The sequence below is a fragment of the Sphingomonas molluscorum genome, assembly GCF_039522995.1.
Classification (GTDB): Bacteria; Pseudomonadota; Alphaproteobacteria; order Sphingomonadales; family Sphingomonadaceae; genus Sphingomonas; species Sphingomonas molluscorum.
This window is the reverse complement of record NZ_BAAAEL010000011.1, coordinates 1-56089: the sequence shown is the minus strand read 5'-3', so window position 1 is coordinate 56089 and position 56089 is coordinate 1. Positions and strand designations below refer to the sequence as shown.

Below are 56089 nucleotides of genomic sequence, written 5' to 3'. Positions count from 1 at the left end.
CCAGGCAAGGCCGCACAAGGCCACTCCGACGGCGCGAAGCCCGATGCTCGCCTTCCACGACCGATGCCACGTGCGCATGCCACATTCCCCGTTGTGGCGGCCCAGCTATCCCCCGGCGCATAGCAATTCGAGATCGATTCAAGGCTTTCGCATAGCGGGCCCATAGTGCGGCGTTCCCGATGCCCAGCGTTAGCTATCGGGCCGCAGCCGGTAGCCGACGCCGAGTTCGTTGGCGATCACGCTCCCGACGGGGCCGGGCGCCTCCAGCTTCTGGCGGAGATTGCGGATCACGATCCTCAGATATTCCACCCGCGGATCCTCTTCCCCGCTCCAGGCGGCGGCGATGATGCGCTCGTGCGTGACGACCCGCCCGATGTGGCGCGCGAGCACCGCCAGCACGTCGTGCTCCTTGCGGGTCAGATGCAGTTCCTCGCCGGCCCGGCAGACGAGGCGTTGGTCGAGGTCGATGGTGATGTCTCCGCGGCGCACCAGCTTGGGCGTCGCACCGGAGCCGCCGTGATGGCGCAGCGCGACACGCAGCCGGGCAAGCAACTCGTCGGTGTCGAAGGGCTTGGTCACATAGTCGTCGGCGCCAAGGTCCAGCGCCGCCACCTTCTCTTCCGTCGCTTCGCGTGCAGACACCACCAGGATCACGCCATTCGCCTGCTTGCGCAGCATCGGGATCAGGGTGAGGCCGTCGCGGTCGGGCAGTCCCAAGTCGAGGAGGATGGCGTCGGGCTCGTGTGCGGTTGCCTGCACCAGAGCCTCGCGTCCGTTCATTGCCTCCGCCACGGCATAGCCCGCGCGCTCCAGCGTATTGCGCAGCAGGCGGCGGATGGCGACTTCGTCGTCCACGATCAGGATTCTGGCGGCCATCAGGAGATGCTTTCCTGCGCGACGTCGCGCACGATGAGGGAAGGTGGGAAGAGGATCGCAAACGCGGCGCCGCTGCCGTCTTCCCGGTTGCCCGCCTCGACGCCTAGCCCCATGGCTTCGGCAAATGCCTTGACGATGGCGAGGCCGAGGCCGGTGCCCCCGGTCGCACGATCCGAGCCCTCGAGCCGGCGGAAGGTCTCGAACACCTCGGTCTCACGGCCCGGCGGCAGCCCGGGCCCGTGGTCGAGCACGGCGAGCCGGAGCTGGCCGTAGCGATGCCGGCCCTCGATGACGATCTCGGTACCGGGGTCGCCATAGCGGCCGGCATTGTCGAGCAGGTTCAGCAGGCAGTGGTGGAGCAGTTGCGGGTCGGCGCGCACCAGCGGCAGATCGGGTGGGACGTCTAGGCGCACCGGATGGCCCTCCAGCGCCCGGCGCGCGTCGTGCGCGGCGCCCGCCACGGCATCGCTCAGGTCCACCGCCTCGACGCTGAGCTTCAGCGCGCCCGCCTCCACCCGCGTCATGTCGAGGAGATTGGCGACGAACCGGTTGAGCCGTGACGCCTCGCTCTTGATGGTGCCGATCAGCTCCGGGGTGGCGCCATGGTCGAGGGCGTCGGCGGCGGCGAGCACGGCCGTAAGCGGCGTGCGCAGGTCGTGGCTGACCGACGACAGCAGCGCCGCGCGCAGCCGGTCGCGGGTGCGGACCGCATCGACGTCGCGGATCTCCGCCTGAAGGCGCAGCCGTTCGATCACGAGCGCAGCCTGGTTCACGAGGCTGGTGAGGAGCGGGAGCTGATCGGCACGGACCGGCTCGCTCCCGTTCTCGCGCGCGAGGCCCAACACCGCGAGCGTGCCTGCGCCCGACTTCAGCGGCTGGAACAGCCACTCGGATGCGGCGAGCGTCCCCGACCCCTTCCCTGCGGCTCCGCCCGTGTCGAACGCCCAGTTGGCGGCAGCCAGGTCCATGGTGTCGAGACGATAGTCCGGGTTGGTCGCGGCAAGCACGCCAAGGCCCGCACCAGGGGAAGGCGCCAGCAACACGGCCTGGACGTCGAACAGGCGTCCGACATCGTTGCAGATCACCCGCGCCGCCTCTGCCTGTTCGCTGACGCCGCTCAACTGGTGTAGGAAGCCCGCAAGCGTGGCGTTGGTGCGTGCACTTGCCGCCGCAATATCCGCCTGCGCACGCACGCGTGCGGTCAACTGGCTGGTGGCGACGGCGACGCCGAGCAGGACGAAGACCGAGACGATGTTCTCCGGATTGTTGACGGTCAGCGTGCCGGTCGGCGGCAGGAAGAAGAAATTGTAGCACAGGCTCGACGCCAGCCCCGCGAACAGGCCGGTGCGAAGACCATAGAGGCTGGCGGCCGCCATGACGGGAAGCAGGTAGAGCAGCGCGACGTTGCCGAGGTTCAGGACGTGGAACAGCGTGCTCGCAAGCGCGGTCACGGCCGCCACACCGAGCAACGTCAGGCCATAGCCGGCAGGCGATCCCCAGCCGCGACCGCGCGTGCGACCCGCCTGCGTGGGCGCGCTTCCCCCCTGCCCCGGCACCTCTTCCACCGGGAGCACGTGCACCGTCACGCCCGGCGTCCCGCGCACCAGCCGGTCGACCACCGAACCGTAGCGAAGTTCGAACCAGCGCGACCGCTTCGACTTGCCGACCACCAGCTGGGTGGCACGCGCGTCCGCCACGAAGGCCTGGATGCCTTCGAGTGCCGAGGGAGCCGGTACGGTGGCGATCGCACCGCCGAGCTGGGTCGCGAGCGACATGGTCGCCGCGATCCGCTCGTGCTGGGCGTCGCTGAATTGGGCCGCGCGCGGGGTCTCGATGAACAGCGCGGTCCAAGGCGCCTTGAGCGCGTCGGCAAGACGCTTGGCGGCGCGGACCAGGCCATCGGCGCCGGGCAGTTCGCTCACTGCGACGACGATCCGCTCGCTGCCCGCCCAGGTGCCGCCGACGCCGATCGCGCGCACATGCTCCAGCATTTGCGCGTCGACGGCTTGCGCCGCGCGCCGCAGCGCAAGTTCCCGAAGGGCCGAGAGGTTGGACTTGGAGAAGAAGTGGTTGAGCGCACGGGTCGCCTCGTGCGGGAGATAGACCTTGCCTGCCTTCAGCCGCTCGATGAGCTCGTCGGGCGGGATGTCGACGACTTCGACCTCCGCCATCTCCAGGATGCGATCGGGCACCGTTTCCCGCACGCGGACGCGGGTGAAGGACGCGACGACGTCGTTCAGGCTTTCCACGTGCTGGATGTTGATGGTGGAGTAGACGTCGATCCCGGCCGCCAGCAGCTCCTCGACATCCTGATAACGTTTGGGGTGCCGGCTGCCCGGCGCATGGTGTGGGCGAGCTCGTCGACCAGTGCGAGCCGGGGCGCGCGGGCGAGCACCGCGTCCAGATCCATCTCGCGCAACGTGCGCCCCTCGTAGGGGACGTCGCGCCGGGGGATCACCTCATGTCCGCGGACCAGCGCTTCGGTCTCTGCGCGGCCGTGGGTCTCGACCACGGCGACCACCACGTCGACGCCATCGCGGCGCCGTGCCGCGCCCTCCGAAAGCATCTCGTACGTCTTGCCGACGCCGGGGGCGGCGCCGAGGAAGATCTTCAAACGGCCACGGCCCTCCTGCGCCGCCTGGCGCAGAAGGGCGTCCGGGTCCGGTCGGTCGTCCCCGGAGAGCGGCATCAGCGCGGAAGGGCGTCCAGCGCGCGGTTGATCGCCAGGACGTTCACGTGCGGCGCGCCGAGCACCGCGCCGCCTTCCGTGCGCTCGCTGACGAGCGCGCGGACGCGCTCGACCGGGAGTCCCCGTACCGCGGCGATCCGCGGCGCCTGGGCCAGTGCCGCCTCGGGCGAGAGATCGGGATCGAGGCCGGAGCCGCTGGCGGTCACCAGGTCCGCCGGAAGCGGGCCGGTGATGCCCTCCGCCTGCCGCTTGGCGACATCGGGCTTCACCCGGTCGGTGAGTGCCTGGGCGGCAGGGCCGAGGTTGGAGCCCGACGATGCGAGGCCGTCATAGCCCTGGCCGGCGGCCGAGGGGCGCGTCTGGAAATAGCGGCCGGAGGTGAAGGCCTGGCCCACCACGGCCGAGCCGATCACGCGGCCGCTTCCGTCGCGCACGAGGCTGCCGTTCGCCTGGAAGGGAAAAAGTGCCTGGCCGATGCCCGTCATGGCCAGAGGATAGAGGATCCCGAGCAGGATCGCGAACAGGATCGTCAGGACGATCGCAGGCCGCAGCGAAGTGGAAAGGTCGTTGCCCATGCGAGATGCTCCTCAGGCGAGGCCCAGGCCGTTGACGGCCAGGTCGATGATCTTGATGCCGACGAAGGGGGCAAGGAGCCCGCCCAGGCCGTAGACGGCGAGATTGCGCGCGAGGAGCGGCCCGGCGGCCATCGGCCGGTACGCCACGCCCTTTAGCGCCAGCGGCACCAACAGCGGGATGATGATCGCGTTGAAGATGATCGCCGACAGGATCGCGCTCTCCGGCGTGGCGAGCCCCATGACGTTGAGGACGCCGAGCCCCGGATAGAGCGCCACGAACATCGCCGGGATGATCGCGAAATACTTCGCCACGTCGTTCGCGACCGAGAAGGTCGTGAGCGCGCCGCGCGTCATCAGCAGCTGCTTGCCGAGACCGACCACCTCGATCAGCTTGGTCGGGTCGCTGTCGAGGTCCACCATGTTGCCGGCTTCCCGAGCCGCCTGGGTCCCGGTGTTCATGGCGACGCCGACATCAGCCTGCGCAAGCGCGGGTGCATCGTTGGTGCCGTCCCCGCACATCGCGACCAGCCGCCCGCCCTGCTGCTCCTTGCGGATCAGCGCGAGCTTGTCCTCCGGCGTCGCCTGGGCAAGGAAGTCGTCCACCCCGGCTTCAGCGGCGATGGCCGCCGCGGTCAGGGGATTGTCGCCGGTGATCATCACCGTGCGGATACCCATTGCGCGAAGTTCGCCGAAACGCTCGCGGATGCCGGCCTTCACCACGTCCTTCAGGAAGATGGCGCCCAGCAGCCGCCCGTTCTTGGCGACTGCCAGTGGCGTGCCGCCGGCGCGGGCGATCTCGTCCGTCACGCGCCGCAACTCGGTGGCAGCGGCCGTTTCGCCGACGCCCGGATTGGCCCGGAGCACCGAATCCACCGCACCCTTTTGGATCAGCAAGCCGCCGGTCCGCACGCCCGAGATGCGCGTCTGCGCGGTGAAGGGGATCACCTCTGCCCCCGCCGGCAGCGCGGCGGTGTGGACCCCGAACTTGTCGCGGGCGAGAACCACGATCGAGCGACCCTCGGGGGTCTCGTCGGCCAGGCTCGCGAGCAGTGCCGCTTCGGCGAGTTCGGCATCGCTGGCGCCGCCGACGGGGCGGAACTCGCTCGCCTGCCGGTCGCCGATGGTGATGGTGCCGGTCTTGTCGAGCAGCAGCACGTCGACGTCGCCGGCGGCCTCCACCGCCCGGCCCGACTTGGCGAGCACGTTGAAGCGGACCAGTCGGTCCATGCCCGCGATGCCGATCGCCGACAGCAGGGCGGCGATCGTGGTCGGGATCAGGGTGATCAGCAGGGCCGACAGGATCGCCACGGGAATGCTCCCGCCCGCATAGCTGGCGAAGCCCGGGATGGTGCCGACCGCGATCAGGAAGATGATCGTGAGGCCGACGAGCAGCAGGGTGAGCGCGATCTCGTTCGGCGTCTTCTGCCGCTCCGCGCCCTCGACCAAGGCGATCATGCGGTCGAGAAAGCCCTGGCCCGGATCCACGGTCACCCGCACGGTGACCTGGTCCGAGATCACGCGGGTGCCCGCCGTCACTGCCGAGCGGTCACCGCCTGCCTCGCGGATGACGGGCGCGCTTTCGCCCGTGATCGCCGCTTCGTTGACCGAGGCGACGCCTTCGACCACCTCGCCATCGGCCGGGATCAGGTCGTTGGTCTCGACCAGAACCAGGTCCCCGGCGCGAAGCTGGCTGGCGGGGACCTGTTCGGTGCGCCCGTTCTTGAGCCGCTTGGCGGTGAGTTCGGCCTTGGTGGCGCGCAGCGAGGCCGCCTGTGCCTTGCCGCGACCCTCGGCCAGCGCCTCGGCGAAGGTGCCGAACAGCACGGTCAGCCACAGCCACACGACGAGCTGGAGCTTGAAGCCGGTGGTGAGATCGTCCTGCCCGATGACGAGCAGGACCGTCATCAGCGCCGCGACCGCGGCGGTGACGAACATGACGGGATTGCGGATCAGCTCTTTCGGATTGAGCTTCACGAACGACGCCTGGATCGCGGGCACGACGAGGTCGGCCGTGAACAGGCTCTTGGTCTGGCTTTTCTGGGCCATGGTGGCGCCCTCGATCAGAACAGTTGGCCGCGGATCATCGCGAGATGATCGGCGATGGGACCGAGCGCGAGGCTCGGCAGGAAGGTGAGGCCGCCGACGATCAGCACGATGCCGACGAGCAGGCCGACCCACAGGCCGCCGGTGGTCGGGAACGAGCCCGCGCTTTCCGGCGTGTGCTTCTTGGCAGCGAGGCTGCCGGCGATCGCCAGCATCGGGACGATGATGAAGAAGCGGCCCACCCACATCGCGACGCCGAGCAGCCCGTTGTACCAGGGCGTATTCGCCGTCAGGCCGGCAAAGGCCGAGCCGTTGTTCGCGACAGCGCTGGTGAAGGCGTAGAGGATCTCGCTGAACCCGTGCGGCCCCTTGTTGAGCGGCCCGGCAAGACCCTGCTCCATCACACTAGACAAGGCGGTCAGACCCAGGATCATCAGCGGCAGGACGGCGATCGCAAGCACCGCGAGCTTCACCTCGCGCGCCTCGATCTTCTTGCCGATATATTCGGGCGTGCGGCCCACCATCAGCCCCGCGACGAACACCGCGAGGATGGCGAACAGCAGGAAGCCGTAGATGCCGGCGCCGACGCCCCCGATCACGACCTCGCCCAGCTGCATGTTGAACAGCGGGATCATGCCGCCCAGCGCGGTGAAGCTGTCATGCATCGCATTGACCGCGCCGCACGAGGCGGCGGTGGTGACGACTGCGAACAGCGCCGAGGCGGCGATGCCGAAGCGGGCCTCCTTGCCCTCCATGTTGCCGCCCGCGACCCCGAGCTGGTGGAGCACCGGATTGCCCGCCGCTTCCTGCCAGTAGGTGACGGTGACGCCCGCCAGGAACAGGATCATCATCGCGGCCAGGATCGCCCAGCCCTGCCGGGTATTGCCGACCGCCTTGCCGAAGCACCAGGTCAGCCCCACGCCGATCGCGAAGATCGACAGCATCTGGATCAGGTTGGTGAGCGCGGTCGGGTTCTCGAACGGGTGCGCGGAATTGGCGTTGAAAAAGCCGCCGCCGTTCGTGCCCAGCATCTTGATCGCTTCCTGGCTGGCGACCGGGCCGAGCAGGATCGACTGGCGCGCGCCTTCCAGCGTGTCGATGCCGACGACGCCGGCGAGCGTCTGCGGAACGCCGCTCGCGATGTAGAACAGCGCGATCACGACGCAGAGCGGCAGCAGCAGGTAGAGCGTCACGCGGGTGCAATCGGCCCAGAAATTGCCGATCGCCTTTGCCTCCCGCCGCGCGAAGCCGCGGAAGAGCGCGAACGCGAGCGCAATGCCGGTCGCCGACGACAGGAAATTGTGGATCGTCAGCCCCAGCATCTGACTGAGGTTCGACATGGTCGACTCTCCGCCATAGCTTTGCCAGTTGGTGTTGGTCGTGAAGCTGATCGCCGTGTTGAAGGCGAGGTGCGGGGAGAGGCCCGCCAGTCCTTGGGGGTTGCCGGGCAGCACGCCCTGCAGGCGCAGCACCGCATAGGTGAAGGCCATCAGCACGAAGTTGAACACCAGCATGTGCAGCGCATAGCGGCGCCAGCCCTGCTCCTGCGTGGGGTCAATGCCGGCAAGCTTGTAGAAGCCGCGTTCGACGGGGCCGAGCACGAGGTGGAGCGGGGTGCGGCGGCCTTCGTATAGCGCGAACAGCCACATGCCGATCGGCTTGGTGAGCGCCAGCAGGATGCCGACGAAGCCGAGGATCAGGATCCATCCCTGGATGGTCATGGTTCCGCCTCCTTCTAGAAGCGTTCGGGGCGGATCAGCACCGCCACCAGATAGACGAGAAGGGCAACCGCGGTCAGCGCCGCGAGCCAGAGGTCGAGCGTCATGGCGTCACCTCACGCATGGTCGCACAGGCGGGCATAGGCGAGCGTCGCCGCCAGCAGCCCGACCATGACGAGGATCCAGAGCAGGTCCTGCATCGGTCCGTCTCCTTCAGAAGGCCGCGGTCAGCGAGACCAGGACCGTGCCGCCGGCGATGTTGCCGGTGCCGTCCTGGCCCTTGCTGAAGCTCGGCCGCAGATAGCCGGCCTCGCGGCTAGAAATGTCCGTATCGACGTACGAGACGTTGAAGGTTAGGTTGCGCCAGGTCGCATCCGCGCCCAGCGACCAGTCCCAATATTCGCCGGTCGGGGCGACGGCAGTGGCATTGGGGCCCAGCCCGTCCTGCCCCCAGCTGTGGCCGATGTGCGCCTTTGCGGTCACCGGAGTGCCGGCAAGGGCGACCGCCGCGTCACCCCAGAGGTAGAGATTGTCGTCCTTGGCGCCCGGATGGTCGTAGAGCCCGGCTGCCGCCGCCGCGCCGTCGTCATACCATTTGCCGATCGCCTGCTGCTTGGGCGCATAGGCGGCGCCCGCCGTCAGGGTCGCAGGGCCGGTGGTGCCGGTCAGCTTGACATAAGGCTCGGCGAAGTCGGTCTCGTCGGCGCCGCCCGGATACAGGTACCAGGTGAGCCCCACGTCCAGCGTTGCGCTGTCGGAAAGCTGCGCTTTGTAGCCGCCGATCAGGTCGAGCTCCATGTTGGCGCCGCCGAAGGTGCCCCAACCGGCGAGGTTCGAACCCCAAAGGCCGACGTAGAGGCCGCTGTCGTGGGCCACGGTGATGCCACCCTGCACCGCCAGTTCCTGGTCCGTTTGCGACACGCCGCGGAAGCGATAGTCGGAGGCGATCGCCGCCGAACCGCTGACGGTGACAGACGGTGTCGTTTCGGGCGCTTCCGTGCCCCCGGCCGACTGGGCCTGAGCAGCGCACGGCAGCGTAAGAAGGGCCACGACGGCGACCCGGCGGAAATAGTTCATGCATGCCCCCAAGGGTGTGGCGACCGCCGACAGCCGGGGCGCCAAGGCCGTGGGGATTAGGTCCGCGCCGCGTAGGAATTCGAGATCGATTCCCCGCTTTCGCATAGTGCGCGCATATAGCTGCGCGCGATGGCCAGGCAGCGCCGGAGGGGTCAGCGCCGGTTGGCGAGCACCTCATCGATCGGAGCGGTCACGTCCCAGCGCTCGGGATCCTTCGAAAGGCGTTCATTGGGAAAGGTCACCAGCACCCGCGCGTCACCATAGCCCATGCTTTCAAGCGGCGCGCCGAGCAGGCGGCCGAGCGCGGCGCGGGCCTTTTCGCGAGCCTGGGCCATCCGCTCGGGGGAGCGGGCCTCAGCTCCGGCCTTGCTCTGCGCAGCTTGGGAGGTGCGGCGGGCGAGGTTCTCGCCGGCGGCGCGGGTGACGAACACGCCCTGGGTCCGCACCAGGGTGCGCTGCGACTCATCGACGTTCGGTTTCGCAACGGTGACGTCGGGTGCGTCCACGATCAGCGTGCGGGTCGCCTCGGACCACTGGATGTCGCCGGAGCCGATCCGCGACACATCCACGAAATAGTCGACCGAGAACGGCACCTTGATGACCTGGTTCGACTTCAGCATGCCATAGCCCCGCACGTCGGTGGCGGTGCTTTGAAGCGTGCCGGAGAGTTCGGCGACCTTCAGGCTGGAGGCGCCGGACAGGCGTGCGGTGATGAGCCGGGTGACGGCGGTGCCGTCCTCCTCCTGCGTCACAACATAGTTCTCTGTGTAGCGCTGGTAGACCAGCACTGCGCCGAGCGTCACCGCCGCGCCGATCAGCAGCGCCACCAGCGTGCGTACGAAGCCCGGCCTCAGCTGCGTCGCCATTCGCCTGCCTCCACCGCCAGCCCGCGACCTTTCAAGTCGAGCAGATGCGCGAGAACCGAGCGTTCCGCCGCCGGCAGCAGCTTCGCGTCGAGCCCGACATACATGCGCGCCACCATCGCCGGCACCGCGCCGATGCCCTCGCCCAGCAGGCGCAGGATCTGGCCCTCGCGCGCCTTGCGGTGGCCGAGAAGGCCGCGGACGAAGCGCTGCGGGTTCTCCACCGCCTCGCCGTGCCCTGGGTAGTAGATGCGGTCCGAGCGTCCCATCAGCTTCTCGAGGCTCGCCATATAGGCGGCCATGTCGCCATCCGGCGGCGAGACAATGGTGGTCGACCAGCCCATGACATGGTCGCCGCTGAACAGGGCGCCGCTTTCCGGAAGTGCGAAGGCGAGATGGTTGGAGGTGTGGCCGGGCGTCTCGACCGCCAGCAACGACCAGCCGGTGCCCGACACTCCCTCCCCTTCCGCCAACACCCTGTCGGGGGCATAGGTCGTATCGAAAGCGGCATCGGCGCGTGGGCCGGCGTCGTCCATCGTCAGCGGCGCGCAACCGACGATCGGTGCGCCGGTACGATCGGCAAGTGCCCGCGCGCCGGGGCTGTGGTCGCGATGGGTATGGGTGCACAGGACCGCGACGAGCCGTCGGGCGCCGACGGCGGCCAGCAACGCGTCGAGGTGCGAAGCGTCGACAGGCCCGGGATCGATCACGGCGGCGTCCGTCGTTCCGCCCACCACATAGCTCTGCGTGCCGGTGTAGGTGTAGGGAGAAGCGTTGGGGGCGAGGACGCGCAGCACCAGGGGTTCCAGCGCGATCGGAATACCCGTTGGGGGATGCATCATCGCTTCGACATGGCCACTCGGACCGGGCAGCACAAGCTTCGTGCGGATCTCGGCCGGGATGGCGTCACCCGCAACCAGACGAATCCGTTTTAGAGCCATCTCCGGTGGGCGGGGAATACGCCTACGCCTAGCCTTGCGCCCTGTTCTTCGCCCAGGAGCTGCGATGGTGTTGCCTAGTCTGCCCCGGCGCTCCGACAGCATCGCCCTCGATGAGGACGCCTTGCGAGCGACGGCCGTGGCGCTCAGGCGCGACGGCTTTGCCGCCGTCCCGGGCTTGTTCTCCCGCGACGAGGTACGCGACGTGGAGCGCCTGCTCGACCGGGCACTCTTGGAGGCGGAGCATACCCCCGCCGCACTGCCGTTCCTGGTGCGGTATCCCCGAAGAGGCGAGCCGGCGGAGGATGCAGGATCCGACCGGGGATTCGGCGGATGGGACCAAATCGAGCTGAACCATGCCGCCGCCCTGGTCCCGGCGCTTTTGGAGACGGCGGTGTTCCGGGGCTGCACGGCATTGGCGTGCAGGCTGGCGGGCCGGGTCTCCCGATCCTTCGATCACGTGATCTACAAGGGAGCGCGCAACCATACGGCGACGCCCTGGCACCAGGACGCCGCCTTTGCGCTGTGGCGCGCATCGCGTCCCCGACAGCTGCACTTCTGGATCCCCCTGCAAGACGTGACGCCGGAAAGCGGTTGCATGACCTTCCTTGCAGGAAGCCATCTGGGGCCGCTGGTCCGCCACCGCAGGGTGCTTCGCTCGTCCGGACAGCCGGGTCAGGAGGCCAGGCCCGACCCCGCGGGCAGCATCTCCTGTCCCCTGCCGGTCGGCGGCCTGACGATCCACACGCCGACGACCCTGCATCGCGCCGGCCGCAACGAAAGCGCGCTTCCGCGCAAGGCGTGGATCATCCAGTACGGGCCGCTTGGCAGCGCCAGGCTCGCCGTGAAACGACTGGCGGGCGCGCTCCCAGTGCCACTGGCAGGGGAGAGCACCCGCCTGGAATAGAACCTTAATCGCTGCCCTGCGTCGGGACCCCATCTGCGGCTAGCGGGGATCAAGCGACGCCTGCCACCGCTGAGGCGACGGGTGCCGGTACGCCGCGCGAATCCATACGTACCGGGTCCCTGGTCGCCTCCCGGTCTGCGCGCCAGCTCCGCAGTCCCGTCGCTGGGCGTTGAAGGTCAGTCGGCGTCCGGGTGGGCGATCTGGTGCTCCAACTCCGCAATGCTCTCGTCGATATCGGCGAGCGCTTCTCTGCGGTCATCCCCCGAAAGGCTGGGGTTGCTGGCAAGGGTGGCGCGGGTGCCGCGCAGCCCCACCAGCGCGCTGGTGAGCGCCGTACGCTGGATCGCGGCGACGTCGATGCTGGCTGCGGTCTGAGCGGAGGCGGCCGCGGCGCTGGCCTGTGCCGCGCTTGCCGTGGCGGCCTGTACCGTCGCGTTGATGCGATCGCTGCACACCACCATCACCGTATGATCGCCCTGGCGACGATTGATGACATAGGCGCCGGGCTGCCCCTCGCTGCCGCAATTCTCCTGCGTCACCGGCTCGTCCATGTGGACGCCCCGGAGGGCGGTTACGACGATGGGCGCTTGCGGGGGAACGGGCGCTGCGGGCGGGGCGGGAGGCATCGGCGCACCTGGGGCGCCAGCCGGTGCAGCGGGGGCTGGCGGCGCGGCCGGGGCCACCGTCTGGAGAAGGTGCGGCGCGGGAAGCTCGATGCGGGTGATGTCGATGCCGGTCGTATGGCTCACGCGGGTGCGCAGCGTCTCTGCGGCGTGGGTTCCCGAGGCGGTGAGCCCCAGTGCGCCCATCGCGATGCCGGCGATGCCAACGGAGCCTGCCACGCGACGAAACGGCGAAACGCTGCGGTGCTTGGACAACATCTTCAGTCTCCCCTTGATCTCGTTGACGGTGTGGAGGTGGCAGGCAGCCGACACGGCGCCGCCGTGCGCGGACTTCACGATCGCGCGGCCATAGGCATAGCGGACGCCCGGGCGGGCGCGGGCGAGGACCATCGCATCGCAGGCCATCTCCTGGTCGGCACGAAAGGCACGAAAGGCGCGCCAGGCGATCGGATTGAACCAGTGGCAAGCGAGCACCGCGAGCGCGATCCAGTTCGCCAGCAGGTCGCCGCGGGCGTGGTGGCCCAGCTCATGCGCAAGCGCGAGCGTGCGCTCCTGGTCGTCGTAGCGTTCGGCGAAGTCGCGGGGGAAGGCTACGTAGCGGCGCCACACCCCGAAGGCGAGCGGTCCAGAGGCGGCGTCGGTCTCGAACACCCGCACCTTTCCCTGTGCAACGTCATAGCCGCGTCCGGAGGCGAGCACGCGTCGGCAGAATTGGGCATGGCGCACCACGTGCCAGCAGAAGAAGAAGGCAGCACCGGCGAACCAGAACAGCACGGCCAGGCCCGGCACATCGGCCATGCCCCAGCCCTGCGGCACCGCGGGGATCGTCGCCACCGGCTGCATCAGCATCAGAGTTCCCGGCGGGATCGGCGCACCGATCGGGCTGGTCCCCACCAGTCGCAATGGCGAGGGCAGCGGCGGCAGGGCCATGCGGAGCGCGGGCAACAGCCACAGCGCATAGGCGACACTCGGACCAAAGGCGCGGCGCGTGGGCGCGCGCAGCGCCAGCACCAGCAGCATCAGCAACGTCGACGCGATCAGCGTCTCTACCGCCCATCCAATCATTGCTTGAGCTCCTTGAGTAAGGACTCGATCTCCTCGATTTCGCGGCTGCTGAGCTGGTCGCGACGCGCGAGGTGCGCCACCAGGGGCGTAAGGCTGCCGCCGAACAGACGGTCGATCAGCCGCTGCGATTCACCCACGACATAGTCCTCGCGGGCGACGAGCGGTCGGTAGCGATAGCGGCGACCGTCCTCTTCGTGCGCGACGGCTTCCTTCGCGAGCAGGCGGCCGAGGAGCGTCTTCACGGTGTTCGCGCTCCAGGCGCGATCTTCCGGCACGCGTTCGACCACCTCCTGAGCGGTGAGCGGGCTTTCGTCCCACAGCACCTCCATCACGACATGTTCGGCATCACTGATCCGTTCGGGCATTACGCGACTCCTGACTACGCATGTAGTCTGCCCATTTACACCTGTAGTCAATAGGAGCGGGATCGCTCCGGAGGATCGTGCGTTTAGGCGCGGGTGAGAGAGACGAGCCGCCATCCTCGGCGTCGGTCTTCTTTACAGACGTGCTCGTGCAGCGAGCGCCATTAACCCTCGCCCTCCGCGGATTTGCGCGGGTTCAGCGCATCTGGCACGCCCCCTGCATGTTCTTGATCGTACCGCGCGATCGCGCGCTTCAACGGGCGAGCCGGCGCACTCCACTGGCGTCGGTTCGCCCACCCGGTACCTTCCTGCAGGATCGAAGGAACGACTCAGGGTACGACGCCGAGTCTCGCGTCGGCGTTCGCCGGGGTGCTCGCGGGTTCGAGACGTCGCAGACCGGCGAGCGTGAATGCTCCGCGCCGACACCGGTTATCGTGGAACGGGGGCGTCACCACGGACGCCAGAGGCCGAAAGGTGCTGCTTCGACGGCAAGTCCGCGGTCGGGCGCGTGTGGCCACGACGCCCGCTTCCCCTGGAAGCGAGCGTCGCATCCTATCAGGCGGCGGTCGGCTGTTCGCCGCCGAAGAGCTGGGCGAGTTCGCCGCTCTCGTACATTTCCATCATGATGTCGGAGCCGCCGACGAACTCCCCACGCACGTAGAGCTGCGGGATCGTCGGCCAGTCGGAATAGGCCTTGATACCCTGACGGATGCCCTGATCCTGCAACACGTCGACGCTCTCGAACTCGACGCCAAGGTGGTTGAGGATCGCGACGGCGCGGCTGGAGAAGCCGCACTGCGGGAACAGCGGGCTGCCCTTCATGAACAGGACCACGTCATTGCCCTTCACGAGCTGGTCGATGCGGGCGGTGGTGTCTTCGCTCATTTCTCTTACTCCTGTACGGGCACGCCCGTAGTCAATTGCAGGGCGTGCAGCACGTCCCCCATGCGACCACCAAGCGCGGCATAGACGGCCTGATGCTGGCGCACGCGCGGCAATCCGCGAAAGCTCTCGGAGACGACGCGCGCGGCGTAGTGATCGCCGTCGCCGGCGAGATCGGTGATCTCGACCACCGCATCGGGAATGCCGGCGCGGATCAGCGCCTCGATATCAGCCGCAGCCATCGCCATAGATCAGCGCGCCTCGATCAACTGGCGGCGCGCTTCGACGGTCAGCTCGTCGAGCGCCTTGCGTACCGTCGCCTCGTCGGTCGCGACGCCTGCGGCCGTCAGATCGCCGACCAGCTTGCGGATCACGTCCCCGTCACCGGCTTCCTCGAAATCGGCCTGCACGACCGCCTTGGCATAGGCATCGGTCTCTTCGGGCGTCAGCTTCATCTTCGCGGCCGCCCACTGCCCGAGCAGGCGATTGCGACGCGCGGTCACGCGGAAGGTCATTTCCTCGTCGCGTGCGAATTTGGATTCGAACGCGCGCTCGCGGTCGTCGAAGGTCGTCATGCTGGTCCCCTAATCTATTGCTCCGCAGATAGGATGCGGGCCGCGGCAAGGCAACGGGCGGGTTCACCCGCACCCCCGCGCGGCCGGGATCGGGGTTCGGCAGAGCCAGGGCCGCTCCATTCGGAACCATGCTCCTGTTTTCGCAGGAGCACGCGGTTGTCAGGCTCGGAAGCTAAGCCGCAGCAGCGCGCCCTGGTGCGTTGCTCGCCGTGGCGCTGAGCCAGGGACGCGCCTGCGCCACATTGCCTTCGTAACCGGCGATCGCTTCGTCCCGCGCCAGGGTGATGCCGATCTCGTCCACGCCCTGCATCAGGCAGTCTCGGCGGAACGGGTCCATGTCGAAGGGGAAACGGTCCTGGAAGGGCGTGGTGACGGTCATCGTTTCCAAGTCGACGGTGACGGGATTGTCACGCGCAACCTCGACCAGCCGATCGATCGCCTCCTGTGGCAGCACGACGGCGACGATGCCGTTCTTAAACGCATTGCCCGAGAAGATGTCGGAGAAGCTCGGCGCGATCACCGCCTTCACGCCCATGTCGCCGAGCGCCCAGGCAGCGTGTTCCCGGCTGGAGCCGCAACCGAAATTCTCGCCCGCAATCAACACCGGCGCGCCTGCATAGCGGGGATCATCGAAGACATTGCCGGGTTCGGCGCGCACGGATTCGAACGCGCCCTGCCCGAGCCCCTCACGCGTGGTGGTCTTCAGCCAGCGCGCCGGGATGATGATGTCGGTGTCGATGTTTTTCGCGCCCCAGGGATAGGCGCGCCCTTCGACGCGGGTAACGGGTTCCATGGTGAGCCTTCGTCCGGGCCGCGGATCAGCGCGTCGCAGCGTTGCCCGAGGGGGCGGTGCGCTTCGAGGGCGAGCGCTCGGCGCTCGCGGCATAGGCGGCGGCAAGGCCGCTCAGGATCGCGCCAGCCACCAGCGCCAACAATGCTCGCTTCATCCGTTATTCCCCATCAAGCTTCGTACATCGGTCAGGCGTCCCGTCACCGCCGCCGCCGCCGCCATCACTGGCGATACCAGATGCGTACGCGCGCCGGGCCCCTGTCGTCCCACAAAATTGCGGTTGGACGTGGAGGCACAACGCTCGCCGGCCGGTACCCGATCCGGATTCATACCGAGGCACATAGAACAGCCGGGCTCGCGCCACTCGAATCCCGCCTCGGTGAAAACCCTGTCGAGCCCCTCGGCCTCGGCCTGGCGCTTGACCAGCCCCGATCCGGGAACGACCAGCGCCTGGCGCACACCGGCTGCGATCCGACGGCCGCGCAGCACTTCGGCCGCGGCGCGCAGATCTTCGATGCGGCTGTTGGTGCAGCTGCCGATGAAGATGTTCTCGACCGGGATGTCCTCCATCCGCGTGCCGGGTTCGAGGCCCATATAGTCGAGCGACTTCCTCGCCGCCGTGCGCTTGGCCGGATCTGCGAAGCTGTCGGGATCGGGCACGGCGCCGGTGATCGAGACCACGTCCTCCGGGCTCGTTCCCCAGGTGAGCGAGGGCGAGATGTCGGCCGCGTCGATGACGACCGTCGCATCGTACCGGGCACCGGGGTCGGTCGCGAGGCTGCGCCAATAGGCGACGGCCTGGTCCCAATCGGCACCCGTGGGGGCCATCGGCCTGCCCTGAAGATAGGCGAAGGTCTTGTCGTCCGGCGCGATCAGGCCGGAGCGTGCCCCCGCCTCGATCGACATGTTGGCGACAGTCAGGCGACCCTCGATGGACATGTCGCGGATGACGCTGCCGGTATATTCAAGAACGTAGCCGGTGCCGCCCGCAGCCCCCAGCCGGCCGACGATAGCGAGCGCCACGTCCTTGGGTCCCACGCCGAAGCCGAGCGTGCCTTCGACGCGCACTTCCATCGTCTTAGACTGTTTCAGCAGCAGCGTCTGGGTCGCGAGCACGTGCTCGACCTCGCTGGTGCCGATGCCGAAGGCGAGCGCGCCGAGCGCCCCGTGCGCGGAGGTATGGCTGTCACCGCACACCAGCGTCGTGCCCGGCAGCGTGAAACCCTGTTCCGGGCCCACGACATGGACGATGCCCTGTTCGGCGGCGACCGCGTCGATGTAGCGAATGCCGAACTCGGGAGCGTTGCGCTCCAGGGCGGCAAGCTGGCTCGCACCGGCGGGGTCGGCGATCGGCAGGCGGTTGCCGTCCGCGTCCACGCGCGCGGTGGTGGGCAGGTTATGGTCCGGCACCGCGAGGGTGAGATCGGGGCGGCGCACCGGGCGCCCTGCGGCGCGAAGGCCCGCGAACGCCTGCGGGCTCGTCACTTCATGAACGAGGTGGCGGTCGATGTAGATCAGGCAGGTGCCGTCGTCGCGGCGCTCCACGACGTGATCGGCCCAGATCTTTTCGTACAGGGTGAGAGGACGACTAGCCATGCGGGGCGAGTAGCGCTTTCTTGCGCGAACGCAAGGGTTTCAGCAAGGATCGTGCCGATGCGCGGCTTGTTCCCGGCAGGACGGGCCAGTACCGGTAGCGCATCCTAACCAGGTCGCGAGCTTCGCCGCGGACCGGTACCGCCAGGCCAGGATCCGGCGCTACCCCTCGTAGGCAGCGGTGGTCTTCGTCCGCACTTCCTCCGCGGTCACGCCAGGAGCACATTCGATCAGGCGGAACGGGCTCTGGTGGTCGGGGCGCTGGAAGACGGCCAGGTCGGTGATGATCATGTCGACCACGTTCTTGCCCGTAAGCGGCAGGGTACAGGCCGGGATGAACTTGGGATCGCCGTTCTTGGACGTGTGCTCCATCACGACGATGATCTTCTTCACGCCGGCCACCAGGTCCATGGCGCCGCCCATGCCCTTGATCATCTTGCCCGGGATCATCCAGTTGGCGATGTCGCCGTCCTGGCTCACCTCCATCGCGCCCAGCACCGTCAGGTCGATGTGGCCGCCGCGGATCATCGCGAAGCTCTGGTCCGAGCCGAAATAAGCCGACTGCGGCAGTTCGGAGATGGTCTGCTTGCCGGCGTTGATGAGGTCGGGATCCTCCTCCCCCGCATAGGGGAACGGGCCGATGCCGAGCATGCCGTTTTCGGACTGGAGGGTGACCTCCACCCCTTCGGGGATGTGGTTGGCCACCAGCGTCGGAATGCCGATGCCGAGGTTCACGTAGAAGCCGTCTTGCAGCTCGCGGGCGGCGCGGGCGGCCATCTCGTCGCGGGTCCAGGACATGGGACTACTCCTTGGGGGTGGCGGCGGGAACGCCGGCCGCTGCCGCGGCACCGGGGTCGGTCCAGCGGCGATTGGCGGGAAACACGTCGGCGATCCCGCCCTTCAGCCCCGTGCCGTAGACGGGATTGGGGAGCATGAACCAGCCTGCACCCCATAGCGGCTCGATCTGCACACCGTCGGCAGCCGCACGACGGGCCGCGGGCGTCATGCCGGGCGCGGAGAACAGGTCGCTGAAGTCGCCGAGTTGGTCGCCGACCAGCGCCACGACGCAGTGCGTCTCCGCCACCTGAGCCCGGCGCGCATCCTTGCCGCTGCCCGCGCCCTCTTCCTTGAGGAGCAGGGTTTCGCCCGGAACCGCCTTGCCGAGCCCTGCCCCTTCCAGCGCGCGCGCGGTTGCGGGTGCATTGGCGGCGGTGCGGTTGGAGATGTAGACGACTGCGACGCCCGCCCGGCGCGCAGCGCTGATCGCCTCGACCGCGCCGGGCACCGGATCGACCTTGCCGGCACCGGTCGCTTCCCAGCGGCGCCAGCGCGCGTCATCGTACGAAAGGCCCCGCGCCGCCTCATCGGCTTCGTAGCCGAGGTTGAGGAGCACGGTCTCGTCAATGTCGAGCACGATCGCCAATGGCTTGGCACCGCATTCGACAAAATGGGGGCTGGCGAGCGAGGATCCCGGGGCGAGCACCACCGACGCGACCTCGATGCCGGCCTGGCGATAGTCGGCGCTTGCGCGGACGTGCTGGGCAAGGGCGCGATAAGCCTGGGACGAAAGCGCCGCCGCCTCGCCCGAGCCATAGAGGTACTGCATGCCCGCCGGGACGGTGCCTGCGGCTGCCATGGCGGGCCGGGTGGGCGCTGTCGTCGCCTGAAGCGCGGGGGGACTACCTTCCTCCTCCGCTTGTTCGCGGCGCTTGGCTTCGCGCTTCGCCTGACGGCGCTGTTCGCGCTCCAGCTCGCGCGCCTGTTTGCGGGCAGCCTTTTCGGCGTCCTCCGCTTTCTCGTTCTCGTTCTCGTCCTCGCCGCCGCCGGGAAAGACGACGTTCTTGCCGATCACGGCGGCAGCACCGACCGGCACGGCCGCCACGCAGCCTGGCAGCAGCAGCGCGGTCGCCGAAATGCCCGCAAAGGCGAGCCGCTGCCCAGTCCGCAACGTCATCATGCTGCGGGACGCTCCCGCACGGTGCGGAACTCGATCTTCTTGTCGTAGGGGGCGCCCACGATCATGCGCTTTACATAGATGCCCGGCAGATGGATGCCGTCGGGATCCAGGCTGCCGACTGGCACCACTTCCTCAACCTCGGCCACGCAGATGCGACCGGCGGTCGCCATCGGCTGGTTGAAGTTGCGCGCCGTCTTGCGAAATACGAGGTTGCCGGCCTCGTCGGCCTTCCACCCCTTGATGATCGACAGGTCGGCGCGGATGCCGCGCTCGAGGATATATTCCTCCCCGTCGAAGACCTTCACTTCCTTGCCCTCTGCCACCTGCGTGCCGACGCCGGTCTTGGTGTAGAAGCCGGGAATGCCCGCCCCGCCCGCGCGGCAGCGCTCGGCAAGCGTACCCTGGGGGCAGAACTCGACCTCAAGCTCGCCCGATAGATACTGGCGCTCGAACTCCTTGTTCTCGCCCACATAGGAGGAAATCATCTTCTTCACCTGGCGCGAGCGCAACAGCTTGCCCAGCCCCACGCCATCGATGCCGGCATTGTTGCTGGCGATCGTCAGGCCGGAGACGCCCGAAGCTTCGATCGCGTCGATCAGCCGTTCCGGAATCCCGCACAGGCCGAAGCCGCCCGCACAGATCAGCATGTCGTCGCGCAGCAGTCCGTCGAGCGCCGAGGCAGCATCGGGGTAGAGCTTGTTCATCGGCACCTCTCTTCCGTGCGGTCGATAGGTCGAGCCGGGCGGCACGGTCAAGCGCACCGCGGGGCTGCACCAGTGGCATCGCACCTGAGCAACACGCGACGGCTTGCGCGAACCGCTTTGCCGCGCGAACCTAAGGCGTTGTTAACCTTCGGACGCCATCCCAACTCCGTGATCGCTGCTCTTCCCGCCCCCAGCATGATCGGCAGCGTCGCCCGCCTCGGGCTGGCGTCACTGGCGCTTTCGGCGGCAAGCCTGTTGCTGACCCGATTCGACGGGAACATTGCCTTCATCTGGGGGAACACGGGGCTGGTGATCGCCGCCTTATCGCTGCGGCCGCGGGACCAGTGGCGATGGCTGCTGCCGGCGTTCGGCGTCGCCATGTTCGTCGCCACCGCCTGCTTTGGCATGGGCCTGGCTGCGGCCGCCCCGCTCCTGGCCGCGACCATGACCGAAGCGACGCTTCCGGCTTGGCTGCTGCGTCGCTGGGAGGGACGGTTTTTCGACCGGGTGACCGGCGTCGTCATGTTCCTGCTGATCGCGGGGATCATTGGGCCTCTCATCGGCGCGGTGATCGCCGCGAGCGCGATTTCTCTGCTCACCGATGCGAACTGGCAACGAACGGCCATCCGGTGGTTCACGAGCCACGGCCTGGGCACCATCACCTTCACGCCGCTGATCATGCTGCTCTTGCGGGGCGACGTCGGGCGCTGGTTCCAGGCGCCGCTGCGTGCGCAGATGGGTCCGTTCGCCGTGCTGGGACTGGTGGCGGCAGTGGTAACCGGGGTATTTCTCCAGGACGGCGTCCCGCTGCTGTTCCTCCCCATGTTGCCGATGCTGGCAGCCACGATGCTGTACGTGCGCATCGGTGCCGCGGGCTCGATCCTCCTGCTGGTGGCGATCGGCGGCCTGCTTTCTCTGAGCGGCCACGGGCCGGTTCACGCATTGCCGACCCCGCCGCTGAACCGCATCCTCTTTTTCCAATTCTACGTCGGGTGCGCGGCGCTGCTGGTGCTGCCCGTGGCGGCACTGATCAAGCAGCACCGCCAGGCGATCCGCGACCTCTCCCAAAGCGAAGCGCGGTTCCGCCTGCTGTCAGACCGCTCGGCGGATGTGATCTTGGAGGTGGCGCCTGATGGAACGATCCTGCACGCCTCCCCGTCCGTCGCGCAGGTCGCGGGACAGCCGCCGGCCTATTATCTGGGGCAGCACGGCTTCACCCTGGTACATCCCGAGGACCAGCATGTTCTGTGGCGCGCCCATCGCCAGGCGCTCGCCAACCCCGACATTGCGCACATCGCCCAGTTCCGTAGCCCACGCGAAACCGCGGAGCCGACCTGGTTCGAGGCCGCGCTACGTGGCCTGGGGGGCACCGCCGGGCAGGGGCTGATCGTGATCCTGCGCGACATTTCCGCGCGCAAGGCGACCGAACTGGCGCTTGAGATCGCGGCGAGTACCGATCCGCTGACCGGTCTCGTCAATCGGCGGAGCTTCCTCCAGCGGTTGCGCAATCAGATCGAGCATTGCCGGGTCGGCAGCAGCCAAGGCAGCGTCGCGCTTGTCGATCTCGATCACTTCAAGTCGGTCAACGACCGGTTCGGCCATGCGGTCGGCGATCTGGCGCTGCAGGCGTTCGCGCGCATCGCCTCTGCGACGATCGACCGGAGGCACTGTCTCGCGCGCATCGGCGGAGAGGAATTCGCCATCCTGCTCGTGGGAATCAATCCGAAGGAGGCGGAGGCGACATGCGAGCGGCTGCGCGAGGCCGTGGAGCAGCTGGAAGTGGAACTGCCGAACGGCATGCTCGAGATCGAGAGCCCGAGGATCACCGCCAGCATCGGCCTGACCGCGGTGGATCCGGCGAGCGATCCGGCCACCATTCTCAACCGCGCCGACGAAGCGCTGTACCGCGCCAAGGCGTCAGGCCGGAACTGCGTCCAGGTCGCAGACTAGCAGGGCATGCAAAAGGCCGCCCCGGTCTCCCGGAGCGGCCCCATGCCTCCGCTCTCGCGGAACTCGTGTCGGCTCAGATGTCGTCGCCGAGGGCGCCCTTCACCTTGCCGGCGAACTGCTGCACCTTGCCCTTGCCTTCTTGCACCGCGCCTTCGTCGCGGGTGGCAGGGTTGTTGCTCTGCTGCTTCGCCTTGCCGAGCGCTTCGTTGACGTTGCCTTTGATCTTGTCGGTGAGTTCACCCATGATCGTCTCCTCTCGGTGGCCGCGGCAGCAGCGGGAGGCGCGCCGTTCAGCCATCGGAAGAAGAACGGGTGGCACGGATCGCGGTTCCACGATCCGGTATCCCGACTTGCTTTAGATCAGTCCGGCGAGCGGGCTCGACGGGTCCGCATAGCGGCGCTTGCCCATGCGACCGGCGAGATAGGCGAGCCGCCCCGCCTCCACCGCCGCGCGCATGGCCTGCGCCATCAGGATCGGGTCCTTGGCCTCGGCGATCGCGGTGTTCATCAGCACGCCGTCGCAGCCGAGTTCCATCGCAGCGGCCGCGTCCGAAGCGGTGCCGACGCCCGCGTCGACCAGCACCGGCACCTTGGCACCCTCCACGATCAGGCGGATCGTCACCTTGTTCTGGATGCCAAGGCCGGAGCCGATCGGCGCCCCCAGCGGCATGATCGCGACGGCGCCGACATCCTCCAGCCGCTTGGCGGCGATGGGATCGTCGACGCAATAGACCATCGGCTTGAAACCTTCCTTGGCCAGGATCTCGGTCGCGCGCAGCGTCTCGACCATATCGGGATAGAGGGTGCGCGCCTCGCCCAGCACCTCCAGCTTCACCAGCTCCCAGCCGCCCGCCTCGCGTGCCAGGCGCAGCGTGCGGATCGCGTCTTCTGCCGTGAAGCAGCCGGCTGTGTTGGGAAGAAAGGTGATCTTCTTGGGGTCGATGAAATCCGTGAGCATCGGCGCGTTCGGATCGGTGACGTTCACCCGGCGCACGGCGACGGTGACGATCTCCGCGCCCGAGGCTTCGACCGCAGCGGCGTTCTGCGCCATGTCCTTGTACTTGCCGGTGCCGACGATCAGGCGCGAGCGGAAGCGCTTGCCCGCAACCTCCCAGCGGTCCTCGTCCACCGCCACCGCATGGTCGCCGCCGCCGACGAAATGCACGATCTCCAGCTCATCGCCGTCATGGAGTTTCGCTTCGTGCAGCGTCGAGCGGGGCACCACCTCCAGGTTGCGCTCGACCGCGACCTTTTCCGGCACCAGGCCGATCTCCGCCGCAAGTTCGGCGATGGTCTGGCCGGCGCGGACGCGCTTGTGCTCGCCGTTGACGATGATCGTAATGGTGCCGTCGTTGTGCATTTGGGTTCGCCTTGCCTGTCGTCGTCCGCGGCGCGTCTCGACTTCGTTCGACGCTCGGGGCTATGGCCGGCGCATATAGGGTGCCGGCGACCCGGCCCGCAACCGAAAGGCAGCGCATGGCGGACACCGTCCCAGCAACCGTCTACGTCCTCAACGGCCCCAATCTGAACCTGCTGGGGCTGCGCGAGCCCGAGATCTACGGCTCCGACACGCTGGACGACATCGCCGGCATGCTGGAGGACCGCGCCCGCGCGCTCGACCTGGAGATCGACCTGCGCCAGTCGAACCACGAAGGCCATTTGATCGACTGGCTGCACGAGGCGCAGGCGCAGCGCGCGCGCGCCGTGCTGCTGAACGCCGGCGGCCTCACCCACACGTCGGTGGCGCTCCACGATGCGATCAAGTCGGTGAAGACGCCGGTGATCGAGGTGCATCTGTCCAACCCGCATCGCCGCGAGGCTTTCCGCCATACCAGCCTGATCGGACAGGCAGCCAAGGGAACCATCGCCGGATTCGGCGCGCTTTCCTATCTGCTGGCGCTTGAAGCCGCCGCGCGCATCTGACAGGAGCGCGGTTTTTCCCCTGGGGGTCTCATGGCAGAAGATACGCAACCCGCCACCATGGCGATCGACATCGAGCTGGTACGCCAGCTGGCGGAAGTCCTGGATCAGACGCAGCTGACCGAGATCGAGGTCGAGGACGGCAGCCGCAAGGTTCGCGTGGCGCGCAAGGCGGCGCCGGTGGCGCAGGTGCCGATGGCGATGCCGCAGGCCTATGCGCCGCAGCCGGCACCGATGACCGGTGCACCGGCCTCGCCGGCCGCAGCCCCGGCCGAAGCCGGCGGTTCGGCACCGACGGCAACCGCGGACGCGGTCAAGTCGCCGATGGTCGGCACCGTCTATCTGGCGGCAGAGCCGGGCGCCAAGCCCTTCGTATCGGTCGGCCAGAAGGTCGCGGCCGGCGACACGCTGGTCATCATCGAGGCGATGAAGGTCATGAACCCGATCCAGGCGACGGCAGCCGGCACCGTCACCGCGGTGCTCGTCTCCAACGGCCAGCCCGTCGAATTCGACCAGCCGCTCGTCGTCGTCGAGTAAGCCTGTGGCCGAGATCAAGAAGCTGCTGATCGCCAATCGCGGCGAGATTGCCCTGCGCATCCATCGCGCCTGCCACGAGATGGGCATCAAGACGGTGGCGGTCCATTCGACCGCCGATGCCGATGCGATGCACGTTCGGCTGGCCGACGAAGCGGTGTGCATCGGGCCGCCGTCTGCGGCGGAGAGCTACCTCAACATCCCCAACATCATCTCGGCAGCCGAGGTGACGGGCGCGGACGCGATCCATCCGGGCTATGGCTTTCTGTCGGAGAACGCCAAGTTCGCCGAGATCGTCGAATCGCATAACCTGATCTTCGTCGGGCCCAAGCCCGAGCACATCCGCACGATGGGCGACAAGGTCGAGGCCAAGCGTACCGCGGGCGCCCTGGGGCTGCCGCTGGTGCCGGGCTCCGACGGTGCGATCAGCGACCTGGCCGAGGCGCAGGCGCTGGCCGAACAGATCGGCTATCCCGTCATCATCAAGGCGGCATCGGGCGGCGGCGGCCGCGGCATGAAGGTGTGCACCAGCCCCGACCAGCTCGAAACGCTGATGCAGCAGGCCGGGACCGAGGCGAAGGCCGCGTTCGGCGATGCTACCGTCTACATGGAAAAGTACCTGGGCAACCCCAGGCACATCGAGTTCCAGGTGTTCGGCGACGGCAACGGCAATGCCATTCACCTGGGCGAGCGCGACTGTTCGCTGCAGCGCCGCCACCAGAAGGTGCTGGAGGAAGCCCCTTCGCCCGTCCTCACCACCGAGGAGCGCGACCGCATGGGCGCGATCGTCGCCAAGGCGATGGCCGACATGGGCTATCGCGGCGCCGGCACGATCGAGTTCCTGTGGGAAGATGGCGAGTTCTACTTCATCGAGATGAACACCCGCCTGCAGGTGGAGCATCCGGTGACGGAGATGATCACCGGTGTCGACCTGGTACGCGAGCAGATCCGCGTCGCCGAGGGCCATCCACTGTCGGTGCGCCAAGACGAGGTCGAGTTCCGCGGCCATGCGATCGAATGCCGCATCAACGCCGAGGACCCGCGGACCTTCACCCCGTCGCCGGGCAAGGTCGCGGCCTATCACGTGCCGGGCGGCATGCACGTGCGCGTCGATAGCGGCCTCTATGCTGGCTACAAGGTGCCGCCCTATTACGACAGCATGATCGCCAAGCTGATCGTCTATGGCCGCACGCGCGAGGGCTGCCTCCTGCGCCTGCAGCGCGCGCTCGACGAGTTCGTGATCGAGGGGATGAAGACCACCATTCCGCTTCACCAGGCGCTGCTCGACGATCCCGAGTTCCGCGAGGGAGCGTACACGATCAAGTGGCTGGAGGAGTGGCTGGCAAAGCAGCCGGCGGCCTGAGTGCAGGCGGGATCGGCGCATGCGACACGTCGCGCGCCGCTCCCGCTTTCCTCCACCTCCTCCACCAAACAGCAGGGAAGAACGCGTTGAAGGCGACCATCTGGCACAATCCCCGCTGTTCGAAGTCCCGTGAAGCGCTAGCCATCCTGGAGGCGACACCCGGCGTGGAGGTGACGGTTCGCGACTATCAGAAGCTGCCGCCTTCCCGCGCAGAGTTGGTGGCGCTCTACGCGCGTGCCGGCATGACGCCCGCCCAGGGCCTGCGTCGGAGCGAGACGATCGCCAAGGAGCAGGGGCTGGGGGCTGCCTCCGACGACGCGATCCTCGATGCCATGGTCGCGCACCCGATCCTGATCGAGCGACCGCTGGTCGAGACCGACAAAGGCGTACGCCTCGGCCGTCCACCCGAGACGATCCGCGAAATCCTCTGAACCATGGCAAGGACCAAGCCCCCGCTCGAGCCCGGCCGCAACTGCTGGCGGATTGAACCGGCGAGTCGCGCTGCCGTCATCATTGATGCCGACGCCTATTTCCGGCTCGCCCGCGCCGCGATGCGGAGGGCGGAGCAACAGCTGCTGCTGATCGGCTGGGACTTCGACGGCCGCATCAAGCTGGTGCAGAACGACGAGGACGACGCGCCCGCGCGCGTCGGCGCGTTCCTCGAATGGCTGGTGGGCGCGCGCAAGCGGCTGCACGTCCACATCCTGCGCTGGGACACCGGCGCGGTGAAGTCGATGTTTCGCGGCACCACCATCCTGACGCTGCTGCGCTGGAAGGCGCACCCGCGCATCACCGCCAAGCTCGACGTCTTCCACCCGCCCGCCGCGTCACACCACCAGAAGATCGTGGTGATCGACGACTGCCTCGCCTTTTGCGGTGGTATCGACATGACCGCCGACCGTTGGGACACGCGCGAGCACCGCACCGACGAGCCGGCGCGCGTGGAGCCGAACGGCACCCCTTATGGTCCCTGGCACGACGCCACCACCGCACTCGCCGGACCGGTCGCAAAGGCACTGGGCGAACTCTGCCGGACGCGCTGGCAATTGGCGGGCGGGCAGCCTCTGCCGGTGCCGAGCGAGGATGCGACCCCGCCCTGGCCTGAGGGATTGGACGCGACCTTTACCGACGTCGAAGTCGCGATCTCGCGCTCCTCGCCCGAGATGCCGGACCAGCCGCCGGTTCGCGAGATCGAAGCGTTGTACCTGGACCTGATCGCGCGCGCCGAACGCTGGATCTATGCCGAGAGCCAGTATTTCGCGTCGCGCAAGATCGCCGAGGCCATCGCCCGCCGGCTGGACGAGCCGGACGGCCCCGAGGTCGTGATCGTCAACCCGGTCAGCGCGCAAGGCTGGCTCGAGCCGATTGCGATGGACACGGCGCGCGCCCGGCTCGTCGAGGCGCTGCGCCGGCGCGACCGCCACGGGCGCTTCCGCGTCTATCATGCCGAAAACGAGGCAGGCGAGCCGATCTACATCCACGCAAAGGTGACGGTCATCGACGGCGAGATCCTTCGGGTGGGATCGTCCAACTTCAACAACCGCTCGATGCGGCTCGACACCGAATGCGACGTGACGATCGACGCGACCCGGCCGGCGAATGCCCATGCGGCACCAGCCATCGCCAATGTCGCCCACGCGCTCATCGCCGAGCATTGCGGCACCGAACCGGGAACGGTCGCACGCCACATGGCCGACACCGGCTCGCTGATCGCGGCGATCGAAGCGCTCAGCCCGGCCAGCGGGCGGCGCCTGCGCGTCTATGAGGAGCCCGATCTCTCCAGCGTCGAAAAGTGGCTCGCCGACAATGAGGTGCTCGATCCGGAGGGGCCGGAGGAGATGTTCGAGGCGCTGTCGAACCGCGCCGGCCTGCTGCGCCGCCTGCGACCCGGACATGCGGCGCCGGTGCCCAAGTCGCTCTATGCAGCGGGCGCGGTGACGCTTGCCGCAATCGGCGGCACGATCGGTGCGGCGATGTGGCGACGCCGGAGGAACGGCGGGTAAGTTCTTCGCGGCGGCAGCTTCCTACGAGCGGTTCCGAGCAGGCGGGAGCCGAGGCGCAAGGCCCCGTTCACGCTGCTTCACCTCGGGCCGGTCCCGCTATAACCTGGACGCACGATGATCGCCGCAATCGCCCAACTGCTGTTCTGCCAATTGGCCGGCGAAGCCCTGAACCGCGGAGCCGGCATCCCGCTCCCCGGTCCCGTGCTGGGCATGTTCCTCCTGTTCGTCTGGCTGAAGCTCCGTCCCGCCGAGCGGGTCGAACTGAAGGCGGTGGCGACCTGGCTGATCGGCCACTTCGCAGTGCTGTTCGTGCCGGCAACCATGGGCCTGATCGACGAAGGACCGGCGCTGGCGCGCGACGGCATCGCCATTCTCGTGGCCTGTGTGGGCGCCACGCTGCTGACGATCGCGGTAACGGCGCTGGTGTTCCGCTGGGTCGCCGATCGGGACGGAACCGCGGCATGACCGCGCTCGCCTCGCTCCTCCACACGCCGCTGCTGTGGATCGCCGTCACCCTGCTGGTGTTCGAGGGTGCCGACACCATCTCCCGCCGGAGCAACCGCCATCCGCTCGCGCATCCGGTCCTAATGTCCGTGCCGGTGCTGGCAGCGATCCTGTTCGCAACCGGCACGCCCTATAGGACCTATGCGCAAGGCACGGCGACGCTGACCTTCCTGTTGGGACCGGCGACGGTGGCGTTGGCCGTGCCGCTGTGGCGCAACTGGCCGCTGGTACGCCGGTCGGGCAAGGCGGTGCTCGCAGCCCTGCTCGCAGGATCGCTGACGGCGATCCTCAGCGCGGTCACGATCGGATGGGCGCTCGGCGCCTCGCCCGAGGTGCTGGCGACGCTGGCCACCCATTCGGCGACGACGCCGGTGGGCATGGCAATCGCCGAGAGCATCGGCGGCATACCCGCACTGGCGGCGGTGACGATCCTGACGACCGGTATCCTGGGCGCGATGGTGGCGACGCCACTGCTCAACCGGCTGGGGATCACCGACCCACGCGCACGAGGCTTTGCCGTGGGCGTCACCGCCCACGGCCTCGGCACCGCCCGCGCCTTCCAGGTGAGCGAAACCGCCGGCACCTTCGCAGGCATGGCCATGGCGCTGAACGCGGCGATGACTGCCCTGCTGCTGTCGGTCGTGGCGCTGCTTTGAAGGCACGAAGCTTTTCCAGCCAATCGGCACCGGCTAGCATCGGCACGGCAAACCGCTGGAGGACAGCCGCATGAAACAAGCTCGCGGCGACCCGGCCGACGCCAATGGCTGAACAAGCGCCGGCGTCCGAGGCGGTACTCCTGCGCCGGGGCCGAAGCGCGCGGCTGGCATGGCTGTGCCTCGGCCTTTTGCTGGTCGCGATCGGCTTCGTGGGCATGTTCGTGCCGCTGTTGCCGACGACCGATTTCCTCATCCTGGCGCTGCCTTGTTTCGCGCGCTCGTCACCGCGGCTGGAGCGATGGCTGCTGCGGCACCCGCGGTTCGGCCCGGCCTTGCTCGCCTGGCGCGAACGAGGCGCGATTCCCCGGCATGCCAAACTTGCCTCCTGCTTCGGCATGGCTGTCGGCTTCGGCCTGTTCTGCTGGGCCGTGCAGCCGAGTTGGATCGTCGCGCTGATTGTCGCGGGGGCACTGGTCGCTTGCGCCACATGGGTGCTGCGGCGTCCCTCCTAGCATCGGCGCGACGGCGCGTGCGCGGGCAGGCGTGCGACGCCGGTGGTCGCGCCGCGGCCCCAAAGTTGTCTCGACTTCGCGGATGACGCGAATTGTTCGGCGCGTGCTTGCTGGAGCTATCGCGAAACAGAAATTGATGTAACAAATCGCACACGCCAACTGTCGACAGCGGCACAGCAGGAGCCGCGTCTATCCGGGGGGAGATCTGAATGCGTGCGCTGTCCTTTGCCGCCATGCTGTTGCTTGCGAGCACGGCCACCTCGACCCTGGCGCAGGCTCCCGGCAACACCGGTCCCTACAACGCGGCGTTCCTGAAGGGCGGCATCGGCATTGACCGCCCGCTGGAAGGCGCCGAGGCGGCAGTGGCCGCGGGAGCACCCTGGTCCATCTCGACGTGGGTGCGGCCGGATGAAGCGCGGGCAGACGCCACCCTGGTGTCCGTCGGCGATCTAGCAGGCGCAACGCGAAGGCTGCAGCTGCGCGCAGGCCGGCCGGAAGCGGTCGACGCTACGCAGACGGTCTCCGGCCGCGTTGTTCTCGCACCGGGCAAGTGGACGCATCTGGCCGCGGTCTCCGATGGGCGCACCCTCACTCTCTATGTCGATGGCCGGCGGGTGGGGCGCGAGGCGGTTTCCTCGGGTGCCGTCGCTCCGCGGCTGGGAATCGCTCCGGTGGTCGAGGGACGCCACTTCGGTGGTACGCTGGTCCATGCCGCCTTCACCGGCGCGGCACTGACCCCGGAGAGGATCGCAGCCGCCGTCCGCGACCGCCCCGACTTCGACCTGGTGCAGATCTGGCGGGTGGGCGTCGGCTGGGAGTGGCAGAAGCAGGCGAACACCGGGCTATGGCGCCAGCAGGACCCCTGGACCCTGCCCCAGGCACGCGGACAGGCGATCACCGCACCCAAGGCGCGGCCCGCGGAAAGGACTGCGCCGCTCACCCGCAATGCCGACGGGCGATGGACGATCCACGGCTGGCAGCTGGCCGCAGCCCCCGAGGTGAAGGAGGATGGGGCCACCCTGTCGCGATCGACGCGGGCAAGCGGCACCTGGCATGCGGCGACGGTGCCCGGCACCGTGCTGACCACGCTGGTCGATCGTGGCGTCTACCCGCACCCCTATTACGGGCTCAACAACCTCGCGATCCCCGAAAAGCTGGCGCGCCAGGACTATTGGTACCGCACCAGCTTTACCGTGCCGCCCGAAGCAGCGGGCAAGCGGCTGACGCTCATCTTCGGCGGCATCAACTATGCGTCCGAGATCTGGGCCAACGGCCACCGGCTAGGAACCACCAAGGGTGCGTTCATCCGCGGGCAGTTCGATTTTGTGCCAGTCGCGGGCGAGAACCGCTTGGCGATCGGCGTGTCTCCCCCGCCGCACCCAGGCATTCCGCACGAACAGTCGATCGCGGCGGGCGTCGGCGAGAATGGTGGCCAGCTTGCGATCGACGGCCCCACCTTCATCGCGACCGAGGGGTGGGACTGGATCCCCGGCATCCGCGATCGCAACACGGGCCTGTGGCGTCCGGTCGAACTGGTGGCGCACGGCGACGTCCGCATCCTCGACCCGCAGGTGATCACCGACCTGCCGCTGCCCCGCACCGACGTCGCCGATGTCCATGTGACCGTCCCGGTCGAGAACGGCGGCACGACCCCGCGGCAGGTGACGGTGCGCGCAGCCTTTGGCGACGTGCGGGTGGAAAAGACTGTGTCGGCGCCGCCGGGGGAGAGCCGGGTCGTCTTCACGCTGGCCGAGTTCCCGGCGCTGCGGGTGCGCAACCCGCGCCTGTGGTGGCCGAACGGTTATGGCGAGGCGGCCCTCTATCAGCTTTCGCTGGAGGCGCTCGCTGACGGGCAGCTTTCGGACACCAGGACCCAGCGCTTCGGGATTCGCGAGGTGAGCTACGACCTGTCGCTGTTCGACAGCGCAGGTGCCCTGCGCCGCGTCAACGTGCAGACCACCGACGGGAAGCTTGCCGGCACGAAGCTGATCGACGTCACGCATGAGGGGATCAAGCAGAGCCCGCGCGGCTGGGCGGAGTCGCTGACAGCGGCCGGCGAGCGTTCCCCCGCCGTTACGCCCGTGCCGCAGCAGATGCCGGAGCCCCACCTCACGATCCGCGTGAACGGCGTGCCGATCGCCGCGCGCGGCGGCAATTGGGGCATGGACGACGCGATGAAGCAGATCAGCCGCGAGCGACTTGCCCCCTATTTCCGCCTCCAGAAAGAGGCGCACATGAACATCATCCGCAACTGGATGGGCAACAACAACGAGGAGGAGTTTTTCGAGCTCGCCGACGAGAACGGCATGATGATCCTCAACGACTTCTGGCAATCGACCCAGAACTTCCAGGTCGAGCCGCAGGATCCGCAGCTGTTCCTCGCCAACGCCGTGGACACGGTGAAGCGCTATCGCAATCACCCGTCGATCATCCTCTGGTTCGGCCGCAACGAGGGCGTCCCTTACCCTGCCTTGAACGAGGGGCTGGACGACGTGATCGCCGAGCATGACGGCACGCGCTGGTTCACCGGCAGCTCCAACGTGGTGAACCTGCAGGGGTCGGGCCCGTACAACTATCGCCCGCCGGTCGGCTATTTCACCGATCTCGCCACCGGCTTTTCGGTCGAGACGGGTACGCCGTCGCTCTCCACGCTGGAGTCGGTGCGCGCTTCGGTGCCGGAGAGCGAGCTGTGGCCGCTCAGCGACACGCTTGCCTATCACGACTGGCACTTCGCGGGGAACGGCGACACCAAGACGTTCATGCAGACGCTGGGCACGATGTTCGGCGGGGCCAGCAGCTTCCCCGACTTCGAGCGCAAGGCGCAGATGATGAACCTCGAGACGCACAAGGCGATGTACGAGGGATTCCTAGGCCATCTGTGGACCAAGAACTCCGGTCGCTTGCTGTGGATGACGCATCCGGCGTGGCCGTCCAACGCGTGGCAGATCTACAGCTGGGACTATGACACCCACGCCGCCTATTATGGGGCGAAGAAGGCGGCCGAGCCGCTGCACGTGCAGCTGAACCTGCCCGGCAACGAGCTGGTCGTGCTCAACACCACGCAAGCGGCGGCACCCGGCCTCACGGCGCGGACGCGCGTGGTGAGCCTCGACAATCGCGAGCTGTTCACCCGCAGCGACCGGGTGGACGCCGCCGCGAACCAGGCAACGAAGCTGGAGCCAGTCCCCCTCGACCGCATCTTTGCGCAGGACCCGATGGTGCTGGTGAGCCTCCAGCTGCTGGACGGGCAGAACCGCGTGGTTGCCGAGAACTTCTATTGGCGTGGTCGTGACCCCGCTTCCTACCGGGCGCTGAACGACCTGGCGCAGGTGTCGCTCGATGCCACCGCTGCAGCACCCGTCGCGGACGGCGAGGACCGGATGATCGCGGTGACGTTGGCCAACCCAGGCCAGGTGCCGGTGCTCAACGCCAAGCTGACGCTGGTGGACGCGCACGGCGAGCGCATCCTGCCGGCCTATTACAGCGACAACTACGTCGCGCTGCTGCCCGGCGAGCGCAAGCGCATCGAGGTCCGCTATCCGGCGAGCATCTCGGCCACGCCGTCGCTCACCTTGCGCGGGTGGAACGTCGCCCAGCAGCCGGTGGCGGTCGCGAAATGAGCGCGCGCCTCCTCGCGCCGTTCGCAGCGCTGCTGCTCCTGGGTGCAGCTCCGGCTCCGCCGCGCGTCACGGTTCCCGGCGGGACGGTGGAGGGCGCCAGTGCGGAGGATGGTGCCCTGGTCTTCCAGGGCATCCCCTATGCCGCGCCACCGCTCGCCGCGTTGCGCTGGGCCGCGCCCCAGCCGGTGCGCGCCTGGCAAGGCGTGCGCCCAGCCCAGGTCCGGGCGCCTGCCTGCCCACAGAACGACGATGGCTGGAACCGCGCCGACGCCGCGCACTACAGCGAAGATTGCCTGACGCTCGACATCCGCACGCCGGGGCTCACGGGCAAGCGGCCGGTGATGGTGTGGATCCACGGCGGCAGCAATCGCGCGGGATCGGCTGGCGGCATGGTGGAGTCCCGCATCACCCGAAAGGGCGTCGTGCTGGTGGCCATCCAGTATCGCCTGGGTGTGCTCGGCTTCCTCGCCCCGCGGCAGGCGGCGGTTAGCGGCACCGCTGGGAACTACGGGCTGATGGACCAGATCGCCGCGCTGCGCTGGGTGCGCGCGAACATCGCCCGCTTCGGCGGCGACCCGGATCAGGTGACGCTGTTCGGCGAGTCGGCGGGGTCACAGGACGTGTCGCTGATGCTGGCCGCGCCGGACGCGCGGGACCTGTTCAAGCGCGCCATCCTGCAGAGCGGCACGCCGGGCTTCGGCCAGCCGTTCCGTCCCCTGCAGGACGCCTTCGCGATCGCCGATCAGGCGGAACGGCTGGCCGGGGGAGCAGGCCTTGCCGGGCTCCGCGCGGCGCCGGTGAAGCAGCTGCTCGAGATCGACACCAAGCTGTCAGACCCGTCGCTGCACACCAACGGCTTCCTGTGGCTCAAGACGACCATCGACGGTCGTGTGCTGCCGGAGTCCCCGCGGCGCCTGCTCGCTAAGGCGCCTCGTAAACCCGTGATCATCGGGACGAACCGCGCCGAGTTCGGGCCCAAGGAAGGCACGACGGACATCACCGAGACGCTGCAACGCGTCTACGGTCGGCGCGCGGCAGAGGCGCAGCGGCTTTACGCATTCGGCGCGCCTGGGCACGATCCGCGGCTCGGCCACCCGGCGCTGGAAATCGAAACCGACTGGGTGTTTCGCTGCCCCGCCATCACGCTCGCCACCCAGCTCGCCCGTCAGGGCTGGCCCGTGTGGAGCTACGAGTTCGACCTTGCACCCGATGGTGGCCTCACCAGCCATGCGATCGAAATTCCCTATGTGATGGACGCGCGGCCGATCGGCGGCGGAGCGTCGCTTCAGGACTATTGGGTGAATTTCGCGCTACGGGGCGATCCGAACGGCGGCGCTCTCCCGCGCTGGCCAGCCTTTTCCGCGGACGCGCGTCGCTATCTGGCGATCACGCCCAAGGGCGTGGAGGCTGCGGAGAAGCTGCGGACGGAAATCTGCGCGCTGAGGAACGAGATCTAGCGGGCGGCTGCGCGGCGCCCGCCGTCACCACCATCGACGGTCCGGGCCAGAAAGGCGACGTGCGGTTCGGCCTGTGCAACCGTCGCGGCAATCGCTGCGCGCATCCGCGCGAAGGTGTCGGTGAGCTCGGCGATGCTGAACCGGTCGGCCAGCGGCGACGGATGCTCGGGTAGATCCTCGAACCCGGCATAGAGGCTCAGCCAGCTGGGGTCTTGAAAGGTTTCCCACTCGCGTCGGACGAACTCGCCACTCGCGCGCCAGGTATCGAGCTTGAGCTGCAGCCCCTCGGTCGGCGGCATCGCCCGCATTTGGTCCCAGAACGGCTCGCCATGGCGGCCATTCGCCCAGTAGTGCAGCAGCAGGAAGTCGCGGAGCCGTTCGAACTCCAGCACGGATTGATAGTTGTAGATCGCGGCCAGGCGTGGATCGCAAGCGCGATCCGGGAAGAAGCGCACCAGCCGTTCCAGCCCCGTCTGAATGAGCGAGATGCTGGTCGATTCCAGCGGCTCGAGAAATCCCGAGGCGAGCCCCAGCCCCACGATATTGTGCTCCCAAAAACGCGCGCGATGGCCGGTGGTGAATCGCAGGTGGTTGGGCTGGCCGAGCGGCTCGCCTTCCAGCTGCTCCAGCAGCATGATCTCCGCCGACGCGTCGTCGAGGAACTCGGAGCAATAGACGTGCCCGTTGCCGATCCGGTGGCGTAGCGGGATGCGCCACTGCCAGCCGGCGCGGCGCGCAGTGGCGACGGTAAATGGCTCTTGCGCGGCATCCCGCGGGCGGCAGGGAATGGCGATCGCGCGATCGACCGGCAGCCAGCGGCGCCAGTCGACAAAGGGGACCCCCAGCGCCTCCCCCAGCAACAGGCTGCGGAAGCCCGAGCAATCGATCCAGAGATCCCCCCCGATCCGTCGCCCATCCTCCAGCAGGACCGCGGCGACATGGCCGGTCTCGCCATCCCGCTCGACGCGGTCGATGCGTCCATCGACGTGAACGACACCGGCCGCGACCGAACGGTGGCGCAGCAAGGTGGCGAACTTGCTTGCATCGAAGTGCACCGCGAAGTCGAAGACGCCGAGGTCGTTCGCAGGCGTTTGCGCAGGTGCCAGGAAGCGGCCCTGCTCGGCCAGCTGGGTCGCGAGCGAATAGGCCGCAAGCGGGGTCGGGTCACCCGCCTGCCGCAGCTTCAGCCAATAATGGTGGAAGGCGACGCCGTGCGCAGGCGTGCCGTAGAGGCCGAAGGGATGAAAGAAGCGGTGGCCGGGCGCCTTCCACCCGTCGAAGCGGATGCCGTATTTGATCGTGCCTTCGGTCTCGCGCAGCACCTCGGCATCGCTGAGGCCCACAGCCGCGAAGAAGTCGCGGATCGCGGGCACCGTCGCCTCGCCGACACCCACCGTCCCGATTGCAGAGCTTTCGACCACCGTGATCGAGAGCCGCAGTTGATCGAGCTGGCGCGCGAGAAAGGCAGCCGCCATCCAACCGGCTGTGCCGCCGCCCACGATCACGATGCTGCGGATCGGGTCCATCCTGTTTCTCCCGCGCGAAGGGTACGCCCGCAAACAGAAGCCGCCGCACTTGGTGGGGTGCGGCGGCAAGGTGAACCATCCGCGCGCCCTTAGAAGCGCGCGCGCACCCCGGCGATGAAGCGCCGTTCGTAGATGTTCTCGAACAGCACCTGATCGCTGAAGGTCAGGTAGTAGCGCTCCGTCTCCGCAGTGAGGTTGGCCGCCTGACCGTAGAGCGTGAGGTACGGCAGCACGTCGTAGGAGATCGACGCGTCCAGATAGTTGGTCGGCCGCTGGTACTGCGCGAGTCCCGGGATGCCGCCATAGTCGGACGAGACCAGCCGCTTGGAGCGGTAATTGTACGCGATGCGGGCCTGGAAGCCGTATTTCTCGTACCAGAGGGCGGCGTTGATCTGATGCTTGGAGTTGTCCTGGAACGGCTGGTCATGGCCCGCCAGGTCCACGCGCCCCGTGTCGCCAAGCGAGAGGGTGTAGTTTGCATCCACGCCGAAGCCGCTGAGGAATCCGTCCACGCCATAGTCGGCAAGCGCTTGGCGCGCGGACGCTTCGATGCCCTTCAGCGTGCCGCCCTCGCCCTGCTGGGTGGTGCTGACCGGCACCGGCCGGCGGATCACGCCGTCGTTGTCGGGGATGTCGTTCCGGATGACCGTCGTATTCTCGATGAAGCTGTCGACGTTGATGTAGAAGGCGCCGAGGGCGACCAGGCTCGACTGGCCGGTGTAATATTCCAGGCTCGCCTCGGCATTGTCGGCGCGCCACGGTTCCAGCTGCGGGTTGCCGCGTGCGTTGGCGCCGCGGGCCTCGAACAGCCCGGTTGCAGTGTTGATCGCGTAGTTGACGTTGAGACCGCCGCCCCATTGCAGGAAGTCGAGCAGCGTCATCGTCTTGGCGAAGGCGGCACGAAGCCGCAGTCCCTGGGTCAAATCCACCGCGACGTTGAAGGCCGGCAGGAAATCGGTGAACTCGCGCTTCGTGAGCAGATCTCCGGCGTCGACGCCGGAAACGCCATAGGGCTGGGGCACGCCGACGATGTTCTGGCGCACGGTGAAGCGGGTGTTGACGATGCGAACGCCGCCGTTCGCCTTGAACGGCAGGCCGAACACCTCGCCCTCGCCCGCGACCTCGGCATAGCCGGAGATCTGGTTGAGCTTGATGCCGAAGGAATCCGCCGGATTCACGTTGTTGACGCTGCCGGGATAGAAGCTGTTCTGGAAAGCCTCCGAGTCGTCCATCGCCTTCGGGTTCAGCACCCACAATGTCGGCGCACCGGCGGCCGGCAGTTGATACTGCTTCATCAGGCCGGCGAAGACCGGGTCGTCGCCCTGCCGGGTGAAGCCGGCGGTGTAGGGAGTGCCTGCCGCATCGCGGACCGCACAGGCATTGTCGCCCAGGTTGACGTCGAACGCCTTCCACTTGACGTAGCAGCCGCCCGCCGGGTTGTCGGTGTTGCCCGCATAGAAGGGCGAGATGCGCTCGAAGGTGAACTGGTCGACGCTGCGCTCACCGTAGCGCGCACCGAATTTCAGGCTGAAGGTGTCGCTCGCCTTCCACTCGGCATCACCGCGCAGGGCCCACAGGTCGCCATCCTGGTAGACGTTGTTTTCCGAGGAGATGGTCTTGAGCCCGTAGCGCGAGACATCCCCCACCTGGTCCAGGAACGCCGGTGAGAAGCCGAACACCGGCTTGCCGCTGGTGTAGTCGACGGTCGCGTCCTGGCTGTAGGCTCGATAGCCGGTGGGGTTGAAGCGAATGTCCCCGCCCGGATAGTTGCCGACGCCGTCATATGCCCATTGATACCCGTCCGTCAGGTTGAACTGGGCGTAGGACTGGTCGAGCTTCCGGCTGGCCTTGCCGTAGATGCCGCGGACCGTGGCGCTGAACTGCTCGCTCGGCTTCCAGTCGAGCTGGACGTTGTAGTTCTGCGACTCCGAACGGATGCGGAACGTCTCCGCATAGCTGTCGAAGTTCGGCAGGTCATAGGCATAGCTCTGAACGGTGTTCAGGTTATACCCGCCGACCACCGCGCCCGTGTCCCGAGACGCCGTGGGGAGGAATGGCGCCGACTGCCAGTCGACCATCTGGAACTGGAAGCCGGCGGTACGGTCGTACTGCGTCTGCTTCGTGTAGAAGCCGTCGGCGGTCAGCCGCAACGCGTCCGAGAATTCGAACTGCAGCGAGGCATTCGCGCCGAAGCGCTCGCGGCTGGTGATGCGGTTCCAGGCGGTGTGCGCCTGCGGCGTGATGAACGCGTCGTTCGCGTCGCCATCGCCGTTCACGTCGAAGCCGACGATCTCACCCGCGCCGTTGCGCACCGGCGTCCCGCGGCTGACCAACAACGGTGAACAGCGCGTGCCGCCGACGGCGGGTGGCGTGCCGACGGGGTCCGGCACGACGCAGGAGGTCGCAGGGTTCGTGTCCGTGTTCGGAGTGGTGTTGTAGAGGATCCGCCCCGCCGCATCGCGCCGATAGTTGCCGACTGCGAAGTCGCCCGGGTTGGTTGCACTGCCGCCTTCGTTGCGCAGCGTGACACCATAGTCTTGGATACCGCGGAAGCTATTGGCGAGGTCCAGGTCGCTATAAGCGGCCGATACCAGGATGCCGAAGCGGCCGGAGTTATAGGAGATCAGGCCGTTCGCGGACGGGTTCCACTTCTCCGTCTTGTCGCCGTACTGCGCCTCCGCCGCGCCGGCGATGGTCAGGCCGCTCTTGAGGTCGAACGGACGCCGGGTGAGGAGGTCCACCGTGCCCGAGAGGCCCGCCTGCTGGAGCGAGGCGGTCGGCGACTTGAAAACGGTCGCGCCCGAGAAGAGCTGCGAGGGAATGTCGGTGAAGTTCGGCTGCACCGTGGTGACCGAGTTGGCACCCAGGAACTGCTCGCCGTTCATCAGGGTCGTCACCTGCGGCAGGCCGCGGATGTTGATGGCGCCACCCTCGCCCGCCTCACGCCGGATCTGGACGCCGGGGATTCGCTGCAGCGAGTCCGCGATGGTGACGTCGGGAAGCTTGCCGATGTCCTGGGCACTGATCGCGTCCACGACGCTATCCGCCTCGCGCTTCACCTCGATCGCGCGTGCCTGGGCGGCGCGGATGCCGGTGACGACGATATCGGAACCGTCATTGTCGGACTGCGTGGGTGCGGCGACCGAGTCCTGTGGGCGCTCCGTCGCCTCCGGATCGGTCTGGGCGACATCCTGCGCCTGGGCGGTCGCGGCACCGAACGTGCCGAACGCAAGTGCGGACGTAGCCAACAACACGAAACGACGTGCGGAAACGCTTCCTGCAACCATGCTACCCTCCCTAGTCGACCGATGTGTTCCTCGGCTTCGAATAAGTAAATTACTTGTTCAATCTAGTAGAGGGGGTGTCAAGAACTTGCCGTTACCTGGAAAGTATACGGCCGGAGTGCGTCTCCGCGGCAACACTTCTCCCCAAGGGCGGCAGGCGAGAAGCACCAGGCGGCGTCCGGCACCGCGGGGGGAGTGGATGTGGGAAGGGGGCGCCCTCCAGCCACCCCCGCAAGCAGCCCCAGGGAAAGAAGCTGGCGGCGCGTCGACGACGCCAGCAGCGTCGTCACTTCAATTCGCGGATCCAGATCGAACGAAAGCTGATCGGCGGGCTCGGATCGCCATGATCCTGCAGCTTGATCGGCGCGGGCCCATGCGCCTTGTACGCCGGCGCGCCGATATAGGCCGTCTCACCCTTCAGCGCGACATGGTCCTGAACCAGAACCCCGTTCAGGAAGGCGGTCACATAGGCCGGGCTCGACACCGACCCGTCCGCAGCGAACACCGGGGCGGTCCAGATCACGTCGTAGCTCTGCCATTCGCCCGGCGCGCGCACCGGGTTCGCGAGCGGCGCGAACTGCTTGTAGATGCTGCCGGCCTGACCGTTGACATAGGTCTTGTTGCGGAAGCTATCCATGATCTGAAGCTCGTATCCGGCGTCGCCGTCGCCGGTCGACGCCAGGAACAGACCACTGTTACCCCGCGCCTGCCCCTCTCCCGTGATGTTGGCCGGGATGCGCCATTCAAGGTGAAGCTGGTAATTGCGGAAACGCTGCTTCGTCTCGATGTTGCCGGTTCCCTTGCGCACCGTCAGCACGCCATCGGCCACTGTCCACCGCGCGGGGGACTTGTCCTTGGTGGAGACCCACTGGCTGAGGTTCTTCCCGTCGAACAGCACCAATGCGTCGGAGGGAGCCGGCGTCTGCGTCGCGGGCGCGGGCGTGACGACCGGAGGGACGGGTTGCCAGACCTCGGTATCCTCCGGGCGCTGCCCGGACTGGCCCGTCACGGCGGCCGTGCCCATCGCGGCCCCCAGCAGGGTTACACTGGCGGCGATTGCTGCGATCATAGTGCCCATCCCTTGCGATACTCCCGATCCAGAAATTGATTGGCCTCGGCGACGTTGGTGATGCGGTCGCCATCATATTCGATCGGCTGGTCGGCGCGCAGCGCCACCATGCCGAGCAGCATCGTTTCCGTGAGCGGCACGGCCACCGAGAATGGCGAGGAGATCGCCTCTTCGCCCCGGATCGCACGAATCCAGTTCATCTCGTGTCCGTCGCGCCCACCCAGGATCCGGGGCAACGACATCGGCACCGCGGCCGCGCGCTCGGCCACGCCATCGCCGATCAGCACGGGCTTCTCCCCGTAGGTCTCGTGCATCAGCATGCCGCGGTCCCCGACATAGAGCACGCCGCCGTCCGGGTTCATCCGGGCAGTAAGCGGCATGGCCGTGGGCGTCGGCGGCATCAGCCCGCCGTCGTACCACGTCATCGTGAGCGGCCCGTCCTTCGCCCGCCCGAACTGATAGGTCGTGATGTTGGCGAGCGGATAGCTGCCGAGATCGGCGGGCGGCTTGCCGTCCCAGATGTCCGTGTCGCCTCCCCACCGGCTGTGGCGCGTCTCGATGCGGGTAGGAAGTCCCGGCTCCAGGGCCCAAACCGGGAAGTCGACGAGGTGCGCGCCCATGTCGCCGAGCGAGCCGACGCCGAACGGTACCCAGCCGCGCCAGTTGAAATGCGCGTAATCGGGGTGATAGCCCCAATCCACCGGCGCCGGCCCGAGCCAGAGGTTCCAATCCAGGCTGGAGGGCGCGGTAACGGCGGCGGGACGGGCCTCCCCCTGCGGCCACAGCGGGCGATTGGTCCAGACATGCACTTCGCGCACTCGGCCGATCACACCGCCGCGGATCCACTCGACCACACGACGGCCGTCGTCGCCGGAATGGCCCTGGTTGCCCATTTGGGTCACGAGCTTGGGATTGCGCCGGGCGACCTCCAGCAACGTGCGCCCCTCTCGCACCGTATAGGTCAGCGGCTTTTGCACATAGACATGAAGGCCGCGCTCCATCGCCTGCTTTGCGGCGATGGCATGGTGGTGGTCCGGCGTCGCGATCACCACCGCGTCGATGTCCTTGCGGGCGTCGAACATGCGCCGGTAGTCGGCGAACCGGTCGGCGCGGTCATAGGCCGCCTTCAGCGGCTGCATCTCGGGCCGGGCAACGCCCTTGTTGTCGACGAAGCTCTTGGCGACATGGTCGAAGTCTACGTCGGCCAGCGCCACGATGTTCTGGCTGGTGAGCTTGGCCATGTTCTGCGCGCCCATGCCGCCGGCGCCGATCACCGCGACATTCACCCGGTCGCTCGGCCGGAGGCGACGCGCCGCCGCCTGTCCCGGTATCGCAAGCAAGCCTCCGGTCGCGGCAGCGCCGCCGAGCCAGTCCCGCCGCGTCAGGCCGTTTCCCTGTTCCGCCACGATCATCCTCTCCCCCTTTTTTCTTTCCCGGCCGTCAGGCCGGTGGGCACGAGGAGCAGGCTAACAAGGGAAACACGTCCCTGCCACCTCCGGAAAGCAAAGCCGTCTAGAATTTCGCTGGATCGCCGATGTCAGGGTAGTTTCTCTCGCCGCTTCCTATCCTTGCGGCAGCAGCTTAGGCTTCGACGAAAGAAGTCGAACTGGAGGGGCCGTAATGCAGCTTTTCGAAACGTCCTCGTCGCAAGCGCGCCACGCGTCCGTGCGCTCTCTTCTGCGGCGGAGCGCCTGCGCAGCATTGCTGCTCATCACAGCGACACCGGCCGCGGCGCAGAGCGGCGATCCCACCAGCTTTGCGAGCGCCGCGGACGTAGCCGCGCAGGTGGAGGAGATGGGCCGCGCGATGAAGCCGGGGCAAGGCTTCTCCAGCCGGCCGCTGGTGCGCGACGACAAGACGATAGCGGCGCTCGAATATTGGAAAGCGCCCGGCCGTCCCGCCGTGCATCCGGAGGACGCCGAATACGCGCTGGTCGTGGCAGGCGCCGGCACGATGATATCCGGGGGGACGCTCGAGGAGGCAAAGGTTACCCAACCCGGGCTGACCGAAGGAAGCCGCATCACCGGCGGCACGACACGCAAGCTGGTGCCGGGCGACGTCATCCTGATCCCGGCCGGCGTTCCGCACTGGTTCGGGATCACCGGCGATCGGCTGGTGCTGCTGGGCACCAAGCTGCCGCGGCCGGAGGCACGCTGACGCCAGCGCCCCCCGTGCAGCAAGGCGGGGAGCCAATCGCCACGCGCACCGTTGATCCGGGTGCATTTATTCGAAGGCCTGGACGCGATCCTACTGGCGGCACTTTTGCTGCTGGTCGTCGCGCGCAAGCTCAACGTCCCTTATCCGACGTTGCTGGCGGCAGCCGGCATCGGCTTCGCGCTGCTTCCCTTTGCCCCCGACATCGACCTCGATCCGGCCCTCGCGATGGCGCTGTTCATCGCACCTGCACTGCTTCACGCAGCCTATCACACGAGTTTGCGGGGCCTGCGCCGCTTCTGGTTTCCGCTTTTGTCGCTGGCGGTGTTCGCCGTGTTGGTCACCACGGCCGCCGTCACGTTCGTTGGCGTCGCCGTGGCCGGACTTCCGCTTGCCGCAGCATTCGCGCTCGGCGCGATCGTCGCGCCGCCCGATGCCGCGGCGGCAGAGGCCGTGCTGTCCGAAGTGGGAATCCCGCGCCGCGGCCTGCTGCTGCTGCAAGGAGAAAGTCTGCTCAACGACGCGACTGCCCTCCTCTTGTTCGGGCTGGCGGTCGCACTGGCGACGAACACCGACACGGCCGCCACTCCGCTCGTTCTCGCCGCAGCAGCGCCCGGCGGCATCCTGTTCGGCTTGGCGGCGGCCTGGCTGTACCTGCGGATCGTCCCGCTCTTTTCCGGAACGCTCGGCTCGAGCCTCGCCGATTTCGCCGTCACCTTCGCGATCTGGTTGCTCGCGGAGCGGCTGCATCTTTCCTCCGTGCTGGCCGTGGTCGCGTTCGGCTTGCTGGTGGCGCAGCGGCGTCCCCTAGGCCAGCCTGCCCGCGACCGCATCCAGAGCCGGGCGGTCTGGTCTGCGGGCGTGCTGGTCCTCAACGTGGTCGCCTTCATGATCATGGGGCTGCAGTCCCGCGACGTGCTCCTGCGGCTGGACAGCGCCGAGCGCCTTCCCGCGATCGTGTTTTCCCTGATCGTGCTGGCGACCGTGCTGGGTGCGCGGCTCGCCTGGGTGTTGCTGGTACGCGCGTTCGAAGGCTTGATCTCGCGCCATCATACACCCGCCTGGCTTCCCAAGCCGCCGCCCTGGCGTGCCGCGCTGATCCTCGGCTGGTCAGGTATGCGCGGACTGGTGACCCTTGCGACCGCCTTTGCCCTCCCGGCAGCCATGCCGGGGCGCGACTTGATCGTGCTGGCGGCGTTCACCGTCGTCATCGGTACCCTCGTCATCCAGGGGCTGACGTTGGGGCCGCTGATCCGATGGCTCGACATCGGCGAGGACGCCGGATTGACGACGAAGCTCGGTACCGCGCGACGCCGGATCATCGACGCTGGCGTCGCGGTGCTCGCCGGCGACGAGAGCAATGCTGCCAGGGCGCTTCGCGTCCGCTATGGCGCCGCGGGGGCAGTCGCCGCGCATGCCGAGGATCCGCAAGCGCCCTCCGACTTCGACACGCTGCACCTCAAGGTCGTCGAGCATCAGCGCACCGCGCTCAACGAGATGCGGCAGAACGGGGACGTCGCAGAGGATATCTACCGTCGCCTGCTGGAGGAACTCGACTGGTCCGAGGTCGAAGCGCGCTCCTTTTCCGACAATGTGCTGCGCTCCGCCTGACCCGGCGCCGGGCGATCAACCTCGACAGTCTTCCACGGAATCCGCGGGCGTACCCGGCCCCCTCAGCCTCACTTCATGCGCCCAGGAGGTTGCCGTAGCCGATCACCACGGTCGCCAGTACCAGCAGGGCGACGCCACCCCACACCATCGCGCGAACGCGCGGGTGTGCGTCCTTCCACTCGCGGAACGCAAAACCCCACAGGGTCCCGAAGATGATGATGCTCGCCATGTGCAGCGTCCACGACGAGAAGCCGAAGCGGCCCATCTGGCTTTCGCCCATGGTGTAGAAGAAGAACTGAAAATACCAGGCAGTGCCCGCGATCGCGCACAGGAGATAGTTGCGCAGCAACGGCGCCCCGGCGCCCCTCCCGCCCCCGCGCCACTCGCCTGCGCTGCGGTTGCGCAGGATCAGGAACGCGCACCAGAGAGCGTTGGTGACGAGCCCGCCGAACATGACGAGGCACAGCACCGGGAGGCCGGTCCACAGCGGGCCCGTCCCCGCCGCAGCGGACAGCGGCTTGATCGGCTCGCCCGCGGCGAGACCGAAGGCGAAGCAGGCAGACATGATGCCGGCAAAGACCGCGACAACGATGCCCTTGCGGAAGTCGAACTCGGCGACAGCCGTTGACTTCTGCTCTGGCGAAAGTGCGGCGTCCTTGCGCGCACCCGCCATCGCGACGACGACGATCCCGGCAACCGTCATCACCAGACCCAACAGGATGATGTTGCCCGATGGGGTGTCGAGCAGCTTCTCCTGGAAGTCGCCCTGGAAGATCGGCGGGATGAGGGTTCCGAACACGGTGCACAAGCCCAGCACCACTGCCATGCCGAGCGAGAGCCCGAGGTAGCGCATCACCAGGCCATAGCCGAGACCGCCGAAGCCCCACAGCAGGCCGAAGAACACCGGCCACAACAAGGTGGGGGTGGGCGTGCGGGAGAGGACACCGAGCAGATCCTCGGTCTGGAACGCGGCGAAGAACCACGGCGCGAGCAGCCAGGAGAAGACGCCGCCGGTCAGCCAATAGATCTCCCAGCTCCAGCGCTTCACGCCCTTGTAGGGAACGTAGAAACTGGCGGAGGCGAGGCCGCCGATCCAGTGGAACAGCACGCCCAGCAGCGGATTTGCGGCCATCACAGGTCGAGCTCCAGACGATAGACGCGGTTGGCATTGCGCCCGAACAGGTCGCGGCGCTCGTCTTCCGAGAAGTCGGCGACGATCGCGTGATAGGCTTCGAGATGCTGATCGAAGGGAGCGAACAGCTTGTCGGTGGGACTGTCGCTCGCGCACAGGCAGCGGTCTGTCCCGAACAGGTCGATTGCCTCCAGCAGGAACGGCCGAATGCCTTCGACCGTCCAGGCCCGGTCGATGAAGCCGATACCCGACAGCTTGATCGCCACGTGCGGGGATCGCGCGAGCGCACGCAGGCCGTGGCGCCAGCGGGTCAGCCCCTCGCGCTCGCTCGGGATCGGCATGCCGACATGGTTGATGATGACCGGGATGTCCGGGTGGCGCTCGATCAACGGCGCCAAGCCTGCCATCTGCCCCGCATAGCATTGCAGGTCGAACGACAGCCCATAGCGCGCGAGCAGGCCGAAACCCGCCCACCATTGGTCGTCCTGAGTGACGTCGTGCGGCGTGTAGGTGCGCAGGGGATTGGTGTGCCAGTTGACGATCTGGCGGATGCCGCGGACATGGGGGTTCGCGGCCTGCGCCTCCAGCAGCGGCTCGACGCCGGGATCATGGAGCGGCGCAAAGGCGACAATGGCATTGGGCATGCCGCGCTCGGCGGCGATCGCCTCCAGCCATTCGGTTTCGTCGAGTGCCTGCGAAGGGTCGGCACCGGCATCGATGTGGACAATGCCCTTGACGTTCCAGCGCCTGGCATCGGCGCAATAGTCGTCGATCCGATAATCGCGCGCGATCGGCTCGGTGACACCTGCGGGTCCCTCGGTGAAGGGCGGGGTCAGCCAGGGATAGCGGATGTGGCCGAGGTCCCAGAGATGGACATGGGCGTCGACGAACGGAATGGCTTCCATGGGTCTCCTCTCGTGTGACGCGCCGCCTCTTTTGGGCGGTCGCGCAGCGGGATCAGAAGGTTGTGCGCCCCCCGGACGTGTCGAAGGTGGCGGCGGTGGTGAAACTGCACTCCTCGCTCGCCATGAAGCACACCATGGCGGCGCTTTCCTCGACCTCGCCCAAGCGCCCCATCGGGATCTTGGATCGCATGTAGTCCACCTGGCTCTGCGGCAATTGCGCCAGGATCGGGCTCTCGAACGTGGCGGGGGTCAGCGCGTTGGCGATGATGCCGCTACCGGCAAGCTCCTTGCCGAGCGACTTGGTGAAGCCGATGACCCCTGCCTTGGATGCCGAATAGGCAGAGGCATTGGGATTGCCTTCCTTGCCCGCGACCGAGGCGACGTTGACGATCCGGCCATAGCCGTGGCGCAGCATGTACGGCACCACCGCGCGTACGCAGTAGAAGATGCCGTTGAGGTTGATGTCGATCACCCGAAGCCAGCTGTCGATCGGGAACTCGTGCGCCGGCTTGGTCGCGCCGGTGATGCCGGCGGAAGCGACGAGCACATCGATCCGCCCGAGCGCTTCGAAGGTAGCCGCCGCAGCCGCCTCGACCGCCTGTTGATCCGACACGTCGAGAGCGACGACATGCGCCGCCCCGATACGGTCCTTTGCGGCTGCAAGGGCTTGCGGATTGACGTCCCAAAGCGCGACCTTCCCACCCTCGGCGATGATCCGCTTGGCGGAAGCGAGCCCAAGACCCGAGGCGCCGCCGGTGACGACGGCAACCTGCCCGGCGAACCGGTCCGGGAAGACACTCACCCCAGCACCTCGTCACCCAGGTGGCGCCACGCGACGACGTTCTGCTGCTGCTCGCCGAGGCCTGCGATCCCAAGGCGCATCGTGTCTCCCGCCTGGAGGAAGATCTTGTGGGGCTTCTTGCCCTCGCCCACGCCCGGCGGGGTACCGGTGATCAGCAGGTCACCGGGATAGAGGGTGATGTAGCAGCTGACATAGCTGATGATCTGCTTGACGTCGAAGATCATGGTGCGGGTGTTGCCCGTCTGCATGCGCTCGCCGTTCACGTCGAGGAACATGTCCAGGTCCTGGCAGTCGGCGACCTCGTCCGGGGTCACGAGCCAGGGGCCTACGGGACAGAAGGTGTCGTGGCCCTTGCCCTTGGACCACTGGCTGCCGCGCTCCTTCTGGTTAAAGCGTTCGGAGACGTCGTTGGCGACGGTGAAGCCCGCCACATGCGCCAGCGCGTCGTCCTCCTCGACATAGCGGCAGGTCTTGCCGATCACGACGCCCAACTCGACTTCCCAGTCGGTGTGGGTGGAATCCTTCGGGATCATCACTTCGTCGTTGGGTCCGGTGAGGCTGGAGAGCGCCTTCATGAACATGACCGGCTCGGTCGGGATCGGCAGGTTGGATTCGATCGCATGGTCCTCATAGTTGAGGCCGATCGCGACGATCTTGCCGATCCCTTCGATGGGCACGCCATAGCGCGGCGCCCCCTCGACCACGGGCAGGCTCTCGACGTCGAAATCACCGACCGAGGCGATCGCGAGGACGGTCAGCCGGTCGACCTTGCCCGACAAGTCGCGCAGCACGCCCTGGGCGTCGACCACGCCGGGCTTCTCGGATCCGCGGGCACCAAAGCGGCAGAATTTCATGGGAGAGGCTTCTTTCGTTGGAGCTTGGGAAAAGGGAGGAGATCAGCGCGCGTAGGGGCGGTGCATCGGCAGGTTGCGGTTGAGCTCCACGCCGAACCCGGGCTTGTCGAGCGCGCTCGCGCGCAGGCGGCCGTTCACGGGCACGGGCTCCCCGAGCAGCTGCGGGTGGAACATCGGTACCACTTCGCTGGGTCCGGGATGCATCATCAGGAACTCGGCAAAGGGCGAGTTATGGCGCGTGATGACGAAGTGGTAGCTGTAGACCGACGAGCCATGCGGCACGACGAGCTTGCCATGCGCGTCGGCGAGCGCAGAGATCTTGAGCAGTTCGGTTACGCCACCGCACCAGCCCACGTCGGGCTGGAGAATGTCGCAGCAGTCCATCTCCAGCAGCATGCGAAAGCCCCAGCGGGTCGCCTCATGCTCGCCGGTGGTGACCAGCATGCCCCGGGGCACGTTGCGCTTCAATTCGGCATAGCCCCAGTAGTCGTCGGGACTGATCGCCTCCTCGATCCACTTGAGGCCATGCTCGTGCGCCGCAAGCGCCAGACGCGTCGCATAGTCGACGTCGAGCGCCATCCAGCAATCCAGCATCAGCCAGAAGTCGGGGCCGACCCGCTCCCGCATCGTCGCCAGTTCGGCGATGTTCTTGCGAAGGCCTTCGATGCCCTCCGCAGGACCGTGGTGGAGCGGCATCTTGCCGCCGATGAAACCCATGTCCTTGGCAAGGTCCGGCCGAGAGCCGGTCGCGTAGAATTGCAGTTCGTCGCGCACCGCCCCGCCGAGCAGCGCATGCACCGGCTCCCCCCGGAGCTTGCCGAGCAGGTCCCACAGCGCGAGGTCGACACCGGAGATGGCATTCACCACCAATCCCTTGCGGCCGTAGTACTGGGTCGAGAAGTACATCTGGTCCCAGATCTTCTCGTACTCGGCCGGGTTGCGGCCTTCGAGGAAGCGGGCGAGATGCCGCTCGACGATGAAGCAGGCGGGCTCGCCGCCGGTGGTCACCGCAAAGCCGATCGTGCCGTCCTCGGCCTCAATCTCCACCACCAGCGTGCCCAGCACGTTGATGCCGAAGCTCTGCCGGGACTGGCGGTACTCGGGGTAGCGCGCCATCGGCGTCGCGATATGATCGTCGATCCAGTGGCCTGCCCCCTGGTCGTGATAGTCGGCCCCGCCGCCACGGACGGTGAATGCTCGAACGTGCTTGATCCTGGGAAGCCCGGTGTATGCCATTCGCACCATCCCCTTGTTCGACGCCGCCTTGCCGGCGATCGTGCTCACTGCCTGTTACCGATACCATCTGGTGATACGGATTTCGATGATATGAGGGGATCGTCTGCCCTCGCGTCGCATCTCCCGGCGATGCCCATTTACAATCTCAATTTGTGGGATAGGATGTTACGAGATGGAAAATACCGCGTCAAACGAAGAATTGCCGGAGGCGAAGCCCGCTTCGAAGGTGCAGGGCAGTCAGACGCTGCTGCGCGGGCTCGACCTGCTGGACCAGGTGGTGGACGGGCCGGTGCGGCTCGCCGAGCTTTCCGCGCGCATGGGGCTGACGCGCTCGACCACCCATCGCCTTGCCAATGCGCTGATCGACCGCGGCTTCGTCACCTACCTCCCGCGTGAGGGCTATCAGTTGGGACCCAAGCTGCTGCAGCTAGGGTTCCTGGCGCAGAGCCAGGCCGATGTGGTGCAGATCGCCCGCCCCCGTATCGAGGCGCTGGCGGCGCAGAGCGAGGACACGGTGCATTTCGGCCGGCTGGACGGCGAGCTCGCGCTCTACCTAGACAAGATCCCGGGGCGGCGGCGGGTCGACATCTCCAGCCGCGTGGGCGACCGCCAGCCCCTCACTTCCACCGGCCTGGGCAAGGCGCTGCTGCTCGACGCGCCGGAGGCCGAGTGGCAGCGCGCGTTCGAGCGCGAACAGGCGGGCGGTGCACCCTCGATCGACTACGCCACCTGGCTGCAACGGATGCGGGGCTATGTGGCCGCAGGCCATGCGTTTGACCTGGAGGAGAACGAGGATCTGATCCGCTGCGTGGCGGCGCCCGTGCGCGATGCGTCCGGCAAGATCGTCGCCGCCATCAGCCTGTCGAGCGCTGCGCAATATATGGACGACGACCGGATGGCAGCGCTGAGCCACGAAGTCCGGGGCACCGCCGAACAGATCAGCCGCGATCTTGGCTGGACCCCCACCGCCCGTCCGCCGAAACGCCGATAACGAGAGGATTGCCGACCCGTGAAGCTGCTCGAAGGAAAGACCGTCCTTGTCACCGGCGCCTCGACGGGCATCGGCCGCGCGGCCGCGATCGGCGCCGCACAACATGGTGCCAACGTCGTCATCAACTATCACAGCCGCGACGAGGACGCGGAAAGCTGCATCGCCGCGATCGAGGCGGCCGGTCGGCGCGGGTTGGCAGTCAAGGGCGACGTGGCCGACGCAGCGACGGCGACCGACCTTGTGGCACGCGCGGTCGACCGCTTCGGCGGGGTCGACGTGATGGTGAGCAACGCGGGCATCTGCCCCTTTCACGCGTTTCTCGACATGCCGGCGGAGACGGTGGAGCGCACCTTCCGCGTCAACCTGCACGGCGCCTATTACATGGTGCAGGCAGCCGCGCGCCAGATGGTGACGCAGGGCCGCGGTGGCGCGATCGTGGCCGTGTCCTCGATCTCGGCACTGGTCGGCGGCGAGTTCCAGACCCACTACACTCCCACCAAGGCTGGCGTGCATTCGCTGATGCAGTCGACCGCGATCGCGCTCGGCAAACACGGCGTCCGCTGCAACTCGGTGCTTCCGGGCACCATCCTCACCGAGATCAACAAGGACGATCTCGCGGACGAGGAGAAGCGCCGGTACATGGAGGCACGCACGCCCTTGGGGCGTCTGGGGCAACCGGAGGACATGGTCGGCCCGATCGTGTTCCTGGCCTCCGACATGGCAGCCTATGTCACCGGCGCCGCGCTGCTGGTGGACGGCGGCATGTACGTGAACCTGCAATGAGGACGGGCATCCCCGTCCCCGCCCGTTCCGCGACGCCGGTTGCCACCGCAGCCTGACATGCCCCCTTCCCCCCGCCCCTGCGTCGCGCTCTTCGTCACCTGTCTGGTGGATGCCATGCGACCGCGCATCGGCTTTGCGGCGCTCGCCGCGCTGGAGGATGCGGGATGCGAGGTGGTGGTGCCGGCCGAACAGACCTGTTGCGGGCAGCCGGCGCTGAACTCCGGGGATGCTAAGGGGGCGGCCGTCATCGCGCGGCAAACCATCGCGCTGCTCGAGCCGTATGAAGCGGTGGTGGTGCCGAGTGGGTCCTGCGCGGCGACGATCGCCTCCCACTATCCCGAGTTGCTCGCGAACGATCCGGCCTGGCTGCCCCGCGCGCAAGCCCTGGCGTCGCGAACGTACGAGATTCTCACCTATCTCGACCAGGTCTGCGATTGGCGGCCAAGTGCTGCGCTAGAGGCGAGCGTCGCCTATCACGACAGTTGCTCGGGCTTGCGCGAACTGGGGATCAAGCAGCAGCCACGGCGGCTGCTCTCCCACGTGAAGGGGCTGCGGCAGGTGCCGCTTGCCGGCGCGGAGACCTGCTGCGGCTTCGGCGGCACCTTTTGCGTCAAATACCCCAGCATCTCGAACGCGATCGTCGATGAGAAAGCTGCGGCGATCGAGGCCAGCGGCGCGGACCTGCTGCTGTCGGGCGACCTCGGCTGCCTGATGAACATGGCGGGAAAGCTTCACCGACGCGGTGCATCTACCCGCGCGTTTCACACCGTCGAGGTGCTGGCAGGCATGGCCGACGGCCCTGCCATCGGCGAGGCGCCGTGAGCGGCTTCACCCGGCGGGTCGAGCACGCACTCGCCGACCCCGTCCTGAAGATCGCGGTCGAACGTACCGCTGGTACCGCCGAGGCCAAGCGCGCGATTGCCGTCACCGCCTTTCCGGATTTCGAGGCGGCACGGACCCGTGCAGCGGCGATCAAGGACCATGTCGTCGCGAATCTCGGCCACTATCTTCAGGAATTCGAGGCCAATGCGCAGGCGGCCGGCGCCACCGTCCACTGGGCGCGCACCGCCGAGGAAGCCTGCGAGATCGTCGTCGACATCTGCAAGCGTGCCGGCGCGCATTCCGTCGCGCGGTCGAAGTCGATGCTGGGGGAAGAGATCGGCCTTCCCCATGCGCTCGCCCAAGCCGGGATCGAACGGATCGAGACGGATCTTGCCGAGCACATCATCCAGCTGGCCGGCGAGCGGCCCTCGCACATCGTATGGCCGGCGATGCACAAGACGCGCGAGCAGGTATCTGCGCTCTTTCGTGCCCGGCACCGCGAGCCGCATCTGGAAGAAACGATTGCGGCGATGGCCGAAAGCGCCCGCCGTCACCTTCGCTCGGCAATGCTGGGCGCGGACGTGGGCATCTCCGGCGCGAACTTCCTGATTGCGGACACCGGCAGCGTCTGCACCGTGACGAACGAGGGCAATGCGGAGCTCTCGATCGTGCCGCCGCGTGTCCACATCGCAACCGCCGGCATCGAGAAGGTGGTGCCGTCCCTGCCGCACGCCATCCACATGCTGCGGATGCTGGCCCGGTCGGCCACCGGAGCGGCGCTCACCCAATACACCACCTTCTACACCGGGCCGAAGCGTGCCGGTGATCGCGACGGTCCGGAAGAAATGCACATCGTGCTGGTCGACAACGGCCGCACGGACATGCGCGAAAGCGGCCTCGCGGAGATGCTGCGCTGCATCCGGTGCGGCGCCTGCATGAACCATTGCGTGGTGTTTCGGCAGATCGGCGGCCACGCCTATGGCGGCACCTATCCCGGGCCCATGGGTGCGGTGCTGACGCCCGCCCTCGACGGACTGTCGGCAAACCGGGACCTGGTTCACGCCTGCACGATGAACGGCAAGTGCCAGGAGGTCTGCCCGGTAAACATCCCCCTCCCCACTCTGTTGCGCGGTTGGCGCGAGAAGAGTTGGCGCGAGGGGCTGGAGCCGCAGACAGTCCGCCGGGCGCTGCGGCTCTGGGCGTGGGGCGTGCGCCATCCGCGGCTCTACCGCCTCGGCAGCGCACTCGCGGTACGCGCCATGCGCATGGCGGCGCGGGCGGGCTGGATCTCGCGACTTCCGCTCGCGGGAGGGTGGACCCGGCATCGTGATCTTCCCGCACCCGAGGGCACGACCTTCATGGAACAATATGCAAAAGGGAGGCGCCGGTGAGCGCACGAGACGCCATCCTCGGGCGCTTGGGAGGTTCGCGGCCGAGCGGTGCGATCGCTCGGGAGGCGGCGACTTTGGCAAAGGACCCGGAGCGTCCTCTGGTACCCCCTGGGCGCGTCATCCCGCAGTTCCTAGGCCAACTGGGGCTTGCGAGCGTGGCCGCCACCTTCGAACGCGTGCGCGACTGGTCAGCGGTTCCTGCCGCCGCAGCGGCTTATTTGGACGCAAACGCCCTCCCCCGCTCGCTCTACCTGCCCCCGGACCCGCGCCTGCGCACCTGCGACTGGAACGGCTTTTCGCTCAGGGAGACATGCGCCCCGGACGAACCGGTGGCGATCGCGCGCGCGGTGTCCGCGGTTGCCGAGACGGGCTCGCTGATCTTCGAGACCGGGCCTGCGGCGCCCATGCTGCCGAACTTCCTGACGCTCCATCACCTGGTGGTGGTCGAGGCGCGAACGATCGTGGCCCAGCTCGAAGACATCCCTGCGCATCTGCGGGATGTGCGCGCCCACTATTGGGTGACCGGCGTGTCCGGCACCACCGACATCGAAGGGCAATATGTGCGCGGCGCGCATGGCCCGCGCTTCCTCCACGTGTTGCTCGTTGAGGATACTCCTGACTAAAGCGCGGTGCTCCCCGGCTGCCGAAGCATTGGGTTCGGGCCGACAAAATCACTCCGAGCGGGAAACGGGCGGGCATGCTGGAGAAGCATCCGGATCAGTCGGACCGGTTTCGCAATCACCGGCAATGCACGGCGGCGTTGACGTTGATCCTGCGGCCGCTAGCTTCGCGTGCGTAAGGCTGGGGGCCACGGTTGCGTATCGCCATAATCGACGACAGCGGCTTGCGCGCCACGATCCTTGAGGAAGGGCTCCGCGATGCGGGCTTCAACGAGATCGACGTCGTGCCTCCGCAGGGTGCCTTCGTCGCCCGGCTGGAACGCATGGCGCCGGACGTCGTGCTGATGAACCTCGGCAACGCCAGCCGTGATTCGCTCGAGGAGATGCTCGCGGTCAGCCGGGCACTAGCGCGTCCGATCGCGATGTTCGTGGACCAGTCGGACGACTCGATGATTGGGGCCGCGATAGACGCCGGGATCTCCGCCTATGTCGTGGACGGGCTGCGCAAGGAGCGCATCAAGCCCGTGCTCGAACTCGCCATCCGGCGCTTCAACGCCTTTTCCAAGCTGCAGGCAGAGCTCGACGCGGCCCGCACCGAGCTTGCCGATCGCAAGACGATCGACCGCGCCAAGGCCATTCTGATGAAGAGCCGCGGCCTCGACGAGCCCGGCGCCTATGCGCTGCTGCGCACCACCGCAATGAAGCAGGGACGCCGCATCGTCGAGGTGGCCGAGGCCCTGATTACTGCCGCCGACTTGCTGGGAGATGGGCGATGACGCCGCTCGCGATCGCTTTCCTCCCGCTTACCGACAGCGCGCCGTTGGTCGCAGCCCGCGAGCGCGGTTTTGCGGAGGCGGAAGGGATTTCGCTTCGGCTGGTGCGGGACACCAGCTGGGCGGCCGTGCGCGATCGGCTGGTCTACGGTCAGGTGCAGTGCGCGCACCTGCTGGCGCCGCTCGCAGTCGCCGTGACCCTGGGGCTCAGCCAAGCCCCGTGCCCGATTGCCGCCCCGTTCAAACTCAACGACAACGGGAACGCTCTGACGCTCTCGTCGGAATTAGCCGCGGCTCTCGACCCCGATCCGCGGAACCGGGTCGCCGATCCGATCGCAACGGCGCACGATTTTGCCGCTGCGATCGGGCTGCATCGCCGCAAGCCGATCATCGGCATCGTTCACCGCTTTTCAAGCCACGCGATGATGTTGCGCTATTGGCTGGGCTATGCCGGGATCAACCCCGATCGCGACGTGACGCTGCGGGTGCTGCCTCCGTCACTCATGACCCAGGCGCTGCGATTGGGCGAGATCGACGGCTTCATCGCGGGTGAGCCCTGGAGCAGCGTCTCCGTGGCCGAAGGCATCGGGGAGATCGCCGCGGCAGGCGTGAACATCTGGCAGCGCGGCGTCGAGAAGGTGCTGGCGACCCGGGCGGATTGGGCCGAAGCCCATGGCGATGACCTCGACCGGCTCCTCCGCGCGCTCGATCGCGCCGCGGCGTGGTGTGACGATCCGGCCAACCATGAAGAACTGGCGGCGCTGCTCGCCAGACCGGAATACGTCGACCAGGCGCCAAGCTTGATTGGCCAGGCGCTGACCGGTCGCATGCCGCTCCGGCGAGGCGACGAGCCGGTAAGCCTGCCCGACTTCCTGGTGTTTCACCGCGGCGCGGCCAACTTCCCGTGGCGCAGTCAGGCGCTGTGGATCTATTCGCAGCTCGTCCGCTGGCAGATGGTGGCTCCCAGCCCAGAGGCTGAGCGCGCAGCGGCCGGCGTGTTCCGCTCCGACCTCTATCGCCGCGCGCTCGCCGGAAGCGGAGTCGCGATGCCCGGGGCAAGCATGAAAGTGGAGGGCGCGCTCGCACAGCCGATGCCGGCCGCTTCGCACCAAGGCACTCTGACACTGGCGCCAGACCGGTTCTTCGATGGACTCGCCTTCGATCCGGAGGATGTGGCCGGCTATCTGAAGGCCCTGCGACAGTCGTGAAGTTTTTGCACTTGCGAAGTGGCGCCAAACGCGTCAGCTTCTCCCATGACGCCTGAACGAACAGGCGCCAGCATCGGATGATTGCGCCAACGTTGGTGCGGTTCTCCACTGTCAGACAGCAAAGCCGCTGTCCGATCACCGCTTGAGGCGGGAGGTCGGAGGCGGCTTTTTT

At 67.6% G+C, this 56089-nt stretch carries 52 protein-coding genes and 1 pseudogene (1 of these 53 cut by a window edge); 21 read left to right on the top strand and 32 right to left on the bottom strand.

Annotation, left to right across the window (positions count from 1 at the left end; genetic code table 11):
• The 10 genes and pseudogenes from ABDZ92_RS12460 to ABDZ92_RS12415 all read right to left on the bottom strand — a co-directional run.
• Positions 1 to 78 carry the 5' end (the start) of a hypothetical protein gene (locus tag ABDZ92_RS12460; RefSeq protein ID WP_125961123.1) on the bottom strand. 342 nt of this gene lie to the left of the window's left edge, so 78 of the gene's 420 nt are visible here — the first part of the coding sequence; the start codon lies at positions 76 to 78; its stop codon lies beyond the left edge, outside the window.
• A 111-nt stretch (positions 79 to 189) separates the two neighbouring features.
• A complete protein-coding gene (locus tag ABDZ92_RS12455) occupies positions 190 to 876 on the bottom strand; it encodes a response regulator transcription factor (RefSeq protein WP_125961124.1) in 687 nt (228 codons plus the stop codon).
• Positions 876 to 3565: pseudogene (locus ABDZ92_RS12450) on the bottom strand (DUF4118 domain-containing protein). Before ABDZ92_RS12450 ends, ABDZ92_RS12455 begins: the two are co-directional and overlap by 1 nt.
• On the bottom strand, positions 3565 to 4140 hold the full coding sequence (gene kdpC / locus ABDZ92_RS12445; RefSeq protein WP_125961126.1) for a potassium-transporting ATPase subunit KdpC: 576 nt from the start codon (positions 4138 to 4140) through the stop codon (positions 3565 to 3567). Before kdpC ends, ABDZ92_RS12450 begins: the two are co-directional and overlap by 1 nt.
• Before the next feature lie 12 nt (positions 4141 to 4152).
• Positions 4153 to 6186, bottom strand: a complete 2034-nt coding sequence (gene kdpB, locus ABDZ92_RS12440) for a potassium-transporting ATPase subunit KdpB (protein ID WP_125961127.1) — start codon at positions 6184 to 6186, stop codon at positions 4153 to 4155.
• 14 nt (positions 6187 to 6200) lie between these two features.
• A complete protein-coding gene (gene kdpA, locus ABDZ92_RS12435; protein ID WP_125961128.1) occupies positions 6201 to 7904 on the bottom strand; it encodes a potassium-transporting ATPase subunit KdpA in 1704 nt (567 codons plus the stop codon).
• A gap of 14 nt (positions 7905 to 7918) precedes the next feature.
• Positions 7919 to 8008 carry a K(+)-transporting ATPase subunit F gene (kdpF, locus tag ABDZ92_RS12430; RefSeq protein WP_125961129.1) on the bottom strand — a complete coding sequence of 30 codons (90 nt, stop codon included), beginning with the start codon at positions 8006 to 8008 and terminating at the stop codon, positions 7919 to 7921.
• Between the two features lie 106 nt (positions 8009 to 8114).
• Entirely contained in the window at positions 8115 to 8978 is an 864-nt protein-coding gene (locus ABDZ92_RS12425; RefSeq protein WP_125961130.1) for a TorF family putative porin, read from the bottom strand.
• Between the two features lie 152 nt (positions 8979 to 9130).
• A complete protein-coding gene (locus tag ABDZ92_RS12420) occupies positions 9131 to 9844 on the bottom strand; it encodes a DUF4230 domain-containing protein (RefSeq protein WP_125961131.1) in 714 nt (237 codons plus the stop codon).
• Entirely contained in the window at positions 9829 to 10683 is an 855-nt protein-coding gene (locus ABDZ92_RS12415; protein ID WP_125961132.1) for an MBL fold metallo-hydrolase, read from the bottom strand. Before ABDZ92_RS12415 ends, ABDZ92_RS12420 begins: the two co-directional genes overlap by 16 nt.
• A gap of 163 nt (positions 10684 to 10846) precedes the next feature.
• Here ABDZ92_RS12415 and ABDZ92_RS12410 point away from each other — a divergent pair, with 163 nt between their 5' ends.
• Positions 10847 to 11686 carry a phytanoyl-CoA dioxygenase family protein gene (locus tag ABDZ92_RS12410; protein ID WP_164521295.1) on the top strand — a complete coding sequence of 280 codons (840 nt, stop codon included), beginning with the start codon at positions 10847 to 10849 and terminating at the stop codon, positions 11684 to 11686.
• A 176-nt stretch (positions 11687 to 11862) separates the two neighbouring features.
• On the opposite strand, the gene ABDZ92_RS12405 is transcribed toward ABDZ92_RS12410, so the two are convergent.
• The 11 genes from ABDZ92_RS12405 to ABDZ92_RS12355 all read right to left on the bottom strand — a co-directional run bounded on the left by ABDZ92_RS12405 (position 11863) and on the right by ABDZ92_RS12355 (position 20237).
• Positions 11863 to 13374, bottom strand: a complete 1512-nt coding sequence (locus ABDZ92_RS12405; RefSeq protein ID WP_125961134.1) for a M56 family metallopeptidase — start codon at positions 13372 to 13374, stop codon at positions 11863 to 11865.
• On the bottom strand, positions 13371 to 13739 hold the full coding sequence (locus ABDZ92_RS12400; RefSeq protein ID WP_125961135.1) for a BlaI/MecI/CopY family transcriptional regulator: 369 nt from the start codon (positions 13737 to 13739) through the stop codon (positions 13371 to 13373). The genes ABDZ92_RS12405 and ABDZ92_RS12400 overlap by 4 nt, the downstream gene beginning before the upstream one ends.
• A gap of 552 nt (positions 13740 to 14291) precedes the next feature.
• Positions 14292 to 14621 carry a Grx4 family monothiol glutaredoxin gene (gene grxD, locus ABDZ92_RS12395; RefSeq protein WP_125961136.1) on the bottom strand — a complete coding sequence of 110 codons (330 nt, stop codon included), beginning with the start codon at positions 14619 to 14621 and terminating at the stop codon, positions 14292 to 14294.
• A 5-nt stretch (positions 14622 to 14626) separates the two neighbouring features.
• Positions 14627 to 14866 (bottom strand): BolA/IbaG family iron-sulfur metabolism protein, encoded by a 240-nt coding sequence (locus ABDZ92_RS12390; RefSeq protein ID WP_125961137.1) that lies wholly within the window; start codon positions 14864 to 14866, stop codon positions 14627 to 14629.
• A gap of 3 nt (positions 14867 to 14869) precedes the next feature.
• On the bottom strand, positions 14870 to 15193 hold the full coding sequence (locus tag ABDZ92_RS12385; protein ID WP_125961138.1) for a DUF1476 domain-containing protein: 324 nt from the start codon (positions 15191 to 15193) through the stop codon (positions 14870 to 14872).
• A gap of 172 nt (positions 15194 to 15365) precedes the next feature.
• Positions 15366 to 15986 (bottom strand): 3-isopropylmalate dehydratase small subunit, encoded by a 621-nt coding sequence (leuD, locus tag ABDZ92_RS12380; protein ID WP_125961139.1) that lies wholly within the window; start codon positions 15984 to 15986, stop codon positions 15366 to 15368.
• A 25-nt stretch (positions 15987 to 16011) separates the two neighbouring features.
• Positions 16012 to 16140: a hypothetical protein gene (locus ABDZ92_RS12375; protein WP_272695567.1), complete on the bottom strand. Its 129-nt coding sequence runs from the start codon at positions 16138 to 16140 to the stop codon at positions 16012 to 16014.
• Positions 16137 to 17579 carry a 3-isopropylmalate dehydratase large subunit gene (gene leuC / locus ABDZ92_RS12370; protein ID WP_125961140.1) on the bottom strand — a complete coding sequence of 481 codons (1443 nt, stop codon included), beginning with the start codon at positions 17577 to 17579 and terminating at the stop codon, positions 16137 to 16139. Before leuC ends, ABDZ92_RS12375 begins: the two co-directional genes overlap by 4 nt.
• Positions 17580 to 17738: 159 nt before the next feature.
• Positions 17739 to 18374 carry a CoA transferase subunit B gene (locus ABDZ92_RS12365; protein ID WP_125961141.1) on the bottom strand — a complete coding sequence of 212 codons (636 nt, stop codon included), beginning with the start codon at positions 18372 to 18374 and terminating at the stop codon, positions 17739 to 17741.
• Positions 18375 to 18378: 4 nt separating this feature from the next.
• Positions 18379 to 19530: an HAD family acid phosphatase gene (locus ABDZ92_RS12360; protein WP_241211872.1), complete on the bottom strand. Its 1152-nt coding sequence runs from the start codon at positions 19528 to 19530 to the stop codon at positions 18379 to 18381.
• A complete protein-coding gene (locus ABDZ92_RS12355) occupies positions 19530 to 20237 on the bottom strand; it encodes a CoA transferase subunit A (RefSeq protein WP_125961142.1) in 708 nt (235 codons plus the stop codon). The genes ABDZ92_RS12360 and ABDZ92_RS12355 overlap by 1 nt, the downstream gene beginning before the upstream one ends.
• Before the next feature lie 138 nt (positions 20238 to 20375).
• Here ABDZ92_RS12355 and ABDZ92_RS12350 point away from each other — a divergent pair, with 138 nt between their 5' ends.
• Positions 20376 to 22187 carry a sensor domain-containing diguanylate cyclase gene (locus ABDZ92_RS12350; RefSeq protein ID WP_272695566.1) on the top strand — a complete coding sequence of 604 codons (1812 nt, stop codon included), beginning with the start codon at positions 20376 to 20378 and terminating at the stop codon, positions 22185 to 22187.
• Positions 22188 to 22260: 73 nt separating this feature from the next.
• On the opposite strand, the gene ABDZ92_RS12345 is transcribed toward ABDZ92_RS12350, so the two are convergent.
• Both ABDZ92_RS12345 and thiS read right to left on the bottom strand, forming a co-directional pair.
• On the bottom strand, positions 22261 to 22431 hold the full coding sequence (locus tag ABDZ92_RS12345) for a CsbD family protein (protein ID WP_125961144.1): 171 nt from the start codon (positions 22429 to 22431) through the stop codon (positions 22261 to 22263).
• 111 nt (positions 22432 to 22542) lie between these two features.
• Positions 22543 to 23547, bottom strand: a complete 1005-nt coding sequence (gene thiS, locus ABDZ92_RS12340; protein ID WP_343763108.1) for a sulfur carrier protein ThiS — start codon at positions 23545 to 23547, stop codon at positions 22543 to 22545.
• A 116-nt stretch (positions 23548 to 23663) separates the two neighbouring features.
• Between thiS and aroQ the strand changes: the two genes are divergently transcribed.
• The 10 genes from aroQ to ABDZ92_RS12290 all read left to right on the top strand — a co-directional run bounded on the left by aroQ (position 23664) and on the right by ABDZ92_RS12290 (position 34756).
• The gene (gene aroQ, locus ABDZ92_RS12335; protein ID WP_125961146.1) at positions 23664 to 24110 is read left to right on the top strand and encodes a type II 3-dehydroquinate dehydratase; all 447 of its coding nucleotides are present in this window, start codon (positions 23664 to 23666) and stop codon (positions 24108 to 24110) included.
• A gap of 30 nt (positions 24111 to 24140) precedes the next feature.
• Positions 24141 to 24644, top strand: a complete 504-nt coding sequence (gene accB / locus ABDZ92_RS12330; RefSeq protein ID WP_125961147.1) for an acetyl-CoA carboxylase biotin carboxyl carrier protein — start codon at positions 24141 to 24143, stop codon at positions 24642 to 24644.
• A 4-nt stretch (positions 24645 to 24648) separates the two neighbouring features.
• Positions 24649 to 26004, top strand: a complete 1356-nt coding sequence (accC, locus tag ABDZ92_RS12325) for an acetyl-CoA carboxylase biotin carboxylase subunit (protein WP_125961148.1) — start codon at positions 24649 to 24651, stop codon at positions 26002 to 26004.
• An 86-nt stretch (positions 26005 to 26090) separates the two neighbouring features.
• Positions 26091 to 26435, top strand: a complete 345-nt coding sequence (gene arsC / locus ABDZ92_RS12320) for an arsenate reductase (glutaredoxin) (RefSeq protein WP_125961149.1) — start codon at positions 26091 to 26093, stop codon at positions 26433 to 26435.
• 3 nt (positions 26436 to 26438) lie between these two features.
• Positions 26439 to 28007 carry a phospholipase D-like domain-containing protein gene (locus ABDZ92_RS12315; RefSeq protein WP_125961150.1) on the top strand — a complete coding sequence of 523 codons (1569 nt, stop codon included), beginning with the start codon at positions 26439 to 26441 and terminating at the stop codon, positions 28005 to 28007.
• 114 nt (positions 28008 to 28121) lie between these two features.
• On the top strand, positions 28122 to 28472 hold the full coding sequence (locus ABDZ92_RS12310) for a CidA/LrgA family protein (RefSeq protein WP_125961151.1): 351 nt from the start codon (positions 28122 to 28124) through the stop codon (positions 28470 to 28472).
• Positions 28469 to 29167 carry an LrgB family protein gene (locus ABDZ92_RS12305; RefSeq protein ID WP_125961152.1) on the top strand — a complete coding sequence of 233 codons (699 nt, stop codon included), beginning with the start codon at positions 28469 to 28471 and terminating at the stop codon, positions 29165 to 29167. Before ABDZ92_RS12310 ends, ABDZ92_RS12305 begins: the two co-directional genes overlap by 4 nt.
• A gap of 104 nt (positions 29168 to 29271) precedes the next feature.
• Positions 29272 to 29679, top strand: coding sequence for a YbaN family protein (locus ABDZ92_RS12300; protein ID WP_125961153.1), 408 nt, complete (start codon positions 29272 to 29274; stop codon positions 29677 to 29679).
• A gap of 209 nt (positions 29680 to 29888) precedes the next feature.
• Positions 29889 to 33299, top strand: coding sequence for a glycosyl hydrolase 2 galactose-binding domain-containing protein (locus ABDZ92_RS12295; RefSeq protein WP_125961154.1), 3411 nt, complete (start codon positions 29889 to 29891; stop codon positions 33297 to 33299).
• Positions 33296 to 34756, top strand: a complete 1461-nt coding sequence (locus ABDZ92_RS12290; RefSeq protein WP_125961155.1) for a carboxylesterase/lipase family protein — start codon at positions 33296 to 33298, stop codon at positions 34754 to 34756. Before ABDZ92_RS12295 ends, ABDZ92_RS12290 begins: the two co-directional genes overlap by 4 nt.
• Here ABDZ92_RS12290 and ABDZ92_RS12285 read toward each other — a convergent pair.
• From ABDZ92_RS12285 to ABDZ92_RS12270, 4 genes are all read right to left on the bottom strand, one after another.
• Entirely contained in the window at positions 34753 to 36282 is a 1530-nt protein-coding gene (locus ABDZ92_RS12285) for a tryptophan halogenase family protein (protein ID WP_125961156.1), read from the bottom strand. The genes ABDZ92_RS12290 and ABDZ92_RS12285 overlap by 4 nt on opposite strands.
• Positions 36283 to 36371: 89 nt before the next feature.
• Positions 36372 to 39536, bottom strand: coding sequence for a TonB-dependent receptor (locus ABDZ92_RS12280; protein WP_343763169.1), 3165 nt, complete (start codon positions 39534 to 39536; stop codon positions 36372 to 36374).
• A 316-nt stretch (positions 39537 to 39852) separates the two neighbouring features.
• Positions 39853 to 40635 carry a 3-keto-disaccharide hydrolase gene (locus ABDZ92_RS12275; protein WP_241211873.1) on the bottom strand — a complete coding sequence of 261 codons (783 nt, stop codon included), beginning with the start codon at positions 40633 to 40635 and terminating at the stop codon, positions 39853 to 39855.
• Positions 40632 to 42047, bottom strand: coding sequence for a Gfo/Idh/MocA family protein (locus ABDZ92_RS12270; protein ID WP_125961159.1), 1416 nt, complete (start codon positions 42045 to 42047; stop codon positions 40632 to 40634). Before ABDZ92_RS12270 ends, ABDZ92_RS12275 begins: the two co-directional genes overlap by 4 nt.
• 253 nt (positions 42048 to 42300) lie before the next feature.
• Here ABDZ92_RS12270 and ABDZ92_RS12265 point away from each other — a divergent pair, with 253 nt between their 5' ends.
• Positions 42301 to 42792, top strand: coding sequence for a cupin domain-containing protein (locus tag ABDZ92_RS12265; RefSeq protein ID WP_272695564.1), 492 nt, complete (start codon positions 42301 to 42303; stop codon positions 42790 to 42792).
• Positions 42793 to 42852: 60 nt separating this feature from the next.
• On the top strand, positions 42853 to 44400 hold the full coding sequence (locus ABDZ92_RS12260) for a cation:proton antiporter (protein WP_272695563.1): 1548 nt from the start codon (positions 42853 to 42855) through the stop codon (positions 44398 to 44400).
• 73 nt (positions 44401 to 44473) lie between these two features.
• Here the strand turns inward: ABDZ92_RS12260 and rhaT are convergent, their stop codons facing one another.
• Genes rhaT through rhmD form a run of 5 tightly spaced genes read right to left on the bottom strand, consistent with a single transcriptional unit; the run spans position 44474 to position 49329 of the window.
• Positions 44474 to 45532, bottom strand: a complete 1059-nt coding sequence (gene rhaT / locus ABDZ92_RS12255) for an L-rhamnose/proton symporter RhaT (protein ID WP_125961161.1) — start codon at positions 45530 to 45532, stop codon at positions 44474 to 44476.
• The gene (locus tag ABDZ92_RS12250; protein ID WP_125961162.1) at positions 45532 to 46437 is read right to left on the bottom strand and encodes an amidohydrolase family protein; all 906 of its coding nucleotides are present in this window, start codon (positions 46435 to 46437) and stop codon (positions 45532 to 45534) included. Before ABDZ92_RS12250 ends, rhaT begins: the two co-directional genes overlap by 1 nt.
• Positions 46438 to 46489: 52 nt before the next feature.
• A complete protein-coding gene (locus ABDZ92_RS12245; protein ID WP_125961163.1) occupies positions 46490 to 47239 on the bottom strand; it encodes an SDR family NAD(P)-dependent oxidoreductase in 750 nt (249 codons plus the stop codon).
• Positions 47236 to 48093 carry a 2,4-didehydro-3-deoxy-L-rhamnonate hydrolase gene (locus tag ABDZ92_RS12240; protein ID WP_125961164.1) on the bottom strand — a complete coding sequence of 286 codons (858 nt, stop codon included), beginning with the start codon at positions 48091 to 48093 and terminating at the stop codon, positions 47236 to 47238. The genes ABDZ92_RS12245 and ABDZ92_RS12240 overlap by 4 nt, the downstream gene beginning before the upstream one ends.
• Before the next feature lie 42 nt (positions 48094 to 48135).
• The gene (gene rhmD, locus ABDZ92_RS12235; protein WP_206432216.1) at positions 48136 to 49329 is read right to left on the bottom strand and encodes an L-rhamnonate dehydratase; all 1194 of its coding nucleotides are present in this window, start codon (positions 49327 to 49329) and stop codon (positions 48136 to 48138) included.
• Positions 49330 to 49501: 172 nt separating this feature from the next.
• Between rhmD and ABDZ92_RS12230 the strand changes: the two genes are divergently transcribed.
• From ABDZ92_RS12230 to ABDZ92_RS12200, 7 genes are all read left to right on the top strand, one after another.
• Positions 49502 to 50320: an IclR family transcriptional regulator gene (locus tag ABDZ92_RS12230; RefSeq protein ID WP_125961165.1), complete on the top strand. Its 819-nt coding sequence runs from the start codon at positions 49502 to 49504 to the stop codon at positions 50318 to 50320.
• 18 nt (positions 50321 to 50338) lie between these two features.
• Positions 50339 to 51103 carry an L-rhamnose 1-dehydrogenase Lra1 gene (gene lra1 / locus ABDZ92_RS12225; protein WP_125961166.1) on the top strand — a complete coding sequence of 255 codons (765 nt, stop codon included), beginning with the start codon at positions 50339 to 50341 and terminating at the stop codon, positions 51101 to 51103.
• A 57-nt stretch (positions 51104 to 51160) separates the two neighbouring features.
• Positions 51161 to 51925 (top strand): (Fe-S)-binding protein, encoded by a 765-nt coding sequence (locus ABDZ92_RS12220; protein WP_125961167.1) that lies wholly within the window; start codon positions 51161 to 51163, stop codon positions 51923 to 51925.
• On the top strand, positions 51922 to 53316 hold the full coding sequence (locus tag ABDZ92_RS12215; RefSeq protein ID WP_125961168.1) for a lactate utilization protein B: 1395 nt from the start codon (positions 51922 to 51924) through the stop codon (positions 53314 to 53316). The genes ABDZ92_RS12220 and ABDZ92_RS12215 overlap by 4 nt, the downstream gene beginning before the upstream one ends.
• On the top strand, positions 53313 to 53939 hold the full coding sequence (locus ABDZ92_RS12210) for an LUD domain-containing protein (RefSeq protein ID WP_125961169.1): 627 nt from the start codon (positions 53313 to 53315) through the stop codon (positions 53937 to 53939). The genes ABDZ92_RS12215 and ABDZ92_RS12210 overlap by 4 nt, the downstream gene beginning before the upstream one ends.
• 191 nt (positions 53940 to 54130) lie before the next feature.
• A complete protein-coding gene (locus tag ABDZ92_RS12205; protein ID WP_125961170.1) occupies positions 54131 to 54712 on the top strand; it encodes an ANTAR domain-containing response regulator in 582 nt (193 codons plus the stop codon).
• Complete coding sequence (locus ABDZ92_RS12200) at positions 54709 to 55917, top strand: CmpA/NrtA family ABC transporter substrate-binding protein (RefSeq protein ID WP_125961171.1); 1209 nt, start codon at positions 54709 to 54711, stop codon at positions 55915 to 55917. Before ABDZ92_RS12205 ends, ABDZ92_RS12200 begins: the two co-directional genes overlap by 4 nt.
• The last annotated feature ends 172 nt before the right edge of the window (positions 55918 to 56089 follow it).

Excerpts from the sequence above, each read along its gene's own strand:
- ABDZ92_RS12455 (WP_125961124.1), bottom strand. The coding sequence starts at position 876 with ATGGCCGCCAGAATCCTGATCGTGGACGACGAAGTCGCCATCCGCCGC.
- kdpC (WP_125961126.1), bottom strand. The coding sequence starts at position 4,140 with ATGGGCAACGACCTTTCCACTTCGCTGCGGCCTGCGATCGTCCTGACG.
- kdpB (WP_125961127.1), bottom strand. The coding sequence starts at position 6,186 with ATGGCCCAGAAAAGCCAGACCAAGAGCCTGTTCACGGCCGACCTCGTC.
- kdpA (WP_125961128.1), bottom strand. The coding sequence starts at position 7,904 with ATGACCATCCAGGGATGGATCCTGATCCTCGGCTTCGTCGGCATCCTG.
- kdpF (WP_125961129.1), bottom strand. The coding sequence starts at position 8,008 with ATGACGCTCGACCTCTGGCTCGCGGCGCTGACCGCGGTTGCCCTTCTC.
- ABDZ92_RS12425 (WP_125961130.1), bottom strand. The coding sequence starts at position 8,978 with ATGAACTATTTCCGCCGGGTCGCCGTCGTGGCCCTTCTTACGCTGCCG.
- ABDZ92_RS12420 (WP_125961131.1), bottom strand. The coding sequence starts at position 9,844 with ATGGCGACGCAGCTGAGGCCGGGCTTCGTACGCACGCTGGTGGCGCTG.
- ABDZ92_RS12415 (WP_125961132.1), bottom strand. The coding sequence starts at position 10,683 with ATGATGCATCCCCCAACGGGTATTCCGATCGCGCTGGAACCCCTGGTG.
- ABDZ92_RS12410 (WP_164521295.1), top strand. The coding sequence starts at position 10,847 with ATGGTGTTGCCTAGTCTGCCCCGGCGCTCCGACAGCATCGCCCTCGAT.
- ABDZ92_RS12405 (WP_125961134.1), bottom strand. The coding sequence starts at position 13,374 with ATGATTGGATGGGCGGTAGAGACGCTGATCGCGTCGACGTTGCTGATG.
- ABDZ92_RS12400 (WP_125961135.1), bottom strand. The coding sequence starts at position 13,739 with ATGCCCGAACGGATCAGTGATGCCGAACATGTCGTGATGGAGGTGCTG.
- grxD (WP_125961136.1), bottom strand. The coding sequence starts at position 14,621 with ATGAGCGAAGACACCACCGCCCGCATCGACCAGCTCGTGAAGGGCAAT.
- ABDZ92_RS12390 (WP_125961137.1), bottom strand. The coding sequence starts at position 14,866 with ATGGCGATGGCTGCGGCTGATATCGAGGCGCTGATCCGCGCCGGCATT.
- ABDZ92_RS12385 (WP_125961138.1), bottom strand. The coding sequence starts at position 15,193 with ATGACGACCTTCGACGACCGCGAGCGCGCGTTCGAATCCAAATTCGCA.
- leuD (WP_125961139.1), bottom strand. The coding sequence starts at position 15,986 with ATGGAACCCGTTACCCGCGTCGAAGGGCGCGCCTATCCCTGGGGCGCG.
- ABDZ92_RS12375 (WP_272695567.1), bottom strand. The coding sequence starts at position 16,140 with ATGAAGCGAGCATTGTTGGCGCTGGTGGCTGGCGCGATCCTGAGCGGC.
- leuC (WP_125961140.1), bottom strand. The coding sequence starts at position 17,579 with ATGGCTAGTCGTCCTCTCACCCTGTACGAAAAGATCTGGGCCGATCAC.
- ABDZ92_RS12365 (WP_125961141.1), bottom strand. The coding sequence starts at position 18,374 with ATGTCCTGGACCCGCGACGAGATGGCCGCCCGCGCCGCCCGCGAGCTG.
- ABDZ92_RS12360 (WP_241211872.1), bottom strand. The coding sequence starts at position 19,530 with ATGACGTTGCGGACTGGGCAGCGGCTCGCCTTTGCGGGCATTTCGGCG.
- ABDZ92_RS12355 (WP_125961142.1), bottom strand. The coding sequence starts at position 20,237 with ATGAACAAGCTCTACCCCGATGCTGCCTCGGCGCTCGACGGACTGCTG.
- ABDZ92_RS12345 (WP_125961144.1), bottom strand. The coding sequence starts at position 22,431 with ATGGGTGAACTCACCGACAAGATCAAAGGCAACGTCAACGAAGCGCTC.
- thiS (WP_343763108.1), bottom strand. The coding sequence starts at position 23,547 with ATGCACAACGACGGCACCATTACGATCATCGTCAACGGCGAGCACAAG.
- aroQ (WP_125961146.1), top strand. The coding sequence starts at position 23,664 with ATGGCGGACACCGTCCCAGCAACCGTCTACGTCCTCAACGGCCCCAAT.
- accB (WP_125961147.1), top strand. The coding sequence starts at position 24,141 with ATGGCAGAAGATACGCAACCCGCCACCATGGCGATCGACATCGAGCTG.
- ABDZ92_RS12315 (WP_125961150.1), top strand. The coding sequence starts at position 26,439 with ATGGCAAGGACCAAGCCCCCGCTCGAGCCCGGCCGCAACTGCTGGCGG.
- ABDZ92_RS12310 (WP_125961151.1), top strand. The coding sequence starts at position 28,122 with ATGATCGCCGCAATCGCCCAACTGCTGTTCTGCCAATTGGCCGGCGAA.
- ABDZ92_RS12305 (WP_125961152.1), top strand. The coding sequence starts at position 28,469 with ATGACCGCGCTCGCCTCGCTCCTCCACACGCCGCTGCTGTGGATCGCC.
- ABDZ92_RS12300 (WP_125961153.1), top strand. The coding sequence starts at position 29,272 with ATGGCTGAACAAGCGCCGGCGTCCGAGGCGGTACTCCTGCGCCGGGGC.
- ABDZ92_RS12295 (WP_125961154.1), top strand. The coding sequence starts at position 29,889 with ATGCGTGCGCTGTCCTTTGCCGCCATGCTGTTGCTTGCGAGCACGGCC.
- ABDZ92_RS12290 (WP_125961155.1), top strand. The coding sequence starts at position 33,296 with ATGAGCGCGCGCCTCCTCGCGCCGTTCGCAGCGCTGCTGCTCCTGGGT.
- ABDZ92_RS12285 (WP_125961156.1), bottom strand. The coding sequence starts at position 36,282 with ATGGACCCGATCCGCAGCATCGTGATCGTGGGCGGCGGCACAGCCGGT.
- ABDZ92_RS12275 (WP_241211873.1), bottom strand. The coding sequence starts at position 40,635 with ATGATCGCAGCAATCGCCGCCAGTGTAACCCTGCTGGGGGCCGCGATG.
- ABDZ92_RS12270 (WP_125961159.1), bottom strand. The coding sequence starts at position 42,047 with ATGATCGTGGCGGAACAGGGAAACGGCCTGACGCGGCGGGACTGGCTC.
- rhaT (WP_125961161.1), bottom strand. The coding sequence starts at position 45,532 with ATGGCCGCAAATCCGCTGCTGGGCGTGCTGTTCCACTGGATCGGCGGC.
- ABDZ92_RS12250 (WP_125961162.1), bottom strand. The coding sequence starts at position 46,437 with ATGGAAGCCATTCCGTTCGTCGACGCCCATGTCCATCTCTGGGACCTC.
- ABDZ92_RS12240 (WP_125961164.1), bottom strand. The coding sequence starts at position 48,093 with ATGAAATTCTGCCGCTTTGGTGCCCGCGGATCCGAGAAGCCCGGCGTG.
- rhmD (WP_206432216.1), bottom strand. The coding sequence starts at position 49,329 with ATGGCATACACCGGGCTTCCCAGGATCAAGCACGTTCGAGCATTCACC.
- ABDZ92_RS12230 (WP_125961165.1), top strand. The coding sequence starts at position 49,502 with ATGGAAAATACCGCGTCAAACGAAGAATTGCCGGAGGCGAAGCCCGCT.
- ABDZ92_RS12220 (WP_125961167.1), top strand. The coding sequence starts at position 51,161 with ATGCCCCCTTCCCCCCGCCCCTGCGTCGCGCTCTTCGTCACCTGTCTG.
- ABDZ92_RS12200 (WP_125961171.1), top strand. The coding sequence starts at position 54,709 with ATGACGCCGCTCGCGATCGCTTTCCTCCCGCTTACCGACAGCGCGCCG.